This is a genomic window from Sphingobacterium cavernae, from assembly GCF_008520265.1.
Lineage (GTDB): Bacteria > Bacteroidota > Bacteroidia > Sphingobacteriales > Sphingobacteriaceae > Sphingobacterium > Sphingobacterium cavernae.
This window is the reverse complement of sequence record NZ_VIQM01000024.1, coordinates 1-57,671: the sequence shown is the minus strand read 5'-3', so window position 1 is coordinate 57,671 and position 57,671 is coordinate 1. Positions and strand designations below refer to the sequence as shown.

Genomic DNA, 57,671 nt, shown 5'->3' with positions numbered 1-57,671 from the left:
AGTCCATTGTATATTCTTCTCAAAAACTACTAGCACGCCACCAATGAGCATTTCCCATGCTCGTGTTGGTAGTATATAAAATGCTAAATTAATATCTTTTTCCTCATAAAATTTCATCAACGAAAAAGATAAACCAATAGAGATTGTGAAAAATGCTTTTAATACCAATCTGTTCGTCTTGATTTTATATCTGAAAGGAAATAATATTAATGGATATAGGAAGTAAAATTGCCACTCTATAGATAAAGACCAAGTGTGTAGCAAAAAGTTTGTGAGTGATGCGTTATCAAAATAACCGCTATTCAAATAGTAGGAAATATTTGAGATGAATAATATACTACTAATAGCGTAATGGTTGAGCGTATGAATATCTTTAGGAAGTAGAGCGAAATAAGAAACAATGCACACAACAATTAGCATAAATAACAAAGCTGGGAGTATTCGCTGTGCTCTTTTGCTGTAAAATGATTTAAAACTAAAACTTCCGTTTTGAAAGCCTTTTAATATGTTTGCGGTCATCAAATATCCGGAGATCACAAAGAATATATCCACGCCAATGAAGCCTCCTTGGAAATAAGGTATTTGAAAATGAAAGAATACTACAGCAATAACAGCTATAGCCCGCAAAAAGCCAATATCGTATCTGAAATCCATTAATTTGTGGTGCAAAACTCTGTAAATTCTTCCTTATTATAAAATTACTTATTTACAAACCATAGAAACCCTTTTCTTTCCATGTATTTTAATTAGCTTTCTTTAACTTTGAGGCATGAATCTACCAAAATTTATTGCATCAAGCTTCGCTTTTTGTGTGCTGTTTGCTTCTTGTGTAACACAGCACAAGCAGATGGATTCGAAAAATAGAAATCTTAAAATTCTTTTAATTTCGGATCTCAATGATAGCTATGGTTCCGTTGGCTACAGCAAGGAAGTCCATGATGTGGTGAAACGCGTCAAAGATATTCAACCAGATATAATCTTGTGTGGGGGCGATATGGTGGCAGGGCAGAAAGCGTCATTGACAGCATCACGTTTGGATTCGATGTGGCTGGCATTTGATCAGTCTGTTCTTACGCCAATCAATCAGTTAGGCATCCCATTTGGTTTTACAATGGGAAATCACGACGCTTCTCCAAGTTATCATTTGGATAGGAATGCTGCTTCTTCATTTTGGAAGATGAACAAACACAAGGCAAATTTAACGTATGTAGATGATACTCATTTTCCGTACTATTTTTCATATATCAAAAATAATGTATTCTTCATCAGTTGGGATGCTTCTTCCTCTGTTATTCCTGCTGAAGTAAAATCATGGATGAAAGAACAATTAGCAACATCTGCTGCAACTAAATCGCGAGCGCGTATTGTTTTAGGGCATTTGCCTTTGTACGCTATTGTAGCGGCAAAAAATAAAAAAGGCGAAGTGCTAAATGATGCGGATGAAACGTTGAATTTTCTGAAAGAAAATAATGTGAATATGTATATTTCTGGACATCAGCATGCGTACTATCCAGCTACAAAAGAGCAAATAACACTATTGCATGCAGGCTGTTTAGGTGGTGGTCCTCGTGAAATCTTAGGTCATCCAGTCAAAGCTACCAAAGCTTATGCCGTATTAGAATTGCCAAGGCAAAAAGGTATAGGAAATATCAAAATAACAGGGTATGAACCAGCTTCGCATCGTCATATTCTTTTAGAGTCATTGCCAGACTCTGTTGAAGGGTTTAATGGAAGGGTAATTAGGTGGAAAGACTAAAATAATTTCAACAAAAATGTATTTATTGAAATTATTTTAGTCTTCGTATTTTTTATAGAAGAAGAAATATCTAAAAACTTAATCATTAAGATTAATATTTGTGGTTAGAGCTTTTCCCGTTGAAACGGAATTTTCTTTTATAACTTTTCCGTCCTGTATTATTTGTGCTTTTAGTGTAGAGTTGTCAGATGTGCCAATCGCATTTGCAGATGCAATAGCGTATAGTTTTCCAACTTCGACTTCAGGACTGGTCCATGTAGAGCCTTTATTTTCTGATGTATTCGTAACAGGACTGGTTCCACTATAATAAACCACTGTGCCAATGTTTACACCTTCTGAGCCAATGAATTTATATTGTATTTTCACCTTGCTATTATCTTGAGGTGATTTTTTATCGTCTTTGTCACAAGATATAACAAGAATTGAAGATAAAACAAGAGTCGATCCAAGTAAAGCTTTAAAAAACTGGTTTCTTTTCATTTTAATTAAATTATTTTAACGGTAAAAATAATATTCAAATATCGTACCTAACTAAATAACAGTTTTTATTATATTGATCGTTTTGCTTGTTGAAATTTATTCCTAATATTTTTTAAATTTATTATGTCATTTTTAATCATATATTTGAACAAGAAGACCGCTAATTTTCATTAGCGGTCTTCTTGTTTTATGATAACAAAGTAAAATCAATTTGTCTTTTTTCCAAATCTACTTTCTTTACTTTGATTTGAACTTCATCACCCAGTTGGTAAGTTTTCTTTTTACGTTGGCCGATGATGGCGTAATTCTTCTCATCTAGCGTGTAAAAGTCATCCGTGATATCGCGTAAGCGTACCATACCTTCACATTTATTTTCTTGAATCTCTACATACATTCCCCATTCTGTCACACCAGATACGATGCCTGTGTATTCTACACCAACTTGATCTTGTAAGAATTCTGCTTGTTTGTATTTGATTGAAGCGCGTTCAGCTTCTGCCGCACGTTTCTCCATTTGAGAAGAATGTTCAGCAAGCTTTTCGTAGTGCTCCGTATTTACTTTTGTGCCGCCATCTAAATAGTACTGCAATAAACGATGCACCATTACATCAGGATATCGACGGATAGGAGAGGTGAAGTGTGTGTAATAATCAAAAGCCAATCCATAGTGGGATGAGCCTTTGGTTGTATAAATAGCTTTTGCCATAGAGCGAACGGCTAATGATGTCAACATGTTTTGTTCTTTGGAACCCTCAATTTTTGTCATCAGCTCATTCAATGATTTGGCAGTTTCTTTATCATTTTTAGTAAGCAACTTGTGCCCAAATTTTGCAGCAAATAGGGAGAAGCTAGCTAAGGCATCAGGTTTTGGGACATCGTGGAAACGGTATATAAAACCTAATTTGTTTTTACCTTTTCCTTGCTTACCGATATATTCTGCTACTTTGCGATTTGCCAAAAGCATGAAGTCCTCGATAAGTTTGTGCGCGTCTTTACGAACTTTCGTGTACACGCCCAAAGGTTTTCCATTTTCATCCAAATGAAATTTTACTTCTTCGCTTTCGAAACTGATAGCGCCATTTTTGAATTTGCGTTCACGCAGAATATAAGCCAGCTCATTTAATTTTAGGATAGCTTCGGAATGATCTCCTTCTTTATTCTCGATAATCTCTTGCGCTTCTTCATAGGTGAAGCGACGATCGGAATGAATTACGGTGCGACCAAACCATTGATCGACGACGTTGGCTTTTTCGTCTATTTCAAATACTGCGGAAAACGTGAGCTTATCTTCGTTCGGTCTTAACGAACAAAGATTGTTAGAAAGACGCTCAGGAAGCATCGGTATTACGCGGTCAACCAGATATACCGAAGTGCCACGTTGGAATGCTTCTTTATCTAAAATAGAATCTGGCGTTACATAATGAGACACGTCTGCAATGTGCACGCCAATCTCATAATTTCCATTTTCTAAAACTTGGAATGAAATCGCATCATCAAAATCTTTAGCATCAAAAGGATCGATCGTGAATGTTAAAATATTTCTGAAATCACGACGTAAGGAAATCTCTTCTTGGCTTATTTCTTCCGGAATATTTAGGGCTGCTTGCTCAACCTCTTTTGGAAATTCCAATGGGAATCCGAAGTCCGCAAGGATGGCATTCATCTCCGTATTATTCTCTCCTTTTTTGCCCAATACAGCTTTCACTTTTCCTATAGGATTCTTTGCATTTTTGGGCCACTCGATAATAGACACGACGACCTTTTCTGCATTCTGTGCACCATTCAAATTGTCTAGTGGAATGAAGATGTCGTGCAGCATTTTTCGATCATCCGGAAGGAAGAATGCATAGGTTTTGGAGATGTCAATTGTGCCTGTGAAATCTGTCTTTGCGCGGTGTAAAATCTCGACAATTTCACCTTCTCTTTTTCTACCTTTTTTGCGTTCATAAACGTGCACTTTCACGGTGTCACCATGGAGTGCTTGACGCAACTTTCGAGGTGCGACGAAGATGTCATTTTCGAGTTCATCCTCGGGTACAATATAGGCTGAACCGTCAGCTGTCATATCGACAGTTCCGGTGATGTATACGTTCAATTGCCGTAGTTTGAATTTACCTCTTTCGGGTTGTTGAAAGTGTCCCTGTTTTGAAGCGTCGTTTAATATATCTGCTATAGTTATTTTGGAATCTGTATCGGTGATGTTAAGTTTTGCGGCCACCTGTTTGTAGTTCATCAGTTGGTTGCCATTTTTCTCAAACACATCAATTATCATTTGAGTTATTACGTCTTTATATGGATTTTCTTTTTTGCTCTTCATATGAGTTATTCGTATTTGTTTTTTATTTAGATGAATTAAGGCAGGGTAGAGGAGAGGTGTTTCCCTGTAAGTGATGCCCTAAAAAATCTAATACTAATATACAACAATACTGCCAGAGTTTTCGAAAGTTTTGAGTCAAGGGGATGTGAAGGACTGTTAAGATTACATTTATTAACTTTTTGTTTATTTTAGCTATTATAAGTTTTTGAATTACATTGTTTTGGCTTTTTGTTTTGCTAAAATTATGTTTTTTAAACTGTGTTTAATAGAGGTTTATGAGGTGCTGTTGAAAATGTATGTGTTTTCGAAAAATATTCATATAATTTAATTTGTTATTTTAGCATATTTAATACATTGGAAAATAAATATATAAGTATTTTTTAGCTAAAAATATTTTGGATTTTTTTGCTTAAAATGTGCTTAAAAAATGACAACAAAGATCCTTTTCCCACATGTAATATATGCGAGAGAAATCTTTAGAATGAATTACTAATAACTTACTTTAATCCTGCTGTACTTGACACCCAGCACAAATACCAACGGCATTTATTGCGATAGCGTGTAAGGAAAAATTAGTGGGGATATTGATTTTGGGAACGGAGATTTCATCCAAACAGTATACACTGTTGCATACCGAACAGATGAAGTGTACGTGCTGATCGTGGTGGTGATCAGCCGAACATTTAGTCGAACAGATAGCGTAAGTTGCTGTACCTTGCAAGTCGAAAATCTTATGTAAGATTCCTTTCTCTTCGAATGATGCAAGAATTCTATATAAGGTTACGCGGTCTATTTCAGCACCGAAAACTTTCTCCAAATCAGGTTGTGTAATGGCTGTCTTTTTGTCAGAAATAACTTCCAATACACGCAGACGAGGCTTCGTAACTTTCAAGCCATTTGACTTTAAAAGTTGTGTAAAATCTGTGGGATGATTGTGGTTGTGTGCCTCGTGACCTGTTGTTTTCATAGGAGTAAATTTACGAATAATTGCTGGTATAATAAAGCCTCTCTAACGCGTGGTCAGAGAGGCTTTATTAAGCTGTATTTGGGGGTGTATTATTTGCCCGCAGCTTTCGCGTGATCCGCTAAAAATTGAGCAAGACCGCTATCCGTTAATGGGTGTTTTAACAACGCTGTGATTACCGATAATGGACCAGTCATAACATCTGCACCGATCTTCGCACAACCTAAAAGATGCGCGCTATGACGTACTGAAGCAGCTAAGATTTGAGTCGTGAAACCGTAGTTGTCATAGATCAAACGGATCTCTTCGATAAGGCCTAAACCATCTACTGAAATGTCATCCAAACGACCTACAAATGGAGATACATAAGTCGCTCCAGCTTTAGCTGCTAACAATGCTTGACCCGCTGAAAATACCAATGTACAATTTGTTTTTATACCTTTTTGGCTAAAATATTTGATCGCTTTAACGCCGTCTTTGATCATAGGAATTTTAACTACAATCTTAGAATCTAAAGCAGCTAATGCTTCTCCTTCTTTGATCATGCTTTCGTAATCTGTAGAGATAACTTCTGCACTTACATCACCATCCACGATTTCGCAGATTGCTTTGTAGTGATTGATTACATTTTCGTCGCCAGAGATTCCTTCCTTAGCCATTAGGCTTGGATTAGTAGTTACACCGTCTAATACACCTAAGTCTTGTGCTTCTTTAATTTGAGCCAAGTTGGCTGTGTCGATAAAAAACTTCATTGTTTGGTTTTGTTGTATTTTAATAAATTTAAAACTATCTATAATTTTAGCTGTTACAAAGGTAGTTATTTATTCAGATTAAAAGCTATATCGTTCTCATGGAAATTTTCAGATCGTTGCACTATCCGAATTTCAGATTGCATACGATAGGACAGTCGTTGTCGCTATTAGGTACCTGGATGCAGCGAATAGCTATCAGTTGGTTGGTATATGAGCTAACAAACTCTGTATTTTGGTTGGGTTTCGTTTCATTTGTATCCTTATCTCCATCACTTTTCTTATCTCCGTTTATTGGATCTTTTGTGGACGGAAGATCGAAGTATCGGCTTGTGGTGTGGACGCAAATTCTTTTGATGATTCAAGCTGGCGTACTGGCGTTAGTAGTTTATTTTGGTTGGGAGACTGTCATTTGGTTGTGTGTATTGGGATTTGTTCAAGGCGTAATCAATGCATTTGATGTCTTAGGAAGACAAGCTTTACTCTCTTCTTTAATCGACAATCGTAAGGATTTACCCAATGCAATAGCCCTGAATTCATCAGTTTTTAATGCTGCTCGTATGGTTGGGCCTGCTATTGGTGGGATTTTGCTTAGTACCTATGGAGAATTTGTTTGTTTCCTAATGAATTTTCTAAGTTTTATCCCCGTACTGACGACTTTGTCCTTGATGAAGGTGATTGAAAAACCTATTATAAGGAAAAATGGAAGTTCCACGTGGCAAGGGCTACGCGACGGTTTCGATTACCTAAAGCGTTCACCGCATTTGGCGTCATTGATAGTGATTATGACATTCTCAAGTTTGTTTGTCATCCCATATACTTCCTTGTTGCCCGCTGTTGCTCGAGATTTGTTCAATGGTGATGAAACAACATTTTCTTGGTTTGAGTCGGCAGCAGGCCTAGGCGCAATGATTGGTGCGATACGTATGGCAAGTCTTAAGACAGGAGAAAATCTTCGGTATAGGGTCATGTTTTCTGCCTTGATGATGGGGATTTCGTTATTGCTTTTGGCTTATGCACATTACCTACCTTCAGCAATTTTCTTCACAGTGGCTGTTTCCTTTGCGATGATGATGCAAAATTCAAGTATCAATACTTATATCCAAACTCATTCGATGTCTTCTTATAGAGCCCGAATTATGTCCTATTATGTAATGGCTTTCCAAGGGATATTTCCAATCGGAAGTTTATTGACAGGTGCTATTGCGGAGTCTGTGGGACTCAAAAATGCGCTATATATTATGGGAGGCGTTGGCGTAGCTATTTCAATTGGATTTTATATTTATCTACGAATACACTTGCATCGGAAACTTTTTAAAATTGATTATTCAAGTTGGAAGAAATAAGATTATTAATCTAAAAAGGACTTGTAATTAAATTACTAGTCCTTTTCGTTATAAATTTACAATAAACAATTATAGTATATTCTTAAATTTCAATACCAATAATTCTCCAGCGATTTCTCCTGGTTTAAAGCCTGATAAATCCACCTCACAATTCTTTCCAATATTTTTAGCTTTTAAAACTTTTGAAGAATCTAAAATAGTTACAGTCGTATTAGACTTGATATTATAATCTTTCAACACGACCTTTGACTGGTACTTTGGTAAGAAAGCATAAAGATCCTTGTCTTTCATGGTGAAAAATAATTCTACATGTGCTACATCAGCTTTTGGTTCTACCAGTTTTGCTGCACTGTATCCTGCCATATAGCTTTTGTCATCTTTCTTTGGAATGTTAGTTGAACTCCATTGGTATGGATTTTTAACAGTTTTAGTGCCGTAAATTGCTTCTCCATTTACTTTAAGCCAGTCACCCATTTCGGTCAGACGCTCTTGCATAATAACTGGTATTCTTCCATCGGATGTAGGACCAATGTCGAGTAGTAAATTTCCGCCACGTGCGACAATATCAATAAGTAATAATAACAGTTCTTTTGAAGTTTTGTAATCATTGATATTTTCATTACGGTTGTAACCGTAGGAATGACCTATTCCTTGGCTTTCTTCCCAAACAATATCCGCATTCATGCCGCTACCATATTCGGAAGTCGTATAAGTCACTCCGTGGTTTGTCTCACGTGTATTTTTACCCCAACGATCATTTACGACTACATCTTTGGCTACAGGTGAATCATTGAAAAGCCAAGCCAAGAATTCTTTACTACGCCATGTGGTATCGGATAAGTCCCATTCACCATCTGAAAAAATAATTGATGGTTTGTGTTTGTTAACCAAATCTTTCAATTGAGGAAGCATATGGTCGTTGATATATTTCTTTTTATCGGACTGCCATAGTGGATTATACCATTCGTAAAGCGAATAATAGTAGCCCATTTTCAATCCTGCATCTCGTACAGCAGTTGTTAATTCACCAAGCAAATCACGTTTTGGCGTGCCAGAAACCGCATTCCAAGGTCTTCCCCAGGTGCGATCTGCTTGTGGATTATCCCATAATGCATAACCGTCATGATGTTTTGATGTCAAAACCACATATTTTGCGCCTGAATTTTTGAATACTTCAGCCCATTGTGCGGGATTGTATAATTCGGCCTTAAAATTTGGCTCAAATTGGTCGTATGTAAAATTTTCTCCGAAATTCTTCGTGTGAAAATCCCAATATTTTGGTTCTTTGGAAGCAATTCGTTGCCAATACCATTCCGAATAACTTAATCCATTATTCGGGATGACAGGTGCATATGCTGGGACCGCATATACTCCCCAATGGATGAAAATTCCGAATTTATCTTGATTAAACCATTCTGGAATTCCTCTTTTGTTCAGTGATTCCCAATTCGGTTCAAATTTTTGGGCATGTGAAAGACTGCTAATAAGCAAAGTGCATAGAAAAATTAGTTTTTTCATAAAGTTTATTTTGGTTTCCTTAGACTTAAATATACACATTAAAAACAAAAGCCTTTAGTATCGACACTAAAGGCTTTATAATCTCATTATAGGGATGAAGATTAACTTTCTTCTACCCAAAGTCCATCGGACTTGATAATATTTATAAGTTCATCTAAAGCATTTGCTGATGAAACATTTTTCTTTACCACTTCTTGTCCACGGTAAAGTGTTATTTTATCAGGACCAGCACCTACGTATCCATAATCAGCATCCGCCATTTCACCTGGACCATTTACGATACAGCCCATGATTCCGATTTTCAAACCTTTAAGATGATTTGTACGCGAACGAATCATTTGTGTCGTATCTTGCAAATCGAACAATGTACGTCCACAGCTTGGGCAAGAAATATATTCTGTCTTAGATATACGTGAACGAGTAGCTTGTAATATTCCGAAAGAAACTGAAGCTAGTTTATCTGTTGGCGTTGCAGGGGAATCAATCCAAATTCCAGATCCCAATCCATCGATTAATAAAGCGCCCAAATCTGTAGCTGCATACAATTGAATCTTAGAAATTGGCTCTTCGGGATTCATAATGTCACCAACAGGACCAGAGAAATCTTCTGCGGCATAACTGCGACGAATAATCACCGGATTATCTAGACCAATTTCTTGCAAATTAGCGAAAAACTGACGTTGATCTGCCATGCCGTGTGCATGTGTTGTCTCCAACAAAAAGACTACAGTTTGGTCTATTTGTAAGTTATTGAATTCTTCGTTGGCTAAATCATCATTTGAAATACGGACCATATTCAATGCAGAATCTTTTAGCGTAGCTTGATTAAATTCTGCTAAGCTATATACAGGATGAATATTGGCTTTATTTGTCAAGGACAACCACGTGTTGTAATTATACAATTGTTTTAGATTGCCCGGCATCGTAAACGAAGGCAATTGATCCGCCAAATAAACGAAATCTACCGATTGATCTCCCATGTGGTATTTATCGTTGATTGCATCATATTTGTAACCAACTTCCGAAAGAATAAATGGATCTTTCAAGTTTTTAGCAGAAATATCAATGATGACACGTGGAACGAGTGAACCACCAACAAAAGTATTTACTTCACGTGAAACATAAGGAGTTGTATTACCAACTTCACTTAATGCTAAGATTTCTCTATGTGGCTCTTGTGTTAGCGCAACTTTTCTTTTGCTGTAACGATTTACCAATGCAATAGCTACAGGCGTTTCTTTTTCAGGTTCTTCTGTCAAGGAAACACGTACAGTATCTCCTAAACCATCTTCCAGTAAGGTTCCGATCCCGACAGCCGATTTGATACGACCATCTTCACCATCACCAGCTTCTGTCACGCCTAGATGCAATGGATAGTTCATGTTTTCCGACACCATTCTCTCCACCAAGAGTCGGTAAGCCTGCACCATGACTTTTGGATTCGACGATTTCATCGAAACACATAGGTTATAGAAATTCAAATCTTCGCAAATACGGATGAATTCCATTGCGGATTCGACCATACCTTCTGGGCTATCACCATAGCGGCTCATAATGCGATCCGAAAGCGAACCGTGGTTAGTCCCGATACGCATAGCTGTGCCGTATTCTTTGCAAATACCAACAAGTGGCGCAAATTTTTTATAAATACGATCCAATTCAGCTTGATAAGCCGAATCGGTATAGTCTATTTGATCAAATTTCTTTTTGTCCGCGTAATTTCCTGGATTGACACGTACTTTTTCGATCAGACGTGCAGCTACTTCTGCGGCATTGGGAGTGAAATGAATATCAGCGACCAAAGGGACGTCATAGCCTCTTGCACGAAGTTCATTCTTAATATTACCTAAGTTTTCGGCTTCTTTGATACTAGGAGCGGTTATTCTCACAATCTCACAACCAGCATCCACCATGCGAATAGTTTGTTCGACCGATCCCAAGGTATCCATTGTATCAATAGTAGTCATGCTTTGAATGCGAATAGGATTATCACCACCCATTCCAAGATGACCAATTTGGATTTCACGCGTTTTGAATCGTGAATATGTTAATTTGGAGTTGCAATAACTACCTGGCAATATCAAACTTTGTTGTGTGTCCATTTCAAGAACAAAGGTAGTTATTTATAGATTTAATATCTATCGATCTTAAGAGAATTCGCAGCACCGTTTAATTCTATATTGTATTTTTTAGCTGCGGTTTCGTAATTATCGGTTTGCCATACCCCATCTTTCTTCGTAAATCCTTCTAATTTATTGTTTGAAAGAATTGTCGTCATATCGATGGCACAAGCCACATCTCTAGGTAAAGAAAGTCGAGCTGTAGAAGCGGCTGTGTTTATTTCAATTTTGACATCATCTAAAGTAGGCTGTCCTAATTTTAGTATTACGTTAGCAGCCCCTGAATTGATTTCCATTTTCGAAAACTTATGAGCAGAAAAATCTGCGTTGAATTTGGCCGCACCAATATTAAAAGTCATCTTCCAAAGAGGAGTACTATTAAGTGCTAAATTTATTTTATGGCTCTTGGCGCTTTTGTCACTTATAGCTGCATTTAATTCAAAGTTGTCATCAATTCTATTTAGGTTGAACCCTAAGCTTTTACTTTGAGAGTTCGCTTCAATAAGTTGATTGGTATTGCTATCTATTTCAACCAGTGCTGCGCCAATATTCAGTGTGAACTTTGGTTCCTTTATTTCATCTGAATAAGGTACTTCGACAGATTGTTCGCTCCCTGTTGTATCGTTAGCCATATTATTCAAGACCACTTTATTTGACCAATTAAACTTATCTGTTGAAGTATATCCTACATAAGATAAAAACAGACACAAAGCCATATTTAATGCAATGATTACAGCCGTGCCGTAGTTTTTATATTGAAATATCAAATTGATACCTAAGGAAACAATCAGCAAAGGCCAATATTTTATGATGGCATAAAAATTAAAATCGATGATATTGAAATTGTCCAATAAAGCAATGATTCCAAAAAATACAAGCCAAATGCCGGTGGAAATTTTACTTTTCATATTAGTGTAAATATATACATTCTTCTATATATGATACGAATGTAAGAAGGTCGTTTAATGTTTGGTAACTATATTCGGTAAAGAAAGGAAAACTTTCGGTGAATGTGTAGATGTTTATTGAATTTTAAACAAAAGCAAATTTTATGGGTTATAAGTATATAATATGTATTTTAGCATAAACCGTAATTACACATATGATATTCTATTATTTTGGTGAATATATTCTCTTATTAAAAAAGGTTTTCAAAAAACCAGAAAAATGGCGCGTATACTATAAAGAAATGTTGCATGAGATGAGTGAGATAGGCGTAGGATCCTTGGGCTTGATTGTCATCATCTCAACATTTATCGGAGCTGTAATGACTATGCAAATTGCATTTCAGCTGAATTCTGACTTTATTCCAAGATCTGTTATCGGACAAATTAACCGTGACTCTAATATCCTTGAGCTTGGCCCAACCATTTCTGCGCTTGTATTAATGGGAAAAGTAGGGTCATCTATTTCTTCGCAAATAGGTTCTATGCGTGTGACTGAGCAGATAGATGCGTTGGAAATTATGGGAATTAATGCTGCAGGTTATTTAATTATGCCAAAGTTGATTGCTGGTGTGATCATGATGCCTGTTTTGGTCATAATCGCTATAGTTTGTGCATTGGTAGGTGGTCTATTAGGTGGTGTGTTGACAGGAGCAGTGACTACGAATGAATATATACAAGGTATTCAAGGCGGATTCAACGGATTGACAGTAGCTGTCGCAATGGTGAAAGCTTTTGTCTATGGTTTTATCATTACGACTATTCCGGCTTATAAAGGTTTTCATGTGCGTGGAGGAGCATTAGAAGTAGGTCAAGCAGGTACGCGTGCTGTCGTGATCGGTTGTATTACGATACTAGCTTGTGATTATGTGATTACTGCATTGATGTTATAATTAGAGAAGAATGATTGAAGTTCAAGATATACATAAATCTTTTGGCGATAAAAAAGTATTAACAGGAATTGATGCGATTTTTGAACCTGGAAAGGTTTCTTTAATAATTGGTGGCTCGGGATCTGGAAAGAGTACTTTGCTTAAATGTATTGTCGGGTTGCATAAACCTGAGCAGGGTCGCGTTTTCTTTGATAAGCAAGAATTCACAGCGATGGATTTTGAGGAGAAGGTTCCTGTCCGAAAAGAAATTGGTATGCTATTCCAGAATTCAGCATTATTTGACTCGATGACGGTAGAGCAAAACATCATATTTACTTTGGATATGTTTACCGAAATGAGCAAATCCGAAAAACGTGATCGCGCTAATTTTTGTTTGGAACGTGTAAACTTGTTGAATACCAATAAGCTTTATCCTGCTGAGCTTTCGGGAGGGATGAAGAAAAGGGTCGGGATTGCACGGGCGATAGCGATGAGTCCTAAATATTTGTTTTGTGATGAACCTAATTCGGGATTGGATCCGGCGACTTCTATTTTGATAGATGAACTTATTTTAGAATTGACCCAAGAGTATGAATGTACAACTGTTGTGGTTACACACGATATGAATTCTGTGATGGGAATCGGCGAGTATATTATGTTTTTATATAAGGGGCAGAAATTTTGGGAAGGCTCGAATCAAGACATGTTGCATTCGGATGTACAAGAATTGAATGACTTCGTATTTGCTAGTCCATTGATGAAAGCAGCAAAGGATACGATGAAGTAGAATAGCTTTAGCTAATTTCCCTATTTTCCGTACCTTTGCAAAAAATTAAACGAATAGCACATTGTCTACTTCAACAAATATCCAACTACTTACGCCACAACACTGGAAAGATTACGAATTAATCGATTGTGGTGATTTTGAAAAATTAGAACGTTTTGGTGATTTAATCTTGATTCGCCCAGAACCGCAGGCTGTTTGGCCAAAAACTTTAGGCGATGCCGAATGGAATAAACGTTATCATATTAAGTTTAAAGGTCGTTCAGCTACTAGTGGTGAATGGCTTAAGAAAAATCCTAAATCAGCAGATCGTTGGCATATTGAGTACAAGAATAACGATGTGGCAATCAACTTTCGTTTGGGATTAACATCGTTTAAGCATGTGGGAATCTTCCCAGAGCAAGCGGTGAACTGGGATTATATTTCAGAATCGGTTAAATCCTTTAAAACGCCAAATCCAAAGGTTTTAAATCTATTCGCATATACAGGTGGTGCTTCGATGATTGCACGTGCGGCTGGTGCGGATACTACGCATGTCGATTCGATCAAACAAGTCGTAACTTGGGCGAACGAAAACCAGGAGCTTTCGGGTTTGTCCAATGTACGTTGGATGGTAGAAGATGCATTGAAATTTGTAAAACGTGAATTGAAACGTGGTAATAAATACAACGGTATTATCTTGGATCCTCCAGCTTACGGTCATGGACCAAAAGGAGAGAAGTGGAAGTTGGAAGATCACATCATGGAAATGATGCAAGATGTGGTTCAATTGTTGGATCCAAAAGAACACTTCTTGATTTTGAATACCTATTCGTTAGGATTTTCTTCCGTAATCGTTGAGAATTTAATACGTACGTCATTTCCTAAAGTTGAAAATTTAGAAATAGGCGAGCTATACTTACAAGCTACTGCAGGACCAAAATTGCCTTTAGGTGTCTTTGGTAAATTCAGAAGATTTTCGAAATAAATAATAGAAAAGCTGCTTCAGAGCAGCTTTTTATTTTTATAAAGTGTTGATTTGGTCTTTAGCTTCTTCCAGCTTTTGACTGAAATGATGATATTCTTTAGCGTTTGTATCAAAAAGTGCTTCGCGTAAATTTTGATAGTATGCAATACCAGCAAGCAATTCAGCTTTAAATTTCTGAATATACTTCTCTTTTTTAGTATCCAAGTCTTGCCGATTCGATTGAATATATGTGGTTAAATGTGCAATATATAAGCGTAATTCGTTGATAAATATAGAAGGTCTCTCCACATTCTTCAATAAATTCTGTCTACCATATATGTGATCAACCATTTCTTGCAAAGAGTAAATCCGATCGAAATATGCCGTATTGGGGCCTGGGCAAATTGCAACAGTGCTCGAATCTTTTTTCTCCAACATGTCGTATTTTAGATAGGCGGCATTTGCTAATCCTTCGCAGAGACAAGTTTTTTCTGTGATTTCTGCTAGTTTTGCTGCGTAGGTTTCCTCATCAAGCTCGAGTTCTTCCAGTTCCGTGATTTTTAGATGTTGGTATATTCTAGATGCTGAACACATGGGCTCTTCTTCATACGTCGACGGTGTCACAAGGTATTTTTTTGTGCAAGGCGCACCGGGACGACCTTTTTCTATTCGAGATTCACGTAATATTTCTGCCGTACTTTTCTTGAAATTGTTAAAAGGCACTCCCAAAGGTGATGCACCACTGATATAGAAGTCGTCTGCTGTTGCTGTAGCTAAATTTTTAAGTGTATTTTCATCCACCGTAGTTGCTTCTGGAACTAATAAAAACGGCGATCCCCAACCTGTACCGTCTAATTTGTAATAATCTATCAAAAATTTTTGTTCTGCAGCCGTTCCAATTCCTCCTTGTGCAGTGATTTTTATCGGTGGAGCCTTGTCAAGGACTATATTTTTTTCAATTAGAGCGAATTGGTATATAGGAAAAAGCTCTTCCCTTAATTGCGATCGTTTTTGTTTAAATTCTTCTAAGATCGGACCAATTAAAAATCCATCAGTTGCAAAAGCGTGACCTCCACAGTTTAATCCCGATTCTATACGGTATTCAGAAATCCAGATTCCTTTTTTTGCCAAAAATTTAGCTTGAATAAGGGCAGATCTAAAGTCAGAAACTTTTAATGTTATTTTTTTATCGAATTCTCCAGCCTCATTCGGAAAGAACGATGGAAGTTCCCCTATATAACTGTATAACCTTGGATTCATTCCTGCGGATAATACAACAGAAGACTTAACTTTACTATTTGCGAAACCGCGTAAAGCTGCACTGGCATCAGAATAGTGTCCTTCCAATGCATTTCCTTTTCTGTCGTGATTAATTTTATCCACTTTAGACATGATGTTTACATCTATCTGTCCAGCTTCAATACAATTCACTAAATCAGCAAAAATTAACTTCTTTTTTTCTTCCGAACCTTCTGCTAAGAATTGCTGGTAGGTTTCGCGGATTGGCGAAGAATCTGGTTGTAGATCAATATATTTTTTAAGTGAATCCGAAATCTCTAGTCTTGAATTTTTAAGTCTTTGGGTTTGCGTGTTAACAATATCTTGCACCAAATCCAAATAAGCAGTGATTCGTTTGGCTCTACCGTCTTCTTCGAAAGCGGAAATACCTTGAAATGGTATCCCGATTTGGCTACTGTAATATTTGCGCATACGCTCGATGAGTTCGTCATCGACAATAGATATTACAGATGAGATACCATATTGCGCAACTTTGATAGGAGAATCAATAGAAAAAGCAAGTCCTAAGACGGGTATATGGAATGTATGTGTCATAGTTTGAAATATGACACAATTACCTAAAATATCACGTACTAAAAAATAGTGCAGTAGATACTAAAAAGTGTTTTAAAGCACATTTTAGTATCTATAAAATATAAAGTAAGAGCAAAATAAGTTCAGAACTATGCCTTAAAAACAATAGTTTTATTTCCATTGAGCATTACACGATCTTCTACAATCAATTGTATTGCTCTCGTAAGAACCGCTTTTTCAATTTCTTGACCTGCAGTACGCATTTTTTGTGGATCGTAACTGTGGTCTATAGACTTTGTATTTTGAACAATAATTGGGCCTTCGTCCAAATCATTTGTCACGAAATGGGCTGTTGCACCAATTATTTTTACACCACGATCGTGCGCCTGTTTATATGGATTGGCACCAATAAATGCGGGTAAGAAAGAATGGTGAATGTTAATAATTCGGTGTTCAAATTCTTTCACAAATGTTGGAGATAGAATGCGCATAAATTTGGCAAGAACGATGAAATCAGGATTTATCTCTTTCAGTTGAATCGCTAATTCATTTTCAAAGTCATCCTTTGTCTTATTTTCATGCGTAATGTAATAGTAGGGAATGTCAAATCTTTCTGTAAAATCTCGCAAATTGTCATAATTACTAATAACAGCGCAAACTTCAGCATTCAACGTTCCAAAGTAATTACGAACCAAAATATCTCCTAGACAGTGATGTTCTTTGGTGACTAATACAGCTATTTTTTTCTTTTTCGAAGGATTTATTTTAATCAATGCTTTTTCAGGTAAAACGGCTTTCAGGTGGCTATATAGACCATTGCTTTCTTCTGCATTTCCTGTGCACACTACACGAACGAAGAATTTATTGTTTTCTTCATCGACATACTCACGCATCGTTATGATGTTGAGTTTATGCTTAGCAAGTACGTTAGATATATTAGATACCAATCCAACAGCATCTTGACATTGAATAAGTATTAAAGTTTGTGTAGTCATGTTTGGTTAGGTTGTTTATAATGGTATTCAGCCTCTAAATTGGTAGAGGCTGAATGGTGTTTTTTAGATGGCTGCTTTCACCAGTTCTTCCTCTAAGTCAAGTTCTACGCGCAGATTATCTACAATATGGCGTTGACGATCAGGTGTATTTTTACCCATGTAATATTCCAAGATTTGTGGCAATTTATTGTCTTTGTTCAAGATAACAGGTTCTAGTTTGATATCTTCACCAATAAATTGACCAAACTCAGACGGTGAAATTTCTCCCAAACCTTTGAATCGTGTGATCTCTGGTTTTCCGCCTAACTTATTTATAGCATCAAAACGTTCTTGATCCGAATAACAATAAATAGTTTCCCTTTTGTTACGCACACGGAATAATGGAGTTTGCAGGATATACACGTGGCCCGCTTTCACCAAATCAGGGAAAAATTGCAAAAAGAAAGTCATCATCAACAGTCGAATGTGCATACCATCGACATCGGCATCGGTAGCGATTACAATATTGTTGTAACGTAGTCCGTCCATGCCATCTTCAATATTTAAAGCATGTTGCAATAAATTGAATTCCTCGTTTTCATACACGATTTTCTTGGTTAGACCATAACAATTCAAGGGTTTACCACGTAAACTGAATACCGCTTGTGTCTGCACATCCCGCGATTTTGTAATCGAACCCGATGCTGAGTCACCCTCGGTAATGAAAAGCGTGGTCTCTAGATTTCTGTCGCTTTTATCCCCATAATGGACTTTACAATCACGCAGTTTTCGGTTGTGTAAAGATGCTTTTTTAGCACGTTCGTTAGCTAATTTTTTAATACCAGCGATATCTTTACGTTCACGCTCGGACTGCATAATTCGTTTTAATAACGCTTCTGCCGTGGCTGAATCTTTATGTAAGTAGTCATCAAGGGCTTTTTTGACAAAATCATTGATGAATGTACGAACGGTAGGGCCTTCAGGGCCGACGCTTTGTGAACCTAATTTGGTTTTAGTTTGTGATTCAAAGACAGGCTCTTGTACTTTAATTGCAATAGCACTAATAATAGATGCACGAACATCCGAAGCATCAAAATCTTTTTTATAAAACTCGCGTATTGTTTTTACGACAGCTTCACGGAATGCCGCTTGGTGTGTTCCACCTTGTGTCGTATGTTGACCGTTTACAAATGAATAGTAATCTTCTCCGTACTGTTGACCGTGCGTCATCGCTATCTCGATATCCTCACCTTTTAGGTGAATGATAGGGTAGCGCATACCTTCGGTATCTACATTTCTTTCCAACAAATCCTTTAATCCATTTTCAGAAACGAATTTTTGACCATTGAAATTGATTGTCAGCCCAGAATTCAAGAAAACATAATTCCAGATCATGTTTTCGACAAATTCGATGCGGTATTTATAGTGTTTAAAAATACTGTCGTCTGGATAGAATGTTACCGACGTACCATTACGTTGTGTTGTATCTTTTTGTTCATCGGTTTGCAATTCGCCTTTGCTAAAAGTCGCAATACGCGTTTTACCTTCGCGGTATGATTGCACAGTGAAACTGGTAGAAAGTGCATTCACAGCTTTCGTACCGACACCATTAAGACCAACAGATTTTTGGAAAGCCTTGCTGTCGTATTTACCACCAGTATTAATCTTCGAAACTACATCGACTACAGAACCAATCGGTATACCACGTCCATAGTCACGTACCGAAACTTTATTTTCTGTTACTGTGATATCAATAGTTCTTCCAGCTCCCATGACAAATTCGTCAATCGAGTTGTCCATGACTTCTTTGAGCAATACATAAATACCATCGTCATAAGCAGAGCCATCGCCTAGCTTACCGATGTACATACCTGGACGTAATCTAATATGTTCTTTCCAGTCGAGTGATCGTATACTGTCTTCGTTATATGCTGTCATGATTTATCCAAAAATTTGAAACAAAAATATAAAAAAAATACCGATAAAGAGAGGAATTAAGATGTGCGAAAAGTTACATTAATAAACCACAAAAAGAATATTAAAGTTGTTATATTTAAATCTTAATCAATTAATACATGCCTAATGAAAAGATTCTTAATTATTTGTATGCTGCTTGGATTCGTAATGTCTTCATTTGCCCAAATAAAGTACGACAATGCGAAAATAAAAACAGCTGCTGAGCGGATTTCATTTTATCTACCAAAGCTACAAGGGAAGCGTGTTGCTATAGTTGCCAATCAAACAACAATACTTGGGAAATCACATTTGGTTGATAGCTTGCAGAAGCTTGGTATTAATATCGTAAAAGTATTTGGACCAGAACATGGTTTTAGAGGTAATGCAAGTAATGGCACTACCGTGAATGACGAGGTTGATATCCAAACAGGATTAAAAATCGTTTCCTTGTATGGCAATAAGAAAAAGCCAAGCAAAGAAGACTTAAAGGATGTGGATCTGATGATTTTTGATATTCAAGATGTAGGTTGCCGATTTTATACCATAATGAATACCATGCGTGATGTGATGGAAGCTTGTGCTGAAAATGGCAAATCGGTCATGATACTTGATCGCCCAAATCCAAATGGCTATTTTATCGATGGTCCAATATTGGATATGAAACATAAATCTGGCATTGGGCAATTTCCAATTCCTGTGGTACATGGCTTGACATTGGGAGAATTTGCACTTATGGTCAATGGTGAAGGTTGGATGGCGAATAATATTAAGTGTGATTTGGAAGTGATTCCAATGGAAGGCTACAATCACAGTATGTTGTATAAATTACCTATCAATCCATCGCCAAATTTGAATACAGCACAAAGTATTTTGCTTTATCCATCAACGTGTTTATTTGAAGGTGTTGCATTGAATCATGGTCGTGGTACAGATTTTCCATTTACGATTATTGGTGGCCCAATGTTGAAGGAAAAATATTCTTTTAGTTACACACCCGTAAGTAAACCAGGGATGGCTGAAGATCCTGTATTTCAGGATCAAGTATGCTATGGTTTGGATTTACGTAATTATGATTTGGAGAAATTAGTGAAAAGTAAGAAGATAAATCTCTCTTGGATGATTGAGCTGTATAATAACCACCCAAACAAAGACAAGTTTTTTGACAGAAGCATAAGCAGACAAATCGGAAATATTGATTTTTTGATCGGAGATGGTGAATTTAAAAAACAGTTGGCAGCGGGTTGGAGTGAGCAACGAATCAGAAAAACTTGGGAACCAGGGATTTCTTCTTACAAGAAAATGCGTAAGAAATATTTATTATATCCTTAAAAATGAAGAAGCCGAGAATGCTAATTTCTCGGCTTTTCGTTATTTTTTTAAATAGATCTTCCAAAATCATCCTGAACACGCACTATATCATCTTCATCTGAAGGATTAACTGCGTCAGTGTGTTGCCATATTTCTGCGACTACACCATATTCGGCTAAACCAACTAATCTATGGCGCTGACCTTGTGAAAGACGTATAAAATCACCTTCTTTCAGTATTTTTAATTCATGCTCATCGTCATCTGGACTAGTTACGACACCAACCTCCCCACGAATTACACGCCAGATTTCAGCACGACGGTGGTGGTATTGCCACGATAAACGCTTATTCGGACCCACTATAAGAATTTTTGGACTTAATTTTCCTGAAATCTTAAGCTCTTGTGTATCTAAACCATCAAAAAATTCATTTGCGAATTTTTGAGCTTGACTTTCGTCAATTACAAAAAAACCTCCCCATGGTCTAGATTGATCTATACTTTCTATAGAGAAACCCAAGCCATCTAGTTTTTCCTGAATTTGATTGAATAACTCACTTTTATCAACATATGCCATAGTAAGAATTTATTTAAGTTTTTTAAAATTTTATTATGAACTAATATCCACAAAATTTTTCGAAAATTTAAAAATTAATATAGTAATACTTATTCTTAGACATTAGTATATCTTTGTAGAAGATATGAGTGAACAAAAGATCGACGCAAATAATCTAATTTTCAAAAAGGCTGTTGCCTTTGTCAATCAAACCAACCAAAATCTTTTTCTTACAGGGAAGGCAGGAACGGGAAAGACTACTTTTCTGAAATATATCCGTGAAAACTGTTATAAGAAAATGGCAATCACGGCGCCGACTGGTGTAGCTGCGATGAATGCAGGCGGTACAACTTTGCATGCTTTATTCTGGTTACCTTTTGGTGTTTTTGTCGAAGATTATGAGTTGAAGTGGGATGAGCAAGACAACAATATTTATAACAAAAATCGTTTATTCTCCACGATCAAATTAACCAAACAACGTCGAGCAATTTTGCAAGAGTTGGAAATGTTAGTGATCGATGAAGTATCTATGGTGCGTGCAGATACGCTAGATGCAATTGATGTGATTTTGAAGTCTGTACGTCGCGATATGCGTCCTTTTGGTGGTGTTCAAGTGCTATTTATCGGAGATTTGTACCAGTTACCACCTGTTGTACGCGATCAGGAATGGCAGATTTTGCGCAATCATTATACGAGTCCTTTTTTCTTCAATGCAAAGGTGTTGCGTGCTACATCAATGATTAAATTGGAATTGCAACATATCTATAGACAAAGTGACGATAAGTTTATTTCTGTCCTAAATAATATCCGAAATAATGAGTGTGATCAACAGGATTTGGAGGAATTGAATGCACACTATAAAGAGGATTTTGTCCCAGAGAAAAACGAGCAATACATTACATTAACATCACATAATCGATTAGCAGATCAAATTAACCAAGAGGAATTGGCAAAGCTTTCGGGCAAAATGCACAATGTAAAAGCGGTTGTGAAGGATGATTTTCAGCAAGGAGCCTATCCGACAGAGGAAACGTTAACACTAAAGCTTGGCGCACAAGTGATGTTCATTAAGAATGATACAGGCGAAGATCGTAAATATTTTAATGGTAAGATAGGTGTTGTCAAAGAACTAAATTTAGACAAACATCAGGTTTTGGTAGGATTTAAGGACGGTTCCGAAGATGTGGTTGTACGTCGTGAGACTTGGGAAAATATCAAATACAAGTACAATAAGGGAGAAGACAAGATAGAAGAAGAGGTATTGGGTACGTTTTCTCAATTTCCGTTGCGGTTGGCTTGGGCGATTACGATTCACAAAAGTCAAGGTTTGACTTTCGAAAAAGCAATTATCGACGCCGGAACTTCGTTTGCAGCAGGACAAGTGTATGTTGCGCTGAGTAGGTTGACGGGTTTGGAAGGCTTGGTGCTTCGTTCCAAAATTGCGCCACATGCGATACGTACGGATTTTCAGGTTGTGGATTTTATGAAGCAGCTCGTGAAGGAAGATGAAGTCGATGAAATTTTAAAAAATAGTCAACGCGCCTATCTTGGACAGATTTTATTGCAAAGTTTTCGTTGGACAAGCTTGACGGAAGCTGTAAGTGAGCTGCAGGAAAGTTTGAAAGACCGTAACATCGATAACAAAGAAGGCGTGGTCTCGTTCTTTTATTTGTTAGAACAGTCTATTAAGACGCAAGAAAAAGTCGCGCATAAGTTTATGCAGCAATTGCATGTGATGCTTTCGGACAAGGCAGCATTGGATTATCACAAAATCTGCGAGCGCACGACTTCTGCTGTTAATTGGTTTTTGCCAAAAATGGATGAGGAGCTTCTCAAAGCTACCGAAAAACACATCGAAGACTGGACTATTCGTAAGCGAACGAAGAAATATATTCAAGAAGTCAAAGCATTGTTGCTGGATTTCAAACGTAAATATGAAGTTTTGAAGCATTGTCTGACTATAGCGGAAGCATTGACCAAAGAGCAAGTCTTGGATGATTTACCATTGCAGATAAATGTCGTAAAAGATGAATCAGTAAAAGTAGCTGACGACGATGTTAATGAAGAGAAAGATACTAAGCAAATTACGCTAGATATGTATCAGGATGGGGTGGATATTGCGCAGATTGCGCAAAAAAGAGGAATGGTCGAAGGTACGGTGTATGGGCATTTGATTCATTATGTAGGTGCAGAAATTGAGGCTGAAGAATTGATCGATCTCAAAAAACTGGATAGAATTCTTGATGTCCTTAAAGCAAACGAAGGTAAGTCTTCTTCGCAAATCAAAATCATCTTAGGTGATGATTATTCTTATCCAGAAATTAAGATTGGTCAAAAAGTGTTAGAAACTAAAGTTTAGCATTGTCTTCGCGATAAGCCTTTATTGTAATATATTTGTTGTGTTAATTTGAAGGCTTTGACAGCGAATAAAGATAAAAAGAAAGATTCTAAGCTGAATAAATGGTTAGTATTTACTTCCATGCCATTTCAAATGGGGGTGACCATTTATGTTTTTTATCTGTTAGGAGAGTGGCTGGATGGCAAGTATCAAGTCGAAGGTGGTTGGTGGACCAAAGGATTAACCATGTTGGGTGTTACGGTATCATTATTTCAATTTATCAAACAAGCCAACCGAATAAGTAAAAATGAATAACTATATTAGATATATTGTGATGTTACTCGTCGTTGGGGTAGCGTCTTATTTTGCACATACTTTAGTATTAAACGGAATAGAAACTAACCATTTCTGGGAGCAAACGGATTATACCCTGTTGGGGATGTATTCTTTTGGTGTTGGGATTTCCTTATTTGTAGTCGTATTGACGTTGTTGACACAATACGCAATGCCTAAAAATTTGGGTTTTGTGTTTTTGGCTTTGATGACAATTAATGCTATTGCAAGTTACATTTACATCAAAAATGGCTTAAATAAATTTGAAAATGACTTTATTGAATATAATTTCTTAGTTGTGTTTTTTCTGTTCCTTATTTTCGATGTTTTTGTAGCATTTAAGGCTCTTAATCAAGAAAATAATGCGCAGTAAACTTTTTATAAAAAAGTTTAAGTAAAACATATTATATGCCAAATAAAGTTGTATTTTTGCACAAAATTTTTCATTATTCAATAGTAATCTAAAATGGTGAATCTTAAAAGAGCACTTTTATTTTTAACAGTAATTTTATTTGCTGCCAATCCTTTCTTATCTCTAGCTGCTGAAGACGCACACGGTGAAACTCCAAAGTCTCAAGCGCAAGAAATTAATGAGCACATCGCACATCACTTGCAAGATGATCACTATTTTACTTTATTCAAAAAAGGTGAAGAATATGTAGGTTTTCCATTGCCAGTAATTTTGATTGATGGTGGTTTGAAAGTGTTTTCTTCTGGCGAGTTCAAAAAAGGAAACGGTGTAGTCGAGAAAGATGGTCAGTTTTACAAAAATTACCACGGTAAAATTTACAAAACTGATGCTGCTGGAACAATCAACTACGACGCTGAGCATCACCCAACAAATGCTAAGCCTTGGGATTTTTCTATCACGAAAAACGTTGTAGGTTTAATGTTAGCTGCATTGTTGTTGTTCTTAGGATTTACTGCATTAGCTAAAACTTACAAAAAAGGTGCGAACGCAATTCCTACTGGAGTAGGTCGTTTCTTAGAGCCTTTAGTATTATATGTACGTGACGAAATGGCTAAACCAAATATTGGTCACCGTTACAAAGAATTTATGCCTTATTTATTGTCTGTATTCTTCTTGATTTTCTTATTGAATATCATGGGTCTTACGCCAATTGGTTTCAACGTAACTGGAAATATCTCTGTTACATTGTGTTTGGCATTATTCACATTCTTTATCACAAATTTCAAAGCAAACAAAGATTATTGGAAGCACATTTTTTGGATGCCTGGTGTACCAGTGCCATTTAAAATTGTATTAGCGCCAATCGAAGTTTTAGGGATGTTCACGAAGCCATTCTCATTGATGTTGCGTCTTTTCGCTAACATCACTGCAGGTCACTCTGTAGTAATGGGTTTGATTGCTATCGTTTATTTATTCCAACAACAATTAACAGTGGGAGGTAGTATAGGTGTGTCTATGTTATTGACATTGATCTTATTCTTCTTAGAATTGTTAGTTGCATTTTTACAAGCGTTTATCTTCACGATGTTGTCATCACTATTCATTGGTATGGCTGTAGAAGAGCACGCGCATCATTAATCAGAATTTTTTGTTAAATTTTTATAAATAAATCATTATGTACAATTTAATTGGAGCAGGTTTAATCGTAATCGGTGCAGGTTTAGGTTTAGGTAAAATCGGTGGTTCTGCAATGGAAGCTATCGCTCGTCAACCTGAAGCAGCTGGTAAAATTCAAACTGCGATGATCATCATTGGTGCCTTAGTAGAAGGTTTAGCATTCGGTGCTTTAATCTTAGGTAAATAATCCAAGTTGATTGAAAGATCTAAACATGACTTGCAACGGTTGGTTGTAAGTCATGTTTAAAACAAAAAATTAAAGACAACAAATAGAAAAATTCATATTTTATAAGCAAATATAATGGACGCATTAATTAATCAGTTCTCATACGGTTTGTTCTTTTGGCAATTAATTATCTTATTGATTGTAATCTTTATTTTAGGAAAATTTGCTTGGACACCTATCGTTAATGCTTTAGAGGAACGTGAAAAAGGAATTTCTGATGCTTTGGCTTCTGCAGAGAAAGCTAAATTGGAAATGGCACGTTTGACTAACGAAAACGAGCAATTGTTGAAAGAAGCACGCGAAGAACGTGACGCAATCTTGAAAGAAGCAAAAGAGTTGAAAGATAAAATCGTTGCGGAAGCGAAATTATCTGCGCAAACTGAAGGTGCAAAATTAATTGAATCTGCAAAACGTGAGATCGAAGATCAAAAATTAAAAGCGTTGGCAGAAGTTAAAAACCAAGTATCTGCATTGTCATTAGACATCGCACGCAAAGTTTTGACAAAAGAATTTGAAGACCAAGGTAAACAAGAAGCATTAGTGTCTGACTTGTTGAAAGACGTGAAATTAAACTAATATTGATAGCGTTAGCTTTTTAATATTAATAGTTTTTAATTTTTAATTTTATAAAATGTCAGTATTCAAAGTTGCTTCGAGATATGCTAAATCTATTTTGGATTTGGCAAAAGAGAAAGGTACGTTAGAGCAGGTGAAAGCCGAGATGGAAGAGGTTGCGAAAGTAATCAAATCTAGTTCGGAATTGAAAGCTGTATTGGCGAATCCTATCGTAAAAACAGATAAGAAGCAAAATATCTTAAAAGCATTATTCGAAGGTAAAGTAAGTGCAGAAGTGTCTACATTCTTCGATATCATGGTACGCAAAGGTCGTGGCGAATTAGTATACGCTACAGCTTTAGAGTTTGTTCGTGAATACAACGAATTGAAAGGTATCGTGAAAGCTGAAGTTATTTCAGCACAACCATTGTCTGCAGCTAATGTACAATCTTTAGGCAATACAATTGCTCAACAAATAAATGCGAATGTTATCCTTACGAATAAAGTAGATACATCATTGATCGGTGGATTTATCATTAAAGTAGGCGATAAGCAATTGGATGAGAGTATTGCTGGAAAATTAAATAAATTAGAAAGACATTTCATCAATCAAGGTGTTTAATCACATTGATGTAGTAAAAGTTAATAGAATCTAAAACCCCTTATACGAAGTAAAATGATAGAGGTAAGACCAGATGAAGTTTCGGCAATTCTAAGAGAGCAATTGTCAGGCTTTAAGTCAGAGGCCGAATTAGAGGAAGTAGGTACCGTGCTTACAGTTGGTGACGGTATTGCTCGCGTTTACGGCTTAACAAAAGTTCAATCAGGTGAGTTGGTTGAATTTTCAAACGGATTACAAGGTATTGTATTAAACTTAGAAGAAGACAACGCAGGTGTTGTACTTTTAGGTCCTTCAGATGAAATCAAAGAAGGTGATACAATCAAACGTACAAATCGTATCGCATCTATTAAAGTAGGTGAAGGTATGCTTGGCCGTGTAGTTAATACTTTAGGTCAACCAATTGATGGTAAAGGACCTATCGTTGGCGAAACTTATGAAATGCCTATCGAGCGTAAAGCTCCTGGTGTTATCTACCGTCAGCCAGTAACTGAGCCATTACAAACTGGTATCAAAGCTATCGATGCGATGATTCCTGTTGGTCGTGGACAACGAGAGTTAGTAATCGGTGACCGTCAAACTGGTAAAACAGCGGTATGTATCGATACTATCATCAACCAAAAAGAATTTTATGATGCTGGTCAACCAGTATTCTGTATATATGTTGCAGTTGGTCAAAAGAACTCTACAGTAGCTAATATTGTACGTGTATTGGAAGAAAGAGGTGCTATGGCTTACACAGTTGTAGTTGCTGCTTCTGCTGCTGATCCTGCTCCACTTCAATTCTACGCGCCAATGGCGGGTGCTGCTATCGGAGAATTCTTCCGTGATACAGGTCGTCCAGCATTGATCGTATATGATGATTTGTCAAAACAAGCGGTAGCTTACCGTGAGGTGTCATTGTTATTGAAACGTCCTCCAGGCCGTGAGGCTTACCCAGGTGACGTTTTCTACCTTCACTCTCGTTTATTAGAGCGTGCAGCGAAAATCAACTCTTCAGATGATATAGCTCGTAACATGAATGACCTTCCTGAGTCTATCAAGCACTTGGTAAAAGGTGGTGGTTCATTGACAGCTCTTCCTATCATCGAGACTCAAGCAGGTGACGTGTCCGCATATATCCCTACTAACGTAATCTCAATTACAGATGGTCAGATCTTCTTAGAATCTAACTTATTCAACGCAGGTATCCGTCCAGCGATCAACGTAGGTATCTCGGTATCACGTGTAGGTGGTAACGCACAGATTAAGTCGATGAAGAAAGTATCTGGTACATTAAAATTAGATCAAGCACAATACCGTGAGTTGGAAGCTTTCGCTAAATTCGGTTCGGATTTAGATGCAGCTACTAAATCAGTATTAGATAAAGGTGTTCGTAACGTTGAGATCTTGAAACAAGGTCAGTTCTCACCAGTATCAGTTGAAAAGCAAACAGCTATCATCTATGCAGGTACAAAAGGATTGTTGCGTAATGTTCCTGTGAACAAAGTACGTCAATTCGAAGAGGAATACTTGACGCAATTAGAGCAACGTCATCCAGAAGTATTGTCAGCATTAAAAGCTGGTAAATTCTCAGATGAGTTAACAGACGTTTTAGAAAAAGTAGCTAAAGAATTAGCTTCAAAATATTAATTAGATAAGAGTATAGAGTATTGAGTAGGGAGTATCTTACTCAATACGCAATACTCCTTACTCAAATCTCTATTAAAATATGGCAAATTTAAAAGAAGTAAGAAACCGTATCACCTCGGTGACATCCACGCAGCAGATTACCAAAGCCATGAAAATGGTTTCTGCGGCAAAATTAAAGCGTGCGACGAATGCTATCGTGCAATTGCGCCCTTATGCCAATAAATTAAGAGATATTCTTGCTCAAGTTTCAGCTTCTGTAGAAGGAAATGATTCTCCATATACTCAAGATAGAGTGCCTACTAAGGTTTTGATCGTAGTAGTGACTTCAAATAGAGGTTTGGCAGGAGCTTTCAATGCTAATGCTATTAAAACGACGAATAACTTGATCGCTGCTAAATATGCGGATCAATTTGCGAGAGGTGATGTAAGTATGATTGCTATTGGTAAGCGTGGTCATGACTTCTTCTCTAAGCGTAATTTCAACGTTATTGGCAATCATAATGAATTATTCAACAACTTAGATTTCGAAAACGTATCTAAAGTGACTGAATACATCATGAATGAATTCAAAGAAGGAAATATCGACCGTGTAGAGGTTGTTTACAACCAATTCCGCAATGCTGCAGTACAAGTTTTGACTTCAGAACAATTGTTACCTCTATTGCCTGAAGAAAAGAAAGAAGACACTGTAGAATTGGATTACATTATCGAGCCTTCAAAAGAAAAAATCATTGAAGAATTAATCCCTAAAGCGATTAAGATTCAATTGTACAAAGCGGTATTAGATTCTAATGCTTCGGAGCACGGAGCACGTATGACTGCGATGGATAAGGCAACAGAAAATGCTGGTGACTTATTAAAGCAATTGAAACTTTCATACAACCAAGCTCGTCAAGCAGCTATTACTACAGAGCTTACAGAGATTGTTTCGGGTGCAGCTGCACTTTCAAACGGCTAAATAATTCCTTCGGGAATCTCAATAGAAAAGCGATGAAATTAATTTCATCGCTTTTTTTTGCTTTAAACTATTACCAAAAAGTTTCAACATTAAATGAGTGATAGTATAAATAGTTATGCTTCGTTAAAACTGTTGCATTGCTCTTATACAATTGGATTAACTCTATTGAGTATATCCATTGAATATCATTAGTTGTTATTTGTTAAATATACAGGCTTAATTAGTGTTTCAAAAATCACGTATTAAAAGGTTAGAATTAGCTACATTTTCAACATACATTTTGTTTATTGCTACAGCATAGCGTTTTATTAGGACATAAAAATGGGGCTTATTGATAAAGCCCCATTCAATTTATTTAAAAAGTATTTGTTACTTATTTGCTTGTTTGAATTCTAAAAACTCTTTATGAAGTCTTAACAATTTGAAAGTAGAACTTACCATTTCATTTGTCTCAAGTAAGATAGAGAAGTATAATCTCGTATTTCTTGGACTAGTATCTGTTGTTCTAATATCATTGATTTGAAGATCCATTAATTCATTGATGGTGCTCTGAATCTTGTTACGTTGATTCATTACACTATCAATATTGGTAAATTCAAGGCGCTTGTACATATTGTATATTTCAGCATACCAATTACTCAATTGCTTGGTAACTAGACGAAGATCTTCACCACGACTCGTTCTTAGCGGCTTGTGATTATTGTCAACATGACTGTGTGCATTATTGGCAATGATGTACAGGTTTTCAATAATATCTTGAAGATAACCTAACGAAATAATGTAGTAACGGCTTGATTTAGCTGAATTATCATCCAAGTTGCGGATGAAGTTATACAAATTATCGTTAGTAGAATCCAAATCCTTATTGAGCTTCTTAATTAGTTTTTTGTTGATGGATAATGACGTTAAATCTGTTTTAATAAGATTCTCAATTACCTCACTATAGAATAAGTTTGCTTTTGCGACTACTTCACTTATCTGATTGGAGCTCGCTTCCGTCACTTGTTGAACAGAACGAATGTCTGTTTTTTCCAATTGAAGTTTACGTTCTGCTTGTTCAGCCACTTTTTTCTTATGGCTACGTGCATTTTGGAATAATAATAAAGCCAACACGATCAATGCGACAACAAAACTTACAATGCCGCCAATTTTTAAGAAGTAAGCGATTACAAATGCACCAGTAAATGCACAAGCTGCTGTGAAGAACCATCCACCTATTACATGAAAAACACCTGATACACGATATACCGCAGATTCACGATCCCATGCTCTATCTGCAAATGCTGTACCCATTGCCACCATGAAAGTCACATAAGTCGTGGATAAAGGTAATTTCATTGAAGTTCCCAAAGCGATTAGACTACTCGCTACCATCAAGTTTACAGATGCACGAACCATGTCAAACATAGGTTCATCTTTTGACTTTTGTGTAGTAGCTGATACTGTCTGCTCAAATCGTTTATCCAACTTTGATTGCAATGTACGAGGCATCACGTACGATAACACATTACCTAAATTTACAAAACCTCTTACAATCCATCTTGATAATGTATTGGGTTGGAATTTTTCTGTAGATGAGTCTTGGCTACTCAAGCTCATTTCTGTTTCGATAACCGTACGAGCTTTCTTAGATGTCCATAATGTAAAGATCATAATCAATCCACTGACAGATAAGATCCACATTGGAGCTACAATCTCCGATGAAGCCAATTCTGACATCATGTATGTATTGGGATCTATTCCTGTACCAGCCGCTTTGAAAAATCCTATAGACTGAATAGCAGCTACAGGTACACCGATAAAGTTTACTAAGTCATTTCCTGCAAAAGAAAGTGCCAGACCAAAAGTACCAACGCCAATAATTACTTTAAGTATATTGATATTAAGACGCGTAAGTATAAAACTAAAAATAGTAAAAACGACAAAGCTTCCCCCTAATAGGGTTAATTCATGTGTGCTTATCCAAGATTGCACATCTTTGCTAATAAATGTTACAGACTTTAATCCTTTGATTAAAATAAAATAAGAAATCAAAGCTAGTGCAAGACCTCCAAAGAAAACACCAAAAGTCTTTATTCGTTTTTGAAATTGAAAAGTAAACAACACACGTGATACGTATTGTACGAGCATACCCAATGTAAATGATATCGCTACAGACAATAAGATACTTACAACTATTTCAGAAGCTTTTTTTGTGTTAATATATTGTGAAAGTGTGCTATAATCACCTGAGGACATCATTATTTTGTATAAGGCTAAACACACAGCTGCTCCAAGTAATTCAAAAACTATAGATACGGTGGTAGAGGTAGGTAATCCAAAATAATTAAATACGTCAAGCAAGATAATATCGGTAATCATGACGGCAAGGAATATGACCATGACATCATTAAAACTGAACATACTCGGGACGTAAATCCCGCTTCGGGCAATTTCCATCATCCCACTGGAAAAAACCGCACCACACAGAATACCTGCTGATGCAAGTATCATAATTAGTCGGAAAGAAAGGGCTTTTGATCCTAAACCAGAGTTTAGAAAATTCACAGCATCATTACTAACACCAACCATCAAGTCGATGACTGCTAAAACTATAAGTGTAATGATGACTAAATAAAGGTAGTGTTCCATACTTATATAAAGTTAACCCTACAAAAGTATGAAGCTAATGTTAACTTAATGTTAACATTAGCTAATTTTGATTTATTTAAAACATTGTAATACAGATTCTGCCATTAAGCTTATACCTGCCATACTTGTATGTACGCCGTCATATGCCCAGTATTTTCCATCGGCTTCTTTTCCTGCCTTGTCAAATATGCTTTGGTAAGGTATGAATACTGCCTTGTATTCAGTTGCGATCTCTTTACTTACGCGCTGATAATCGCCAAATTCAGGATACCAGCTGTTGTCCACATGTTGTACATCTTTGACACCGAAAGGTTCTCCGATGATTAATTTTACATTAGGAAGATGCTGAAGCGTAAGATCCAGCATTTTTTGGTATTGTGCTTTATACTCCGCTGCTGATCCGTTATAGTTTCCATTTCGTTTATGCCAATAATCGTTGACACCAATCAGAACACTCAATACATTTGGCTTAATATCCAAGCAATCTTTTTGCCAACGCTCAATTAATTGAGGTACTTTATGACCACTGATTCCACGGTTATAGATTTGCAAATCTTTAGAAGCATGTTTATGTAAAAGTGTACGTGCAGCGTGTGCAGCATAACCTTTCCCCATCGCGTCTAAATCATTCGGACCAAGTCGATCTCTACTACGTCCGTGGTCTGTTATCGAATCGCCTTGAAATAGAATGATGTCGTTTTTGCGTAATTCAATTTTATTATTTTTTGCGGCAAATGATTCAGCATGAGTCAAGTTACTGCCAATAACAGTTGTGCCGATAGCTGCAAGCGATTGTTTTAGAAAACTTCTTCTGTCTTTCATAGTTTAAGGTTTATAACCCTAAAGTAGCGATATTAACAGAATTTATCAATTCCTTGCTTGATGATTTGACAAGCTTCATTGATTTCTTCCTTAGAAATAGTCAATGGAGGCGCTACACGTAAAGCCGTTTCGCAGTGTAAATACCAGTCTATCATGATGCCGTTGTCAGCACAGTATTTACTAACATTATATACTTGATCAAAGTTTTCTAACTGCAAACACATCATTAAACCCAATCCGCGAATTTCTTTGATTTTTGGATGCGCTAGTTCCTGACGGAATAATAGTGCTTTTTCTTCTACTCCTTCCACCAGCTGCTCTTCTAGAATTACTTTCAGCGAAGCTAATGCTGCAGCGCAAGAAACAGGGTGACCACCAAATGTCGTGATATGTCCCAACATCGGATTGGCTTTGATAACATCCATAATTTTTTTAGGTGCTACAAACGCACCTAAAGGCATACCGCCTCCAATACCTTTTGCCAACATCAAAATATCAGGAACGACACCAAAATGTTCAAATGCAAACAGCTTACCTGTACGTCCAAAACCTGTTTGAATTTCATCGAAGACTAATAATGCACCAACCTCCGTACATTTAGCACGTAATGCTTGCATATATTCCGCAGATGGTACACGTACACCTGCTTCGCCTTGGATAGCTTCTACAATGACTGCAGCAGTTTTATCTGTAATAGTTTCTAAATCTGTCTGGGAGTTAAACTCGATAAAGTCAATTTCTGGTAGGAGAGGAGCGTAAGCTTCTTGATATTGTGTACCACCTATTAAACTCAAAGCACCTTGTGTACTGCCATGATACGCATTCTTAGCCGCAATAATTTGCCGACGACCTGTGTATCGTTTCGCAATTTTCATCGAACCTTCTACAGCCTCCGCGCCCGAATTGGTTAAGTAAACTGAACCAAAAGATGAGGGCAGGTTTTCTAATAGTTTAGTCGCAAACTGTACTTGTGGCGCTTGTACAAACTCCCCATAAACCGTTACGTGCAAATATTTTTCCAATTGCTCTTGAATTGCTGCAATCACTTTAGGATGGCGATGACCAATATTACTTACATTAAAACCAGATACTAAGTCTAAATATTTCTGTCCTTGAGGTCCGTAAAGGTAAGAAGCTTCAGCTTTTTCAATTTCTATAAGTCGTGGACTTTCTGATGTTTGAGCTGTGTTTTTCAGGAAAAGCTCTCTATTACTAATCATAGGACAAAGGTACTAATGATTAATTAAGTGAAAAAGTTAATGTTTGTTTGTTTTTTTTATCAATAATTTTACCTTAGAATTAAATCAAAGACTTTTATTATGAAATATTTTTATATTTTCTTGTCCATTATACTGTTGAGTAGCTGTGAGCCATTATTTAATGATCTAATATGTAGTTATGAAGGATATCGAACTAAAAAAGATAATATGAATAGATGTTATTATACCAATGGTATTGGACAAGAGATTTTCGTTGATAATTCTTATTGTAATTGTTTATTATAACTTTATAAAGATAAATATGAAAATTAACTATATCAGTTTTCTCCTATTTGGAATATTTCTTTTGACTACAGCTTTTCATTGTGAACCAGTTCGTCCAGAGGCCTTTCCAATTGAAGAATTAAAGGATGCGAAAGTTTTTGCCACTATTACACCAGCTAAAGATGTATATAAAGTCGGAGATATAATCAAATGTGTTTTGAAGGTTAATAAAAGTGACTGGAATAATTGGAAAGGATTTAGTTCTGCAATTTATAGCACGTTTATACTTTTTGATAATAATAACAATGATGGAAGATATTTATCTCCATTATTTGATATTAGTAAGATGAATAATTCAATCGTAAGTCATAATAATGAAACTTATTTTGAACAAATTATTTATTATGAACTTTTAGAAAGTAAAAATTATCTTTTGGGAGTTAGATTTCGATATTTATCGGAGAATAAAAACTTAAGTTTTGATACATTCTTAGAGGTTGAGTACTGGGAAAACGAAGTGACGTATCACCAAATGGTTCCTATATATTTTACTAATAACAATCAACGATATATTACCTTAAATGTTGTGGAGTAAAATAATAAACTCATTTAATTAGAAGAAAAGTTGTTAGATACTTTCTGTTGTCTATATGAAATAGTAAAGCCCCAATCAACGATTGAGGCTTTACAAAATATCTAAAAGACCTAATTATTCTGCGATAATCAAGAAATAATTTTTTTTACCTTTTTGCGCAACTAAATATTTGTTGTTGATTAAATCGCCAGCTGTTACAGTTTGTTCGATATCGCCTAATTTTACTTTATTCAGTGATACGCCACCGCCAGTCAACATTTTCTTAGCTTCGCCTTTTGAAGCAAAAACTTGCGTTTGTACGGCTAATAAGTCCAAAATATTAACTCCAGATTCCAATTCAGCTTTGCTAATTGTAAATTGAGGTACACCATCAAAAACTTCCAAAACTGTATCGTGTTCTAAATTCGCCAAGAATTCCAAAGAACCATTACCAAATAAGAACTCGGAAGTTTTAACCGCTGTCTCGTAAGCCTCTTTAGAGTGTGTACGGATCGTGATATCCTCCGCCAAAGCTTTCTGTACGATACGTAAATGTGGCGCAGCATCATGTTCAGCTACGATAGCTTCGATTTCTTCTTTCGAACGTAGTGTAAAAATATTAATCCAGTTTTTCGCATCGTCATCCGTTGCATTCAACCAGAATTGGTAATATTTGAAAGGCGAAGTTTTCTTCGGGTCTAACCATACTGCACCAGATTCCGTTTTACCGAATTTCTGACCGTCAGATTTTTTAATCAACTGCGTAGTCAATGCGTAAGCTGTACCTTGGTCTTGACGACGAATCATCTCCGAACCTGTTACAATATTTCCCCACTGATCCGAACCACCCATTTGGATTTTGCAATTGTGGTGTTTCCACAAATAATAAAAATCATATCCTTGAATCAGTTGATAAGTAAACTCCGTGAACGATAATCCGTTATCACCTTCTAAACGTTTCTTTACCGAATCCTTAGACATCATATAGTTGACCGTAATCAACTTACCTACGTCACGAATAAAATCCAAAAAGCTGAAATCTTTAAACCAATCGTAGTTATTTACCATTTTAGCGTCGTTTTCGCCGTCGCCAAAATTTAAAAACTTTGCCAATTGATTTTTAAGACAAGTTACATTGTGATTCAATGTAGCTTCGTCTAAAAGATTTCTTTCTGCAGACTTGAACGATGGATCACCGATCATTCCTGTAGCACCTCCGACAAGGGCAACAGGTTTGTGTCCTGCATTTTGAAAATGGATTAAAGTCATGATTTGAGTCAAATGCCCCACATGTAAAGAATCGCCAGTTGGGTCAAAACCGATATAACCTGAAACTTTTTCTTTGTTCAGTAAATCTTCTGTTCCCGGCATGATATCTTGAAGCATGCCTCTCCAACGTAATTCTTCTACAAAACTCATAACGATATGATTATATATTTTTTGATTTAAGATTGCAAAGATAGCAGATTATGACGTATATTACGACTAATAATTCTGTAATTGCTGCATTTTGAATTTTTTGTCACATTACTATTTCGAACGATATGCTGTTCATTCTGAGCAAGTGTTAGGCGGACTTTTGCCTGATTTATTAAAGAATGCAGACAAAGACAATTCTTTTCAGCTTCATAAATTTTCACCCATGCTGCCGATAGGTATAAAGAGTGAATCGATTACGGAGGGATGGAAAAGACATCTTTTGGTAGATAAAATTTTTCATAGTTCAGATTTCTTTTACCATCATACCCATCAAATTCGTAAAATCATTGAGCAAAACGTTGTCGATTTACCAGTTAGAGCATCTTTTTTAGCCCACATTAGCTTAGAATTATTACTTGACCACAAGCTTATAGCGAATAATCTACTTTCCGTATCTCGATTGTACGAACATTTAGAACATATTGATAAAATTACTTTAACAAAGTACTTGGAAACTTTTGAGACAGTGGATGTAGAAAGATTTTACAACTTTTATGATAGATTTGTTTCCTCAAAATATATCTTTGACTATGCAAAAGTGGAAAATCTTCCACATGCATTATTCAATATTTGTAAGAGAGTATGGAAATTTACACCTGAAAAGCGTCATTTTGAAGTACTCGCAATGCAGCTAGATGAATACCAACGCGAGAAATTGAAAGATTATTACGATATCTATATATCTATCACGCAACAGCTGGATTAAAAGTTTTAATGACCAAAATATTAATTATATGAAAAACCAACTTTTCAAAAAGAAAAGTGTTGACCAGATACTACTTGATGCAGAGACTAAAGGTAGTGGACTAGCTAAAATATTAGGTGTTCGGGATTTGGTTTCGTTGGGAATAGCTGCTATCGTCGGTGCTGGGATTTTTAGTACAATTGGTTTGGCGTCATATAATGGTGGCCCTGCCGTATCGATGTTATTCGTTTTTGTTGCCTTTGCTTGTGTTTTTACAGCACTTTCTTATGCTCAGTTTGCAAGTACAGTTCCAGTTTCAGGATCTGCTTACACTTACGCATATGTGGCCTTCGGCGAATTATTTGCATGGATTATTGGATGGGCATTGGTTTTAGAATATGCGGTTTCCAATATGGTAGTCGCTATTTCATGGTCGCAATATTTTGTGTCAATGCTCGAAGGATTTGGGATACATCTCCCCAAATGGATGACAATGGCTCCGGGATATGCCACAGAAGCGCACGCAAAAATGCTTGAAGTAGGCGTTGATAAATTGACTGGAATTGACAAAATCGCTTTGCAAGCATATGAAACTGCGCCTAAAATAGGAGAGATACCTATCATTTTTGATATGCCAGCAGGGTTAATCACCGTATTGGTGACGTGGTTGGTTTATATTGGAATAAAAGAATCACAACGAGCAAGTAATATTATGGTTATCGTTAAGATTGGGATAATATTGGCTGTAATCTTTGGAGGTCTTTTCTTCGTCAAACCAGAAAACTGGACACCATTCGCACCCAACGGACTTGGAGGTGTGATGAGTGGTGTTGCAGCTGTTTTCTTTGCTTTCATTGGTTTTGACTCGATTTCGACTACGGCTGAAGAGTGTAAAAATCCACAACGTGACCTGCCAAGAGCGATGATTTATTGTTTGGTAATTTGCGCTGTCTTATATGTGTTGATTACTTTGGTTTTGACAGGAATGGTTAATTATACGGAATTGAATGTGAAAGATCCATTGGCTTATGTTTTCCAATATGTTGGGTTTGACCATATGGCAGGAATTATTTCGGTAACATCTGTAATTGCTATTACTAGTGCATTATTGGTATTCCAATTGGCACAGCCGCGCATTTGGATGACGATGAGTCGCGATGGTTTATTGTGGAAAAAATTCGCTACAATCCATCCCAAATATAAAACTCCATCGTTTGCTACAATTGTTACAGGTTTTGTGGTAGCAATTCCAGCATTATTTTTCAAAATGGATTTCTTTGTGGATTTGACTTCAGTAGGGACATTCTTTGCTTTTATATTAGTTTGTGCAGGTGTACTTTATATGGATAAATCGGGGCTTTCTGCGAAGTCTAAATTTAAAGTGCCTTACGTCAATGGAAAATATATAGTCGGATTGAGTTTTATTGTGGGAATAGGGTTGATGTATTTGTATGGTCAAGATAGCTTGGCAGAATGGAAAACTTTGGGTGCTTCGGAAGTTATTTTACATAAATCGCTCGTGCTTATATTCTGGCTGACTTGGTTAATAATGAGTATTCTTTCTTATAAGCATAATTTTTCGTTGCTTCCAGTGATTGGAATATTAGTCAACCTGTATCTGATGACAGAGTTAGGTGCCAGTAATTGGTTTATATTTATAATTTGGTTAGCGATTGGATTGGTAATCTACTTTATGTATGGGTACAAAAATTCAAAATTAAGAACACAGGAATAAAAGAAATTTACATAAAGAATTAAAATAATACAGCCACTTCAGAAAGAGTGGCTGTATTATTTTAATTAGTTCGATGAAGTCGAATATTCTCTGTTGTCGGAATATTAAGCGGAACTCTTTCCAGTGTTACAAAACTGCTGTCTAAACCAAAGCCCTTTTCTTCACTTAAACTGAATCGGCGTAGAATTTTGTAGATTTCCATTACAATACGATTTGGCCAAGTCAAAGCAGAAGTTTTGGTAAATACCTTCTCCAATACGACAAAGTTGAAATCTCCCGGAATTTTGTGTTTCTTAAGCGTGTCGTATTGACTGATGATGTCTACTTCGCCTTTTTGAACCATATCTTCCACAACTTTTCGGAAAAGTAAACTCACGCGTTGTTCTTCCCGAAATCCTAATTTGAAATCTATTCGAATTAATTTGCCTGGAATTAATTGTTCCACCGTATATTCTCTACCGTGAGGTGCATCAGTCACATCTACGTGAACAAACCAATATACATCAGCGCGTTTTGGTTTTTTATTTAAAATGGAATAGATGACTTTAGCTTCAATTTCATGTTTGTTATTTGCACTAGTTAGATATACCAGTTGAGACGCAAATGTTGGCACCGAACGATCTTTACTGAGCTCATCAATAATAGGGAAATACTCGTCTATCGCTACAAAACGGACAAATTCATTTTTAATTTTACGCGCTCTAAACCATGCATACATAATTATAAATATACTTGCTGCAAGAAGTAGTGTCAACCATCCTCCATGCGTAATCTTAACGCCATTACCAAAGAGAAAAGTTACTTCTATGGTAAAGTACACAACAGCAAAAACTCCGATCAACAGTTTGTTGATTCTACGTCTCAACATGAAGAAGATCATTAAGATTGTCGTAGACAAAAACGTTAAATTGATTGCCAATCCATAAGCGGCCTCCATATTACTGGATTTTTCGAATACGAAAATTATCAGCATACAGCCAATAAATAATATCAAATTTATGGATGGAACGTATAATTGCCCTTTTTGATTACTTGGATACCGAATGCTAACCTTCGGCCATATATTCAATCTTACAGCTTCAGATATTAATGTAAATGATCCTGTTATCATCGCTTGACTGGCTATGACAGCAGCAATTGTCGCAATTGCAATTCCATATACTAAAAACCATTCTGGCATTATGGAGTAAAATGGATTCATTTCTCCGATAGATTGACCATCATGTGCAATCAACCACGCGCCTTGTCCAAAATAATTTAAAATGAGGGTTAATTTTACGAATATCCAGCTTACACGGATATTATCCTTTCCACAGTGTCCCATATCCGAATACAAGGCTTCCGCACCGGTAGTACACAAGAATATAGCACCAATTATAAATAAGGCATTAGGGTAGTGGATTATGGTTTGTAATGCATAATATGGATTGATAGCTTTTAATATTTCTGGAGCATGATCAATAGCATTAAACCCAAGAATCCCAATAACACTAAACCAAACCAACATTAGTGGCCCAAATACTCTTCCAACAATTGAAGTTCCAAAACGCTGTATCAAAAATAGACAAGATATAATTGCAATAACGATTGGTACTGTCGGAATGTCTGGATTAAAAATTGCAAGACCCTCAATTGCAGAGGAAATGGTAATAGCAGGGGTAATCATGCCATCTGCTAACAGCGTGGAGGCACCTACAATAGCAGGAATAATAAGCCATTTCGCTTTACGTCGCACAAGCGAGTAAAGGGATAATATTCCTCCTTCACCCTTATTATCTGCATTCAAGGTAATAAGGACATATTTAATTGTTGTCTGAATTGTCAATGTCCACAATACACAGGAAACACAGCCTATAACCAAGTCCTTGTTAATAATATTGTTGTTGAAAATAGCTTTAAAAACATATAATGGTGAAGTACCGATATCACCGAAAATAATGCCTAGGGAAATTAATAAACCTGCTCCACTGAGCCGATTCAAGTGTGGATTATGGTGGGAGCCCATATATTTCTTTTATCTTATAATATTTATTTCGGTAGCCAATTTATAGCAATTATTCGACATAACGAATAATCTTGTTAAAAATTGTTAATTGTTCAAAAAAAATATTTATTTTTAACTCCTGATAACCAAAATCGAGTTACATTTGTAATATCGATTAAATGAATAAAAGATTTCAATCTTAAACCACAACCATCATTAATTGTCGAATAGAGAAGATGAATAGAATTAATTTAAAAGTTGGTAATATGTTGAAAGTTAGAGTACTTGCTCTAGCCATATTCTCTTTTGGGTTCTTCGGTTCTGCTGTTTATGCAAATTCTTTGCCCGTTGATGCTTCAATGTCAATAGATAGAGAAAAAGAAACCGCCGACAAATTGATTACCAATGTGAAAGCTTCTTATAATCCCGTGGTTGAACAAATCGTTGTTTCATTTAACTTGGCTAAGCAATCTTCTGTAACAATCAAATTAATGGATGCTTTGGGCAATGAAGTTTTGCATCTGTTCAACGGTAATCTAGATGAGGGCAATCAAAATCATCTTTTTGACTCGAATGAAAAAGTTACTCCTGGCTTTTATTTTTTGCGTGTAGCTTCAGGCTCTGAAACTATTGTAAAACGTATTTCCATTAAATAAAATTACTTTTATCTTTCTTATTTTGATTTATAGCTGTGGATTATATCTTCCATTTGGCTAAACTCATGCTCAATATCAGTATTTTCCTTTTTCGTAAATAAAGACACCACAATTGTTGCTAAAAAGCTAATTGCAAATCCAGGAATAATTTCATACAATTCTTTGAAATTATGTGGAATATAGACCCACCCCAATACTGTCAAAGCACCTAGTATCATTCCTGTCAATGCGCCTTGCGTAGTTGTGTTTTTCCAAAATAGCGAAAGAATAATTAACGGTCCAAAGGCGGCAGCAAAACCAGCCCATGCATTTCCTACAAGATTAAGAATGCTATCTTTTGGTGTTAAGGAAAGTAAAAAGGCAACAATTGCGACTAATAAAACAGCTATTCTACTGATGATTAACAAATATTTTGAGCTCGCATCTCGTTTGATAAACGCTTTGTAGATATCTTCTGTCATCGAGCTCGAAGTCACTAATAATTGCGAAGAAATAGTACTCATAACGGCAGCTAAAATCGCGGAAAGTAAAAATCCTCCAATCAATGGATGAAACAAGTACCGGGAGAAAAATATAAAGACAGTTTCCGCATTTTCTTTAGAACCATCAAAAAATGCCATTTTTTCGGGTAACTGGGCAGATGTGTAAGCAATTGCAAATAATCCAACAAGAATAGCTCCACCAATCGTTAAAATCATCCAGCCGATTCCCACACGTCTTGCCTTGGTTAATTCTCTTACGTCATTAATAGCCATAAAACGTACCAAAATATGAGGCTGTCCAAAATAACCTAATCCCCATGCAAGCAATGAAACAATACTTACGACTGAACTTCCTTTTAATATATCTAAGTAAAATGAATTCTTAGCTTCGATAATACGCAATGTATTAGTAAATCCATCAAGATCCATTAACATCACGGCAGGAACTAGAACTAGGGCAATTAACATAATTGTTCCCTGCACAAAATCTGTTAGACTAACTGCTAGAAAACCACCAAGAAATGTGTATAGCACGACCACGAAGCTCGTGACAATGAGTCCAGTGCTGTAATCCATTCCAAAAGCAGATTCAAACAATCTTCCTCCCGAAACCATCCCTGCTGAGGTATAAAGCGTGAAGAATACGAGAATTAGGATACTAGCCACGATTTTGAGTAATTGTGATTTGTCTTTAAATCGATTTTCAAAGAAAACGGGTAGAGTAATTGAATTATTCGATATTTCGGTGTAAACTCTTAGTCTTGGTGCGATGAGTACATAATTTAAATAAGCTCCAATGGTCAATCCTATGGCTATCCATGTAGCTGAAATACCAGACAAATACACCGCTCCTGGCACTCCCATCAATAGCCAACCGCTCATGTCTGCAGCACCTGCGGATAAAGCAGTAACTACTGCGCCCATTTTTCTGCCGCCAATCAGAAAATCATCTGAACTGTTTTTAGTCTTTGCGTACGAATAAAATCCTATAAGGATCATTAATAACATATATAAACCGATAGAAATGTATTCGTATGTATTCATAAAAATAGCTTTATTGAATCGAAGATAGTCAAAAGCAACAAAAAAGCGTTATTCTTTTGGAATAACGCTTCATGTATCAGCGAATTTTGTGTTTATTTCTTTTCTTCCAAGAATCTTTCGATGTCTTTTGGATTTTTAACCTTATTTTTTGTCAGAGCTAGATTTATAACCTCCGACATTTCAGTTACGTAATGGAAATTCATGTCTTTAATGTAATCTTCTTTGATTTCCAAAATATCTTTTTGATTGGATTTACAAAGAATAATCTCTTTGATGTTAGCGCGTTTTGCTGCCAAAATCTTTTCTTTGATACCGCCTACAGGAAGAACTTTGCCACGTAAAGTAATTTCACCTGTCATCGCCAATTTTTCTTTTACTTTACGCTGCGTAAATAAAGAAGTCAACGCTGTCAACATGGTGATACCTGCTGAGGGGCCGTCTTTTGGTGTAGCTCCTGCGGGTACGTGGATATTGACATCCCACGTATCAAATACTTTGTAGTTAATACCGAATTCATCTGCATGCGAGCGCAAATATGCCATTGCAATTGCTGCAGACTCTTTCATCACATCGCCCAAATTACCAGTCAAACTTAATTTTCCTTTGCCTGGACTCAAGCTTGATTCGATGAAAAGAATATCGCCACCTACAGCCGTCCAAGCCAATCCTGTTACAACACCAGCTACATCGTTATTTTCATAGATATCTTTATCAAAAATTGGTGCGCCTAATACCTCCTCGACCATATCTGCATTGATGTTTGCAGCATAAGGTTTCTCCATTACGATTTTTGTCGCGACACCACGTACGATTGAACCAATCTTTTTTTCTAAACCGCGAACTCCCGATTCACGTGTGTATTCTTCGATTACTTTCTCAATGATTTTTCCTGACAAGGCAACATCTTTCGCACCAAGGCCGTGCATTTCACGTTGCTTTGGTAATAAATGCTTCTTCGCAATCTCAATTTTCTCTTCAATGGTATAACCGTTCACTTCGATGATTTCCATTCTATCCAATAATGCGGGCTGAATTGAGCTCAATGAATTCGCAGTAGCGATAAACATCACTTTGGATAAATCGTATTCCATTTCTACATAATGATCGTAGAAATTGGTGTTTTGCTCAGGATCTAATACCTCCAATAAAGCAGATGAAGGATCACCTTTGAAGTCAGCACCCAATTTATCGATTTCATCCAATACAAAAACAGGATTCGAAGTTCCAGCTTTTTTCAACGATTGGATAATACGACCTGGCATAGCTCCGATATAAGTTTTACGATGACCTCTGATTTCCGCTTCATCACGAACACCACCTAACGCCATACGTGTATACTTACGACCCAAAGCTTTCGCAATTGATTTTCCTAGGGACGTCTTACCGACTCCCGGAGGGCCAACAAGACATAAAATAGGTGCCTTCATATCGTTTTTCAGCTTTAATACCGCCAAATATTCGATAATACGTTGCTTCACTTTTTCTAAACCGTAATGGTCTTTGTCCAAAACCTTAACCGCACGATTTAAGTCAAATTTATCTTTAGTGAATTCACCCCAAGGTAAATCCAACAGCAATTCAAGGTAATTCAATTGCACCGAATAATCAGCTGCAGCAGGATTGATACGCGCTAACTTTTCTAATTCTTTAGAGAAATGTTTGCTGACATCTTCTGGCCATTTCTTAGATTTACCACGAGCGCTTAAGTTTTCAATTTCCAAATCAGGCGTATTTCCACCCAATTCTTCTTGAATAGTCTTAAGTTGTTGATTTAAGTAATAATCGCGTTGTTGCTTATCTAAATCAATTCGAACTTTGTTTTGAATCTGATTTTTAAGCTCCAACATTTGGACTTCCATTGTCAAATGCTCTAACAAAAGTTTAGCTCTTTTGACAAAATCTTTCATCTCCAACAATTCTTGCTTCGCTTGAAGTTCCAACGCTAAGTTTGAAGAAATGAAATTCACCAAGAAAGTAGGGCTTTCAATGTTTTTGATAGCGATACCTGCTTCCGAAGGAAGATTTGGCGACAACTGAATAATTTGTAAAGCCAGTTCTTTAATTGAAGAAATCAATGCTTTGAATTCCTTACTACTCGTTTTTGGCTTTTCTTCAGCAAAGCGTTCTACTTTAGCTTTGATATATGGCTCTGATTGAACAAGTTCATTTAGCTTAAAACGTTGTTTACCTTGGATAATGACAGTAGTATTACCATCAGGCATTTGCAACACTTTGATAATACTTGCTACGGTTCCAATTTTATTTAGCTGATCGAAATCAGGATCTTCAACGCTCATATCTTTTTGAGATACGACGCCGATAGTTTTTTCGCCTTTGTACGCTTCTTTGACTAATTTAATGGATTTATCACGTCCTACAGTAATAGGAATTACTACTCCAGGAAATAAAACAGTATTTCGTAACGGCAGGATAGCTAATATTTCAGGTATATCTTCGTTTCGCATTTCATCTTCATCTTGCTGACTCAATAGTGGGAAAAATTCCGTATCCTCATTGATAATGGGGATTGCTTGATTGAAGTCGAACGTGTTAAATTTGCTCATATGTATATTGTTCCTTCTCCGACAAGATGTCAGATTTGTATGTATATTTTAAATCTTTGTAATACGTTATAGTATATTGCAAGTGGAATGCCAAATACAAATTTGGTATCATTTGTGCTATATGAATTGCGTTTACTGCTATTTCGTCAGCAATATAATTGCTGTATGGCAGTTTTAGAAATTAATTAGAAATGGATATTTTCGATTTAGAACATGTAGAATGTGGAAATGTTTATAAGTATTTGTTGACGGCTTAAACTTAATGTGGCAAATTTACTCTAATTAGGATAGAAACAATTAAAAATACACGATATGAACTTTAATTATTTGAGCAGATTGAAATCAGTGAAAATTGGCTTTTCAACGTTGGCTTTAGCGATGCTTGCATTAACTGCATCTGCACAACAACAAGAGGAGCACAAAAATCCAAATGTACGTTTGGGACAAAAAGCATTATTGGATGGTGATTTTAAATCGGCTGTTACGCATTTACAAAAAGCTCTTCCTGCCGAAGCAAATGATCCTAATGTACTTTATCTTTTGGGGTATTCGCAATTTCAATCTACAGATTTCAAAAAAGCTGCTGATACATTTGGCAAAGTAGTCGCACTAGATGCCAAAAATGCTAATGCATTGTATTACAAAGCGAAAGCCAATAATACTTTAGCCGTAGAAAAAGATTCTAAATTAACAGTTGCACAAAAAGAGCAGTTATTACAATCTGTTGTAGCAGATTATACTAAAGCAATCGCAATCAATGCTAGCGATGCTAAATTATATCAAAATCGTGCGGTAGCGTATAGAGATTTAGGTATCTTGAAGGGTACAGCAGGTGCTGCTGGTTATAACAAACAAATCGCAACTGATGCTTATACTAAAGCGGTGGCTGATTATGAGAAAGTATTAAGCTATGATGCGAATAGAAAGGACATTCAAACAGAGCTTAAAAAAGCAAAAGTTTACAGAGATCTTTTAAAATAACAACAAACAACAATTAAATATGAAGACGAAGTGCGTAATGCATTTCGTCTTTTTTTTATTGAATTCGTGTGTATGTTTTGCTTATAAAAGCAATTGAGGATTCCATCAATTTTTGTAATGCTTCCACATTGATATCACTTAATTTCTTGATATAAATACAGGCTTTGGCTACTTTAAACTTTCCGAGATCGTCTAGTAAGTACTTGTGCTCTTCAGCTCCAGTATAGACGTAAAGTGAAATGGCAGCTTTGCGTGGCGAAAATCCTAAAAGCGGTGCTTCTCCGCTGTGTCCTGAGTCATATTTGTACTGATATTTGCCAAAACCAACGATGGTTGGTCCATACATTTTAGCTTTTTCTCCCGTAGCTTTTTCCATTAAATTAATGAATTCTAAGCTATCTTCGCGCTTTTGAATATCTTCTACCGTATTGATGAAATCTAATACGTTTGCATCGGTAAATTGTGTCTTGTTTTGTGCCATTCTTCAGCAATCAAGATTATTCGCGTTTTTAAATATAAGCGTTAGTTTCGGATGTATGCTCTACGAACGATTTGAAACTGTTTAATATGGCTTGCCAACCTTCCTTTTGCATTTCTACAGAATTCATGTTTTCCGCTTCGAAGTCAATAATTATTGTGGTTTTATTTGATTGATGCTGAAAATTAATAAAGACTTTTCTGTCATCATCCATGTTGTAAACAATTTTTTGATTGGGGATTACATCCAAATACTCACCTTCAAAGTCAAACCCAAAGCTACCATCTTTAGCTTCCATTCTATTTTTAAATCTACCACCAATGCGCAAATCGTTAGAAGATGATGGACAATGCCAATCTGGACTTGCTTGATTCCATTTCGTGATCGATTCGGGATTATTATAGTGATGCCATACTGTTTCTAATGGCGCATTAATTTCGGTTTCAATATGTATCAATTGTTTTTCCATCTTTTAAAGTTTGTATTTATCATGAAGACCCTTCCCAGATAAAATCATCGGAGCAATTTTTTCTAGGCGAGATGCTTTTGTTTTATCTAGTTTGGCTTCATTGATATATTGAATGTATTCTTTCTGACGCCCAGCAGTCAAAGCATTAAAAGCTTTGTTGAGATCTGAATTATTCACTAATTCTTCTTTTAAAATTCCTATTGGCTCTAATATTTTTCTTTCGATAGGAATAAACTTTCCATCCAGAATCGTTTGTATGCTATCGTTGATATATTCTAAAATTTTATCCTCATCAAACTGAGCACTTTCTTGCAAACGCCATTGCCGCAAAGATTTCGTTTTTCCTTCTGTCGCAGCCACTAAAACTTTGTAAGGATCAGCTAAAAACACCCCATTGTAAAACCAAATGGAGAAAAAATGTTTAAAACCAGCCCAGCCGACAACATTTTTGCCCTCATACGTATACATATCCATGCCCCATTTAATTTGTTTTTTAAGGCTTGTTTTTTGAATCAATTGTGCCATCTTTTCGTACAACTCTTCCCACTGCCCGCGATAAGCAGTCCAATTTGGACTTTTTTTATCTTTTAATAGATTAACATTAAAAAGTACAATGGATTCTATGAGCTTTCTATTCAATGGGGTTTCATTTGAGATTTGTATTGCTCCTTTAGAAGTTTTATAACCTGAAAGTTGATTTTTAAATGCTTCAATAGCATCAGGTCCGGGATAAATCCCAATGTGTTTTTTGAATTGTCCAAAATGTATTAGATTCCCATTATATTTATACGTTGGCATTCCATATGAAATTGTTTCTTTGGTCCCGATTGGTACTATTCCTGCGATTATTGATCGTAACTCATGTAGTTTTACCTGTCTTTCATTTTCCTGAAAAGCGATATAAGCATCTATATTTTCAAATTCAGTATTCATTGCCGTTTAATGTTTCATAAAATCGAAAGCTCCTTGACGAAGATTGATTCCGTATTCCAAATAAGCCTTTAGGCATGCGAGAAAGTTTGCCCAACCTTCTGTCTGTCCAATAGCCTGTTTGATACCTTCTTCATCTGGATTAAATTTACCTTCTTTGACTCGAACTACAGTTGTCATAGGCGAAGTTTTTTCTAGAAATATTTCGACTAGCATATCGGGATCACCACCACTCCAATCAAAGGAAATGTAATCGTATGGTTGGACGATTTGTCTTTCCACAGGAAATATATCGTCAAATTCTGGAAACTTCCAATCAACAGTGGATTTATTGTCTAGTCTATCACTTCCACTTTCAATAAAATATTTGTTCATTTTATTAGGGTCTACAATTGCTTCGTACACTACTTCAATTGGTTTAAGTATTTGGATGGATGCTTTGGCTGTAATTATTTGGTCCATATCGTTAGTTGTTAAAAATTATATGTTCTTTTAGAACAAATTTGTACTGTACTCTGTTTTACTTTAAAACATTATAAACTAAGAATTATACATTATGAAAAAGTATTTCACCTTATTATGGGAGCGATCGTTGTTGTTAATTATGTTCGTTTTCACATCGGTTCAAACATTTGCACAAGACAAAGGGCTTGATATAGATGTAGATATTAATAAAAATGATGATGATTTGTTTGCAAAACCATGGGTGTGGATTGTAGGAGCTGCAGTATTTATTTTGATTTTGGTAGCAATTCTTCGAGGCAGTAAAAAATAGTATTTTTGTTTGGTAATGTAAGTTAATTACAAAGGTAGGTTGCATATATGTGCAACCTACTTATTTTAGAATACCTTGTGGAGCGAATATTGATCAGCCATTTCGCTTTCTATGATATTACCTGTGCTGTCCGATTGTAATAATACATTCTCTCCAACTTTATACTTTGTATCTATTTCTTTTCCTTTCAAATGCACTACGCTACCATTGTTGTGCCACATGAATTTACCTGTATCTTGAAGTGTCGTATTGTGCTCCAAATATTCTGCGTAATATGCGTATGTACCATCTTCGTAAAGCTTGACTGTGGTAAGAATTCCTGGACAATCGGCGCATGGAATTGTGTCTTGATATACTCCAGCCCAATCTAAAGAATTTTCGGAAGTATGAGAGTCAATTACAGCAACGCTGTCTTGTTCTTGCTGACTTTCTTTTTTATCAGCGCTATTCTGGCAGCTTAGCGTAATTAAGGTGAGAGTTGCGCTTAAAAAGGCAAAAGTATTTTTCATCGTGCAGTTAATTAAAGTATATTTGTTTATGACTTTGAACGAATTATTACAACAATTAGAATCAAAACAAATAGTATTCAAAGATGTTTTGGCTCACATAGAAGAAAACTACAATTACACGCCTTCTGCATTTACAAATGGTACACAGCAAAATTCAGCGTCAGAAAATCAAGGTAGTGCACGTGTTCTTTTTTTTGCAGCATTAAATAAGTTGACTCAAGGACAAACTTTAAGGCTTTTTGCAGAACATTATGATGCGGTATTGTCGACACCAGAAGGTACAGATCATCAAAATATTCGCCAATTCATGGCTAATGGTTGGGATGCTGTTCAATTTGAAAATGCCGTTCTTTTTACAAAATAAATCGAAGAGGTAATCTCTTCGATTTATTGTTCTAGATTGGCTTTCATATTGACTAATCCCTGTTTGAAATCTTCGTTCATATCGTAGAATAAAGTGAAAATATTGAATGGAAAAGGAATTTTTCCGTTTATTTCCCAAGTTACTTTACTTTGATTGTGCGCGATAGAATCTACTTCGATAAAGGATTTGTTGGCTTCACCCTCGCCGTTAAAATACAAATCCATTTCTACGCGTTTTCCTTCCACCACATTGGTTATTACTTGCTTTCCATCACCTACTTTATCACTTTTCCAAGTGTACGTAAAGCCAACAGTTCCATCTTCACCGCTATATTCTTTTTGAATATTAGGGTCTTGAGGTGACCAATTGTCATAGTCTCCTTGTTTTTTGATCTGTTTGACGTAATCAAATACCTCGTTGGATCTCCTATTGATAATTAATTCACTTCCTGCATGAAAAGTTTTCGGCAAAACAGCAGCAATGAGGAGGACAATCACCACAAGAGCAAAAATTGCGATAAGTACATTTTTTAAAATCTTCATAACATTCTAGTTAGTTTAATTGGTAGGCAAGTTCGCTTAATTTGAGCATTGTGTTTAAGTTTCGACCTGTCGAAATCACTTTTAATTTCTGCTCGATAAATGGATTTGAAAGTTTGGAATTAGCCATTCCTTGCGGAACGTAAAAATAAAAAACGTCATCTTTAATTTCGTATTTTTCGTCACTTATATTAATACGAGCAAATTTTTCTAAATCCGAAGAATCAGGTTTTTTATCTAGTAAAGTTATAAATACACGATTTCCTTCTTCACCATTTTGGAATGGATTATTATGTAAAATGTGTTGCAATGAATCTGTATTCAGCACAAAAACATGTACGCTCAACCCAAACTCCTGACTAATAATTTGTTGAACTTTCAATATAATATCCGGAGCTGATAAATCTGATTGAAGAATAATATTACCACTTTGGATATAGGTTTTGACATAGTGAAAATTAGCTTTTTCAAGATGACTTTTTAATTCGGCCATCTTGATACTATTTTTTCCAGCAACATTTACTGCGCGTAGTAAAATAATGAAAGTTTCCATTAAATTACTTATTCAAATTTTCTATTTCCTTCAAAATGAATCATCCAAGCTATTCCGAATTGATCAGTGAATGAAGAAAATAATTCCGCAAAAAAGGCATCACCTAGAGGCATTTCCATATTCTGAGCATTCACAGAAAGTGAATTGTATAATTTATGTGCTTCTTCTGCTGTATCAACATCTAGCATAACGTAAGTTGTTGTTCCTGCGGTAGCTTTTTGTCCAAAAGTTTCCAAACAATCAGATCCCATAAGCGTACTGTACTCGTTTAAAGGTAAACCGACATGCATTATTTTGTTTTTATCTGCTTCAGGAACTGTATAACTAGGATCTTCGGGCATATCACCAAATCGATATATACCAGTAAATTCAGCATTAAAAACACCTTTGTAGAAATTGAATGCTTCTTCGCAATTTCCGTTGAAATTAAGATAGGAATGAACTTTTGCCATAATAATTAAGTTTATATATAGTTATTTCTCTATTAAAGTAAGGTATTTATTTCTATTGTCAATGATTACCCAAAGGATGACAAGCAGAAAAGCACCAGCCATAGGTAAGCCTTCAGGCGCATAATAGATATGTTGTAGCATAATTCCGACCATAATAGGGAATAATACAATTGCGCCTAAAGCTCTTGTTTTAGGAATTATCAATAACACACCTCCCAGAATCTCTACAATTGCTATTAATGGCATTAGCCATTCTATCCTTCCAAAAGCTTCATTCACTTTTGTCAACTCCTCACTTAATTCGGGTGTAGGGATGTAATGAAATAGTTTATTCAATCCGGCATTGATAAACATTAGTCCGGCTAATAAGCAGACGATAAACTTAAAGATTTTCATTGTTTTAGTATTGCGGTTAGCTTTTTTATTCAAAAAAATTATTTTCAAATCTATTACAAAATTTAAGCAAAAAACTTGGCATAAGGAAAGATTTAAACAAACAATAAAAATATAATTTCTTCATATAGCCAATTCTAATCCAAATAATCCATTACCTTTGCAGCTGAAGCAAACTGGTTCTATCGCTGTCCTGTAATGGGAGAGAGGAAAGTCCGGGCAACATAGAGCAACACGCTTCCTAACGGGAAGGATGCCCATTTGGGTAGACAGAAAGTGCCACAGAGAATATACCGCCAAGCGTTCGCGCAGGGTAAGGGTGAAAACGTGAGGTAAGAGCTCACGGTCTTGTATGGTAACATACATTACGGTAAACCTCGTGTGTTGAAAAACCAAATAGGTTGCGAGAGTCAAGGGCTGCTCGTTCTTTTTTCTTAGGAAAGCTCGCAATGGGTAGGTTGATGGAGCTTGTGCGCGAGTGCAAGCCTAGATAAATGATAGAAATCCTTACACAAGGATACAGAACCCGGCTTACAAGGTTTGCTTCTTTTTGTTTTTCTCTCTTATTTTCTTATTTTGTTGACCAATCAAATTATACATAAACACTATGGCAACAGTTTTAATTATTGATGACGAAAGACCGATACGCAGTTCTCTTCGTGATATCTTGGAATATGAAGATTATAAAGTATTGGATGTTGATAATGGAGCCGATGGTTTGGAAATATTAAAGAAGGAGAAGATTGATCTTGTTCTTTGTGATATCAAAATGAATAAAATGGACGGTATGGAAGTTCTTGGCGCTGCTAAGGAATTTTCGGACGTGCCGATTATCATGATTTCTGGCCACGGAACAATTGAAACTGCTGTAGAGGCTGCGCGAAAAGGCGCTTTTGATTTTCTAGAAAAGCCTTTGGATTTGAATCGCTTACTTATTACGGTTCGCAATGCATTGGAAAAAGGAACTTTGGTCAAAGAAACAAAAGTCTTAAAGCGTAAAGTTTCAAAAACAAAAGAAATATTAGGGGATTCACACGGAATTTCATTGATCAAAGACAGTATTGATAAAGTGGCACCAACAGATGCACGCGTATTAATTACTGGAGCAAATGGGTCGGGTAAGGAGTTAGTTGCAAGATGGTTGCATGAAAAATCTAATCGCTCTTCTGCGCCTTTGATAGAGGTGAACTGTGCTGCTATTCCGTCGGAATTGATTGAATCTGAACTATTCGGTCACGAAAAAGGTTCTTTCACTTCAGCTATAAAACAACGTATTGGGAAGTTTGAACAGGCAAGTGGCGGAACACTATTTTTGGACGAGATAGGAGATATGAGCCTTTCGGCACAGGCTAAGGTCCTGCGTGCCTTACAAGAGAATAAAATCACGCGTGTAGGAGGTGAGAAAGAAATTTCGGTAGATGTACGCGTTATTGCTGCGACAAATAAGGATTTGTTAAAAGAAATCGATGCGGGTAATTTCCGTATGGACTTATACCACCGATTGAGTGTAATTCTGATTCATGTTCCTTCATTAGCGGAGCGTCGTGATGATATCCCGACTTTAGCATCGACGTTTTGTGCAGAGATATGTGAGGAATATAATATTCCAACTAAACCAATAACTACGGATGCCATGAAAGCTTTACAAGCTTTACCTTGGACAGGTAATATTCGTGAGCTGCGCAATATGGTGGAGCGTTTGATCATTTTGAGTGGAAAAGAAATTACAGATTCTGATGTGAATATATTTGCTAATCCTTCAGTTTCGACGCACAATTCAAAAGTATCTGGTTCCTCGATGATTGATATGGATAGAATGGAAACCTATGCAGACTTTTTGAATTTCGCAGAGGAGAAATTCATTGCGCATAAATTGAATAAAAATGGGGGAGACATCGTTCAGACAGCACTGAAAATTGGCGTCTCGGAAGAGGAATTAAAAGGTAAACTTGCTAAATTTAAGCTATAACAAAAGAGGTTGTGAAATATATATTCACAACCTCTTTTGCTTTTAATGATTGAACTTACGTTTTTGTCTATTGTAAAGAATAACTATTACAACAAGGAGTAGGATGGCACCAATAATAATAAAACCAGCTGAAGAACTATTTTCCTCTACCTGATCAGTTTGAGCCCATCCCAAACTAGCCCATAACGATAAGAAAAATATGCCACCTAACTTTCTCATAAAATTTGAATATAACGTTAACTATTAAATCTAATGAATTAAAGCTTGACAAACAATAGATTTAAGACTTTTTAACGTTTTATTGTCTATGTAAAAGTTTGATTTTAATTTATTTAAAATCGTTAATCATACATAGTTTGATTCTAGGTAATTTCCGCTAGGAAATAACCATCTTGATTGATTAAATCTCGCTTGTCAATAATCTCTTGCAGATTAATGTAGCCAATCACATACTTTGATTTTTCACCGTAAAAACGCTCTGTGATAGATTTGAATTCAATGTTTTCTAACACGTCTTCGTCTTCGTAACGCAAGTAAACTTTCAAATCGTAGTTTGTAGAGTATTGCAATTCTTTAGATTCCAAATGTTTTTTGTACTCATATCGGTAATCATAGCGTAGTGCTGCTATATCCGAAAGTACAGCCGAGCCTGTAGGATGACCACCTGCACCTTTGCCGTAGAAGAATTGCTCGTCCGCAAACGCTGCCTTTACCAATACACCGTTATTTTCGTTCTCTACATTATATAGGATATTGTCGTTGGTGATAAATTTTGGCAAAACATACAATACAACTTCACTATTACTGATCTCTTTAGCAAAAGGAATTAGCTTGATTTTAAAGTTTTTTTCTTTTGCGTAGCGAATGTCGTTATCGTTTAATTTGTCAATTCCAAGATTTAAGATAGTCTCCGGATTTACAAACAAGCCATACGCGTGTGAGGCAACGATAGTCAATTTGTATTTTGGATCATAACCACCAACGTCCAAAATTGGGTTTGTCTCCGCAAAACCTAGCTCTTGGGCTTTTTTCAATGCATCGGCATAACTTTGACCTTCATTGAAAATTTTGGATAGAATATAGTTTGAAGAACCATTGAAAATACCGCTTATAGAATGTAAAAGCTCATTATCGTAGTATTCTTCCAAATTGCGAATAATCGGAATACTTCCACAGACAGCACCTTCATACAATAGGGAAGTGCCATGTTGTTGTTGGATTTCTGTTAATTCCTCTAAATGTGTAGCGATCATTTTTTTATTTGCAGACACCACGTTCTTACCTGAAGAAAGTGCTTTTTTGGTGATTTCAAAAGCAGCATCCGCATCATCAATCAATTCAACTACAGTATTGATTTCAGGATCATTCAGAATAACATTTGCATCCGTTGTGAATAGTTCAGCAGGCAAGGATCTTTTCTTGTCTGCATTCTTGATCACAAATTTTTTAATCTCTAAGTTTAAGTTTTTTGTCTTAATAATATCGTACAGTCCTTGTCCGACCACGCCAAACCCGAACATACCGATAGTAAGTTTTTTACTCATATGTAGCTTTAATAGTTCTTTTCTTTCCTTATGTATGTTTTCTAAAAAAAATTAAGTAGTCATCAGACTACTTAATTTTTTCGAATGCTTGTTCTAAATCAGCTTTGATATCGTCGATATGTTCAATACCAACAGACAAACGCAACGAACCTGGGAAAACGCCTGCTTTAGTTTGCTCTTCAGTACTCAATTGTTGATGAGTCGTTGCTGATGGATGTATTATCAAAGATTTAGCATCACCAACATTTGCTAAGTGACTAACTAATTCTAGTGAATCGATAAATTGATCCGCTTTCTCAGCGCCACCTTTAATCGAGAATGAAAGAACAGCACCGTATCCATTTTTCAAATATTTTTGTGCATTTTGATGATGCGGATGACTTTTCAATCCCGGATAACTTACTTTTTCCACTTGTGGATGTGCTTCCAACCATTGCGCGATTTCTAATGCATTATCAACGTGACGTTGTACACGTAAAGACAATGTTTCTAAACCTTGCAATAATAAGAAAGAGTTGAAAGGAGATAGGGCTGGGCCAAAATCTCTTAAGCCTTCAACACGTGCGCGAATAGCAAACTGGATATTACCGAAAGGACCATTTTCGCCAAACACATCAGCAAAAACTAATCCATGGTATCCTTCTGATGGTTCAGAAAATTGGTTGAACTTACCGTTACCCCAATTGTAGTTACCGCCATCAATGATTACACCACCAATACTCGTTCCATGACCACCGATCCATTTTGTAGCTGATTCAACGACTACATTTGCGCCATGTTCTAATGGTTTGAACAAATATCCGCCTGCACCGAACGTATTATCTACGATTAAAGGTAAATCATGTTTACGTGCAACAGCTGCGATTTTCTCGAAATCTGGAATATTATAACTTGGATTTCCGATAGTTTCTACATAAATAGCTTTTGTTTTATCGTCAATTAATGCTTCAATGTTGTCAGCATCTGAATCTGCTGCAAATCGAACATCTATTCCAAGTCTCTTGAATGCAACTTTGAATTGATTATACGTACCACCATATAAGTTCGCGCCTGCAACAAAATTATCACCGCTCTCTAAAATATTGTTCAAAGCGATAAATTGTGCTGCCTGACCAGAAGAAACTGCTAACGCCGCTACTCCACCTTCTAACGATGCGATTCTCTTTTCGAATACATCCGTAGTAGGATTCATGATACGTGTGTAGATATTACCAAATTGCTTTAAAGCAAATAGATTAGCACCATGTTCTGCATTTTCAAATACGTATGATGAAGTCTGATATATAGGAACAGCTCTTGAGCCAGTAGTAGGGTCTACATCTTGTCCTGCGTGGACTTGTAAAGTTTCAAATTTTAAATTTTTATTCTCAGCCATTTTCTTTTCTGTTTTTTTAGGTTATTAAATATATGTATTTATTCTATAAATAATGCGAAATTTGGTCGTCATAATCGTATATTACAATGCTAAAGCATGGTAAATACGGACGACTAGCGCATTCGGATAGAAAGTAATACGGAATTATTTGGTAGCAAGATTTGTGTGTACTTATCAAGTACAGTAGTATATGAATACTTCGAAATTGTAAATTTTGTCATAGTCTATTTTTATTTATATGCTCTAAAACAATCTTGTTTTAGACAGGATTTGGCACCTTTTCAATCCTTATTGAAGGTTGCCAGTGGGTCATTGAGCCAGTCTCTCGCCACTTCTTTATAAATCAAGACCAATATTGAAAAGGTATTGATTAGGAATACTCTACTAAAGTACTCGACAAATATAGTGGATTTTTTAGAAAATCAAAAGTATTTGAAAAATAATAGTAAAAATAAAGTCCAACCAGCGAGATTGGACTTTATTGGGTTTGGTTGATTGCTGATTTCATTGCATTAGAATTTCAAATGTTTTACGGTTAAACCATTATTAAT

Annotated in this window: 54 protein-coding genes, 1 other RNA gene and 1 riboswitch (1 of these 56 running past the window's edge); of the genes, 24 read left to right on the top strand and 31 right to left on the bottom strand. The window is 36.2% G+C overall.

Annotation, left to right across the window (positions count from 1 at the left end):
• Positions 1 to 654, bottom strand: partial view of an acyltransferase family protein gene (locus FLS47_RS03725; protein WP_149913051.1) — the start only. It extends 1,206 nt beyond the left edge of the window; 654 of the gene's 1,860 nt are visible here — the first part of the coding sequence; the start codon lies at positions 652 to 654; its stop codon lies beyond the left edge, outside the window.
• A gap of 115 nt (positions 655 to 769) precedes the next feature.
• Here FLS47_RS03725 and FLS47_RS03720 point away from each other — a divergent pair, with 115 nt between their 5' ends.
• Positions 770 to 1,756 (top strand): metallophosphoesterase family protein, encoded by a 987-nt coding sequence (locus tag FLS47_RS03720; protein ID WP_149913050.1) that lies wholly within the window; start codon positions 770 to 772, stop codon positions 1,754 to 1,756.
• Between the two features lie 78 nt (positions 1,757 to 1,834).
• On the opposite strand, the gene FLS47_RS03715 is transcribed toward FLS47_RS03720, so the two are convergent.
• The 4 genes from FLS47_RS03715 to fsa all read right to left on the bottom strand — a co-directional run bounded on the left by FLS47_RS03715 (position 1,835) and on the right by fsa (position 6,269).
• The gene (locus tag FLS47_RS03715) at positions 1,835 to 2,236 is read right to left on the bottom strand and encodes a hypothetical protein (RefSeq protein ID WP_149913049.1); all 402 of its coding nucleotides are present in this window, start codon (positions 2,234 to 2,236) and stop codon (positions 1,835 to 1,837) included.
• A gap of 187 nt (positions 2,237 to 2,423) precedes the next feature.
• On the bottom strand, positions 2,424 to 4,553 hold the full coding sequence (rnr, locus tag FLS47_RS03710) for a ribonuclease R (protein WP_149913048.1): 2,130 nt from the start codon (positions 4,551 to 4,553) through the stop codon (positions 2,424 to 2,426).
• A 502-nt stretch (positions 4,554 to 5,055) separates the two neighbouring features.
• Positions 5,056 to 5,520: a Fur family transcriptional regulator gene (locus tag FLS47_RS03705; protein ID WP_149913047.1), complete on the bottom strand. Its 465-nt coding sequence runs from the start codon at positions 5,518 to 5,520 to the stop codon at positions 5,056 to 5,058.
• 89 nt (positions 5,521 to 5,609) lie between these two features.
• Entirely contained in the window at positions 5,610 to 6,269 is a 660-nt protein-coding gene (gene fsa / locus FLS47_RS03700) for a fructose-6-phosphate aldolase (protein ID WP_149913046.1), read from the bottom strand.
• Positions 6,270 to 6,367: 98 nt separating this feature from the next.
• Between fsa and FLS47_RS03695 the strand changes: the two genes are divergently transcribed.
• Positions 6,368 to 7,612: an MFS transporter gene (locus FLS47_RS03695; protein ID WP_149913045.1), complete on the top strand. Its 1,245-nt coding sequence runs from the start codon at positions 6,368 to 6,370 to the stop codon at positions 7,610 to 7,612.
• Between the two features lie 69 nt (positions 7,613 to 7,681).
• Here the strand turns inward: FLS47_RS03695 and FLS47_RS03690 are convergent, their stop codons facing one another.
• The 3 genes from FLS47_RS03690 to FLS47_RS03680 all read right to left on the bottom strand — a co-directional run bounded on the left by FLS47_RS03690 (position 7,682) and on the right by FLS47_RS03680 (position 12,158).
• Positions 7,682 to 9,130 carry an alpha-L-fucosidase gene (locus tag FLS47_RS03690; protein WP_149913044.1) on the bottom strand — a complete coding sequence of 483 codons (1,449 nt, stop codon included), beginning with the start codon at positions 9,128 to 9,130 and terminating at the stop codon, positions 7,682 to 7,684.
• Between the two features lie 101 nt (positions 9,131 to 9,231).
• Positions 9,232 to 11,232, bottom strand: a complete 2,001-nt coding sequence (gene ispG, locus FLS47_RS03685) for a (E)-4-hydroxy-3-methylbut-2-enyl-diphosphate synthase (RefSeq protein ID WP_149913043.1) — start codon at positions 11,230 to 11,232, stop codon at positions 9,232 to 9,234.
• Positions 11,233 to 11,261: 29 nt separating this feature from the next.
• Positions 11,262 to 12,158, bottom strand: a complete 897-nt coding sequence (locus tag FLS47_RS03680; protein ID WP_149913042.1) for a LiaI-LiaF-like domain-containing protein — start codon at positions 12,156 to 12,158, stop codon at positions 11,262 to 11,264.
• A gap of 194 nt (positions 12,159 to 12,352) precedes the next feature.
• On the opposite strand from FLS47_RS03680, the gene FLS47_RS03675 reads away from it, so the two are divergent.
• The 3 genes from FLS47_RS03675 to FLS47_RS03665 all read left to right on the top strand — a co-directional run bounded on the left by FLS47_RS03675 (position 12,353) and on the right by FLS47_RS03665 (position 14,817).
• Positions 12,353 to 13,087, top strand: coding sequence for an MlaE family ABC transporter permease (locus FLS47_RS03675; RefSeq protein ID WP_149913041.1), 735 nt, complete (start codon positions 12,353 to 12,355; stop codon positions 13,085 to 13,087).
• A gap of 10 nt (positions 13,088 to 13,097) precedes the next feature.
• Positions 13,098 to 13,853 (top strand): ABC transporter ATP-binding protein, encoded by a 756-nt coding sequence (locus FLS47_RS03670; protein WP_149913040.1) that lies wholly within the window; start codon positions 13,098 to 13,100, stop codon positions 13,851 to 13,853.
• Between the two features lie 61 nt (positions 13,854 to 13,914).
• A complete protein-coding gene (locus FLS47_RS03665; protein ID WP_149913039.1) occupies positions 13,915 to 14,817 on the top strand; it encodes a class I SAM-dependent methyltransferase in 903 nt (300 codons plus the stop codon).
• A gap of 36 nt (positions 14,818 to 14,853) precedes the next feature.
• Here the strand turns inward: FLS47_RS03665 and FLS47_RS03660 are convergent, their stop codons facing one another.
• From FLS47_RS03660 to FLS47_RS03650, 3 genes are all read right to left on the bottom strand, one after another.
• Positions 14,854 to 16,629: a hypothetical protein gene (locus FLS47_RS03660; protein ID WP_149913038.1), complete on the bottom strand. Its 1,776-nt coding sequence runs from the start codon at positions 16,627 to 16,629 to the stop codon at positions 14,854 to 14,856.
• A 128-nt stretch (positions 16,630 to 16,757) separates the two neighbouring features.
• The gene (gene purU / locus FLS47_RS03655) at positions 16,758 to 17,603 is read right to left on the bottom strand and encodes a formyltetrahydrofolate deformylase (protein WP_149913037.1); all 846 of its coding nucleotides are present in this window, start codon (positions 17,601 to 17,603) and stop codon (positions 16,758 to 16,760) included.
• A gap of 63 nt (positions 17,604 to 17,666) precedes the next feature.
• On the bottom strand, positions 17,667 to 19,520 hold the full coding sequence (locus tag FLS47_RS03650) for a DNA topoisomerase IV subunit B (protein WP_149913036.1): 1,854 nt from the start codon (positions 19,518 to 19,520) through the stop codon (positions 17,667 to 17,669).
• Positions 19,521 to 19,664: 144 nt separating this feature from the next.
• Here FLS47_RS03650 and FLS47_RS03645 point away from each other — a divergent pair, with 144 nt between their 5' ends.
• Complete coding sequence (locus FLS47_RS03645; protein ID WP_149913035.1) at positions 19,665 to 20,867, top strand: exo-beta-N-acetylmuramidase NamZ family protein; 1,203 nt, start codon at positions 19,665 to 19,667, stop codon at positions 20,865 to 20,867.
• 47 nt (positions 20,868 to 20,914) lie between these two features.
• Here the strand turns inward: FLS47_RS03645 and FLS47_RS03640 are convergent, their stop codons facing one another.
• Complete coding sequence (locus FLS47_RS03640; RefSeq protein WP_149913034.1) at positions 20,915 to 21,421, bottom strand: cupin domain-containing protein; 507 nt, start codon at positions 21,419 to 21,421, stop codon at positions 20,915 to 20,917.
• A 124-nt stretch (positions 21,422 to 21,545) separates the two neighbouring features.
• Here FLS47_RS03640 and FLS47_RS18865 point away from each other — a divergent pair, with 124 nt between their 5' ends.
• The 9 genes from FLS47_RS18865 to atpG all read left to right on the top strand — a co-directional run bounded on the left by FLS47_RS18865 (position 21,546) and on the right by atpG (position 29,649).
• Positions 21,546 to 23,759 (top strand): helix-turn-helix domain-containing protein, encoded by a 2,214-nt coding sequence (locus tag FLS47_RS18865; protein WP_149913033.1) that lies wholly within the window; start codon positions 21,546 to 21,548, stop codon positions 23,757 to 23,759.
• Positions 23,760 to 23,816: 57 nt separating this feature from the next.
• The gene (locus tag FLS47_RS03630) at positions 23,817 to 24,053 is read left to right on the top strand and encodes an AtpZ/AtpI family protein (protein ID WP_223225118.1); all 237 of its coding nucleotides are present in this window, start codon (positions 23,817 to 23,819) and stop codon (positions 24,051 to 24,053) included.
• Positions 24,046 to 24,444: a hypothetical protein gene (locus tag FLS47_RS03625; protein ID WP_149913032.1), complete on the top strand. Its 399-nt coding sequence runs from the start codon at positions 24,046 to 24,048 to the stop codon at positions 24,442 to 24,444. The genes FLS47_RS03630 and FLS47_RS03625 overlap by 8 nt, the downstream gene beginning before the upstream one ends.
• A gap of 93 nt (positions 24,445 to 24,537) precedes the next feature.
• On the top strand, positions 24,538 to 25,620 hold the full coding sequence (gene atpB / locus FLS47_RS03620) for a F0F1 ATP synthase subunit A (RefSeq protein WP_149913031.1): 1,083 nt from the start codon (positions 24,538 to 24,540) through the stop codon (positions 25,618 to 25,620).
• A gap of 37 nt (positions 25,621 to 25,657) precedes the next feature.
• Positions 25,658 to 25,846, top strand: coding sequence for an ATP synthase F0 subunit C (atpE, locus tag FLS47_RS03615; RefSeq protein WP_039053475.1), 189 nt, complete (start codon positions 25,658 to 25,660; stop codon positions 25,844 to 25,846).
• Positions 25,847 to 25,960: 114 nt separating this feature from the next.
• Positions 25,961 to 26,461, top strand: a complete 501-nt coding sequence (locus tag FLS47_RS03610) for a F0F1 ATP synthase subunit B (RefSeq protein WP_149913030.1) — start codon at positions 25,961 to 25,963, stop codon at positions 26,459 to 26,461.
• Positions 26,462 to 26,516: 55 nt separating this feature from the next.
• Positions 26,517 to 27,062: an ATP synthase F1 subunit delta gene (gene atpH, locus FLS47_RS03605; protein WP_149913029.1), complete on the top strand. Its 546-nt coding sequence runs from the start codon at positions 26,517 to 26,519 to the stop codon at positions 27,060 to 27,062.
• A 54-nt stretch (positions 27,063 to 27,116) separates the two neighbouring features.
• Positions 27,117 to 28,691, top strand: coding sequence for a F0F1 ATP synthase subunit alpha (atpA, locus tag FLS47_RS03600; protein WP_149913028.1), 1,575 nt, complete (start codon positions 27,117 to 27,119; stop codon positions 28,689 to 28,691).
• Between the two features lie 79 nt (positions 28,692 to 28,770).
• Entirely contained in the window at positions 28,771 to 29,649 is an 879-nt protein-coding gene (gene atpG / locus FLS47_RS03595) for an ATP synthase F1 subunit gamma (protein WP_149913027.1), read from the top strand.
• A gap of 369 nt (positions 29,650 to 30,018) precedes the next feature.
• Here the strand turns inward: atpG and FLS47_RS03590 are convergent, their stop codons facing one another.
• From FLS47_RS03590 to FLS47_RS03580, 3 genes are all read right to left on the bottom strand, one after another.
• Entirely contained in the window at positions 30,019 to 32,280 is a 2,262-nt protein-coding gene (locus FLS47_RS03590; RefSeq protein ID WP_149913026.1) for an inorganic phosphate transporter, read from the bottom strand.
• Between the two features lie 72 nt (positions 32,281 to 32,352).
• Positions 32,353 to 33,102 carry an SGNH/GDSL hydrolase family protein gene (locus tag FLS47_RS03585; RefSeq protein ID WP_149913025.1) on the bottom strand — a complete coding sequence of 250 codons (750 nt, stop codon included), beginning with the start codon at positions 33,100 to 33,102 and terminating at the stop codon, positions 32,353 to 32,355.
• A 32-nt stretch (positions 33,103 to 33,134) separates the two neighbouring features.
• Positions 33,135 to 34,322, bottom strand: a complete 1,188-nt coding sequence (locus FLS47_RS03580) for an aspartate aminotransferase family protein (protein WP_149913024.1) — start codon at positions 34,320 to 34,322, stop codon at positions 33,135 to 33,137.
• Between the two features lie 301 nt (positions 34,323 to 34,623).
• Between FLS47_RS03580 and FLS47_RS03575 the strand changes: the two genes are divergently transcribed.
• Complete coding sequence (locus FLS47_RS03575) at positions 34,624 to 35,181, top strand: hypothetical protein (RefSeq protein ID WP_149913023.1); 558 nt, start codon at positions 34,624 to 34,626, stop codon at positions 35,179 to 35,181.
• Positions 35,182 to 35,295: 114 nt separating this feature from the next.
• Here the strand turns inward: FLS47_RS03575 and tyrS are convergent, their stop codons facing one another.
• The gene (gene tyrS / locus FLS47_RS03570; RefSeq protein ID WP_149913022.1) at positions 35,296 to 36,579 is read right to left on the bottom strand and encodes a tyrosine--tRNA ligase; all 1,284 of its coding nucleotides are present in this window, start codon (positions 36,577 to 36,579) and stop codon (positions 35,296 to 35,298) included.
• Between the two features lie 100 nt (positions 36,580 to 36,679).
• Between tyrS and FLS47_RS03565 the strand changes: the two genes are divergently transcribed.
• On the top strand, positions 36,680 to 37,345 hold the full coding sequence (locus FLS47_RS03565; RefSeq protein ID WP_149913021.1) for a hypothetical protein: 666 nt from the start codon (positions 36,680 to 36,682) through the stop codon (positions 37,343 to 37,345).
• A 28-nt stretch (positions 37,346 to 37,373) separates the two neighbouring features.
• Positions 37,374 to 39,059: an amino acid permease gene (locus FLS47_RS03560; RefSeq protein WP_149913020.1), complete on the top strand. Its 1,686-nt coding sequence runs from the start codon at positions 37,374 to 37,376 to the stop codon at positions 39,057 to 39,059.
• 61 nt (positions 39,060 to 39,120) lie between these two features.
• Here FLS47_RS03560 and FLS47_RS03555 read toward each other — a convergent pair whose 3' ends face one another.
• Complete coding sequence (locus FLS47_RS03555) at positions 39,121 to 41,064, bottom strand: KUP/HAK/KT family potassium transporter (protein WP_149913019.1); 1,944 nt, start codon at positions 41,062 to 41,064, stop codon at positions 39,121 to 39,123.
• Positions 41,065 to 41,279: 215 nt separating this feature from the next.
• Between FLS47_RS03555 and FLS47_RS03550 the strand changes: the two genes are divergently transcribed.
• Positions 41,280 to 41,699, top strand: a complete 420-nt coding sequence (locus FLS47_RS03550) for a T9SS type A sorting domain-containing protein (RefSeq protein WP_149913018.1) — start codon at positions 41,280 to 41,282, stop codon at positions 41,697 to 41,699.
• A 17-nt stretch (positions 41,700 to 41,716) separates the two neighbouring features.
• On the opposite strand, the gene putP is transcribed toward FLS47_RS03550, so the two are convergent.
• Both putP and lon read right to left on the bottom strand, forming a co-directional pair.
• The gene (putP, locus tag FLS47_RS03545; protein WP_149913017.1) at positions 41,717 to 43,225 is read right to left on the bottom strand and encodes a sodium/proline symporter PutP; all 1,509 of its coding nucleotides are present in this window, start codon (positions 43,223 to 43,225) and stop codon (positions 41,717 to 41,719) included.
• A 92-nt stretch (positions 43,226 to 43,317) separates the two neighbouring features.
• Complete coding sequence (lon, locus tag FLS47_RS03540; RefSeq protein ID WP_149913016.1) at positions 43,318 to 45,789, bottom strand: endopeptidase La; 2,472 nt, start codon at positions 45,787 to 45,789, stop codon at positions 43,318 to 43,320.
• Positions 45,790 to 46,101: 312 nt separating this feature from the next.
• On the opposite strand from lon, the gene FLS47_RS03535 reads away from it, so the two are divergent.
• On the top strand, positions 46,102 to 46,770 hold the full coding sequence (locus FLS47_RS03535) for a CDC27 family protein (RefSeq protein ID WP_149913015.1): 669 nt from the start codon (positions 46,102 to 46,104) through the stop codon (positions 46,768 to 46,770).
• 55 nt (positions 46,771 to 46,825) lie between these two features.
• Here the strand turns inward: FLS47_RS03535 and FLS47_RS03530 are convergent, their stop codons facing one another.
• The 4 genes from FLS47_RS03530 to FLS47_RS03510 are packed head-to-tail and all read right to left on the bottom strand — an operon-like array spanning position 46,826 to position 49,109.
• Positions 46,826 to 47,251: a DUF1801 domain-containing protein gene (locus FLS47_RS03530; RefSeq protein WP_149913014.1), complete on the bottom strand. Its 426-nt coding sequence runs from the start codon at positions 47,249 to 47,251 to the stop codon at positions 46,826 to 46,828.
• 28 nt (positions 47,252 to 47,279) lie between these two features.
• A complete protein-coding gene (locus FLS47_RS03525) occupies positions 47,280 to 47,717 on the bottom strand; it encodes an SRPBCC family protein (RefSeq protein WP_149913013.1) in 438 nt (145 codons plus the stop codon).
• 3 nt (positions 47,718 to 47,720) lie between these two features.
• Positions 47,721 to 48,650, bottom strand: a complete 930-nt coding sequence (locus FLS47_RS18385; RefSeq protein WP_223225117.1) for a DUF1801 domain-containing protein — start codon at positions 48,648 to 48,650, stop codon at positions 47,721 to 47,723.
• A 6-nt stretch (positions 48,651 to 48,656) separates the two neighbouring features.
• Entirely contained in the window at positions 48,657 to 49,109 is a 453-nt protein-coding gene (locus tag FLS47_RS03510) for an SRPBCC domain-containing protein (protein ID WP_149913012.1), read from the bottom strand.
• 94 nt (positions 49,110 to 49,203) lie between these two features.
• Between FLS47_RS03510 and FLS47_RS03505 the strand changes: the two genes are divergently transcribed.
• Entirely contained in the window at positions 49,204 to 49,422 is a 219-nt protein-coding gene (locus FLS47_RS03505; protein WP_149913011.1) for a hypothetical protein, read from the top strand.
• Positions 49,423 to 49,487: 65 nt separating this feature from the next.
• On the opposite strand, the gene FLS47_RS03500 is transcribed toward FLS47_RS03505, so the two are convergent.
• On the bottom strand, positions 49,488 to 49,931 hold the full coding sequence (locus FLS47_RS03500) for a copper resistance protein NlpE (RefSeq protein ID WP_149913010.1): 444 nt from the start codon (positions 49,929 to 49,931) through the stop codon (positions 49,488 to 49,490).
• Positions 49,932 to 49,959: 28 nt separating this feature from the next.
• On the opposite strand from FLS47_RS03500, the gene FLS47_RS03495 reads away from it, so the two are divergent.
• Positions 49,960 to 50,295: a HopJ type III effector protein gene (locus FLS47_RS03495; RefSeq protein ID WP_149913009.1), complete on the top strand. Its 336-nt coding sequence runs from the start codon at positions 49,960 to 49,962 to the stop codon at positions 50,293 to 50,295.
• 23 nt (positions 50,296 to 50,318) lie between these two features.
• Here the strand turns inward: FLS47_RS03495 and FLS47_RS03490 are convergent, their stop codons facing one another.
• Genes FLS47_RS03490 through FLS47_RS03475 form a run of 4 tightly spaced genes read right to left on the bottom strand, consistent with a single transcriptional unit; the run spans position 50,319 to position 52,235 of the window.
• The gene (locus FLS47_RS03490; RefSeq protein WP_149913008.1) at positions 50,319 to 50,837 is read right to left on the bottom strand and encodes an SRPBCC family protein; all 519 of its coding nucleotides are present in this window, start codon (positions 50,835 to 50,837) and stop codon (positions 50,319 to 50,321) included.
• Positions 50,838 to 50,847: 10 nt separating this feature from the next.
• On the bottom strand, positions 50,848 to 51,387 hold the full coding sequence (locus tag FLS47_RS03485) for a DUF1697 domain-containing protein (protein WP_149913007.1): 540 nt from the start codon (positions 51,385 to 51,387) through the stop codon (positions 50,848 to 50,850).
• 8 nt (positions 51,388 to 51,395) lie between these two features.
• Positions 51,396 to 51,839, bottom strand: coding sequence for a VOC family protein (locus FLS47_RS03480; RefSeq protein ID WP_149913006.1), 444 nt, complete (start codon positions 51,837 to 51,839; stop codon positions 51,396 to 51,398).
• A 21-nt stretch (positions 51,840 to 51,860) separates the two neighbouring features.
• The gene (locus tag FLS47_RS03475; RefSeq protein ID WP_149913005.1) at positions 51,861 to 52,235 is read right to left on the bottom strand and encodes a DoxX family protein; all 375 of its coding nucleotides are present in this window, start codon (positions 52,233 to 52,235) and stop codon (positions 51,861 to 51,863) included.
• Between the two features lie 166 nt (positions 52,236 to 52,401).
• On the opposite strand from FLS47_RS03475, the gene rnpB reads away from it, so the two are divergent.
• Together rnpB and FLS47_RS03465 are read left to right on the top strand one after the other, a co-directional pair.
• An RNA gene (gene rnpB, locus FLS47_RS03470) (RNase P RNA component class A) lies at positions 52,402 to 52,782 on the top strand.
• A 57-nt stretch (positions 52,783 to 52,839) separates the two neighbouring features.
• Positions 52,840 to 54,201 (top strand): sigma-54-dependent transcriptional regulator, encoded by a 1,362-nt coding sequence (locus FLS47_RS03465; RefSeq protein WP_149913004.1) that lies wholly within the window; start codon positions 52,840 to 52,842, stop codon positions 54,199 to 54,201.
• 42 nt (positions 54,202 to 54,243) lie between these two features.
• Here the strand turns inward: FLS47_RS03465 and FLS47_RS18215 are convergent, their stop codons facing one another.
• From FLS47_RS18215 to FLS47_RS03455, 3 genes are all read right to left on the bottom strand, one after another.
• Positions 54,244 to 54,420, bottom strand: a complete 177-nt coding sequence (locus tag FLS47_RS18215; protein WP_188347349.1) for a hypothetical protein — start codon at positions 54,418 to 54,420, stop codon at positions 54,244 to 54,246.
• Between the two features lie 143 nt (positions 54,421 to 54,563).
• Positions 54,564 to 55,745 carry a homoserine dehydrogenase gene (locus FLS47_RS03460; protein ID WP_149913003.1) on the bottom strand — a complete coding sequence of 394 codons (1,182 nt, stop codon included), beginning with the start codon at positions 55,743 to 55,745 and terminating at the stop codon, positions 54,564 to 54,566.
• 67 nt (positions 55,746 to 55,812) lie between these two features.
• A complete protein-coding gene (locus FLS47_RS03455; RefSeq protein WP_149913002.1) occupies positions 55,813 to 57,120 on the bottom strand; it encodes an O-acetylhomoserine aminocarboxypropyltransferase/cysteine synthase family protein in 1,308 nt (435 codons plus the stop codon).
• A 231-nt stretch (positions 57,121 to 57,351) separates the two neighbouring features.
• A riboswitch (SAM riboswitch) is annotated at positions 57,352 to 57,465 on the bottom strand.
• Positions 57,466 to 57,671 lie beyond the last annotated feature (206 nt).

Coding starts and splice junctions, on each gene's coding strand:
- FLS47_RS03720 (WP_149913050.1), top strand. CDS start 770: ATGAATCTACCAAAATTTATTGCATCAAGCTTCGCTTTTTGTGTGCTG.
- FLS47_RS03715 (WP_149913049.1), bottom strand. CDS start 2,236: ATGAAAAGAAACCAGTTTTTTAAAGCTTTACTTGGATCGACTCTTGTT.
- rnr (WP_149913048.1), bottom strand. CDS start 4,553: ATGAAGAGCAAAAAAGAAAATCCATATAAAGACGTAATAACTCAAATG.
- FLS47_RS03705 (WP_149913047.1), bottom strand. CDS start 5,520: ATGAAAACAACAGGTCACGAGGCACACAACCACAATCATCCCACAGAT.
- fsa (WP_149913046.1), bottom strand. CDS start 6,269: ATGAAGTTTTTTATCGACACAGCCAACTTGGCTCAAATTAAAGAAGCA.
- FLS47_RS03695 (WP_149913045.1), top strand. CDS start 6,368: ATGGAAATTTTCAGATCGTTGCACTATCCGAATTTCAGATTGCATACG.
- FLS47_RS03690 (WP_149913044.1), bottom strand. CDS start 9,130: ATGAAAAAACTAATTTTTCTATGCACTTTGCTTATTAGCAGTCTTTCA.
- ispG (WP_149913043.1), bottom strand. CDS start 11,232: ATGGACACACAACAAAGTTTGATATTGCCAGGTAGTTATTGCAACTCC.
- FLS47_RS03680 (WP_149913042.1), bottom strand. CDS start 12,158: ATGAAAAGTAAAATTTCCACCGGCATTTGGCTTGTATTTTTTGGAATC.
- FLS47_RS03675 (WP_149913041.1), top strand. CDS start 12,353: ATGATATTCTATTATTTTGGTGAATATATTCTCTTATTAAAAAAGGTT.
- FLS47_RS03670 (WP_149913040.1), top strand. CDS start 13,098: ATGATTGAAGTTCAAGATATACATAAATCTTTTGGCGATAAAAAAGTA.
- FLS47_RS03660 (WP_149913038.1), bottom strand. CDS start 16,629: ATGACACATACATTCCATATACCCGTCTTAGGACTTGCTTTTTCTATT.
- purU (WP_149913037.1), bottom strand. CDS start 17,603: ATGACTACACAAACTTTAATACTTATTCAATGTCAAGATGCTGTTGGA.
- FLS47_RS03650 (WP_149913036.1), bottom strand. CDS start 19,520: ATGACAGCATATAACGAAGACAGTATACGATCACTCGACTGGAAAGAA.
- FLS47_RS03645 (WP_149913035.1), top strand. CDS start 19,665: ATGAAAAGATTCTTAATTATTTGTATGCTGCTTGGATTCGTAATGTCT.
- FLS47_RS03640 (WP_149913034.1), bottom strand. CDS start 21,421: ATGGCATATGTTGATAAAAGTGAGTTATTCAATCAAATTCAGGAAAAA.
- FLS47_RS18865 (WP_149913033.1), top strand. CDS start 21,546: ATGAGTGAACAAAAGATCGACGCAAATAATCTAATTTTCAAAAAGGCT.
- FLS47_RS03625 (WP_149913032.1), top strand. CDS start 24,046: ATGAATAACTATATTAGATATATTGTGATGTTACTCGTCGTTGGGGTA.
- atpB (WP_149913031.1), top strand. CDS start 24,538: ATGGTGAATCTTAAAAGAGCACTTTTATTTTTAACAGTAATTTTATTT.
- atpE (WP_039053475.1), top strand. CDS start 25,658: ATGTACAATTTAATTGGAGCAGGTTTAATCGTAATCGGTGCAGGTTTA.
- FLS47_RS03610 (WP_149913030.1), top strand. CDS start 25,961: ATGGACGCATTAATTAATCAGTTCTCATACGGTTTGTTCTTTTGGCAA.
- atpH (WP_149913029.1), top strand. CDS start 26,517: ATGTCAGTATTCAAAGTTGCTTCGAGATATGCTAAATCTATTTTGGAT.
- atpA (WP_149913028.1), top strand. CDS start 27,117: ATGATAGAGGTAAGACCAGATGAAGTTTCGGCAATTCTAAGAGAGCAA.
- atpG (WP_149913027.1), top strand. CDS start 28,771: ATGGCAAATTTAAAAGAAGTAAGAAACCGTATCACCTCGGTGACATCC.
- FLS47_RS03590 (WP_149913026.1), bottom strand. CDS start 32,280: ATGGAACACTACCTTTATTTAGTCATCATTACACTTATAGTTTTAGCA.
- FLS47_RS03585 (WP_149913025.1), bottom strand. CDS start 33,102: ATGAAAGACAGAAGAAGTTTTCTAAAACAATCGCTTGCAGCTATCGGC.
- FLS47_RS03580 (WP_149913024.1), bottom strand. CDS start 34,322: ATGATTAGTAATAGAGAGCTTTTCCTGAAAAACACAGCTCAAACATCA.
- FLS47_RS03575 (WP_149913023.1), top strand. CDS start 34,624: ATGAAAATTAACTATATCAGTTTTCTCCTATTTGGAATATTTCTTTTG.
- tyrS (WP_149913022.1), bottom strand. CDS start 36,579: ATGAGTTTTGTAGAAGAATTACGTTGGAGAGGCATGCTTCAAGATATC.
- FLS47_RS03560 (WP_149913020.1), top strand. CDS start 37,374: ATGAAAAACCAACTTTTCAAAAAGAAAAGTGTTGACCAGATACTACTT.
- FLS47_RS03555 (WP_149913019.1), bottom strand. CDS start 41,064: ATGGGCTCCCACCATAATCCACACTTGAATCGGCTCAGTGGAGCAGGT.
- FLS47_RS03550 (WP_149913018.1), top strand. CDS start 41,280: ATGAATAGAATTAATTTAAAAGTTGGTAATATGTTGAAAGTTAGAGTA.
- putP (WP_149913017.1), bottom strand. CDS start 43,225: ATGAATACATACGAATACATTTCTATCGGTTTATATATGTTATTAATG.
- lon (WP_149913016.1), bottom strand. CDS start 45,789: ATGAGCAAATTTAACACGTTCGACTTCAATCAAGCAATCCCCATTATC.
- FLS47_RS03535 (WP_149913015.1), top strand. CDS start 46,102: ATGAACTTTAATTATTTGAGCAGATTGAAATCAGTGAAAATTGGCTTT.
- FLS47_RS03530 (WP_149913014.1), bottom strand. CDS start 47,251: ATGGCACAAAACAAGACACAATTTACCGATGCAAACGTATTAGATTTC.
- FLS47_RS03525 (WP_149913013.1), bottom strand. CDS start 47,717: ATGGAAAAACAATTGATACATATTGAAACCGAAATTAATGCGCCATTA.
- FLS47_RS18385 (WP_223225117.1), bottom strand. CDS start 48,650: ATGAATACTGAATTTGAAAATATAGATGCTTATATCGCTTTTCAGGAA.
- FLS47_RS03510 (WP_149913012.1), bottom strand. CDS start 49,109: ATGGACCAAATAATTACAGCCAAAGCATCCATCCAAATACTTAAACCA.
- FLS47_RS03505 (WP_149913011.1), top strand. CDS start 49,204: ATGAAAAAGTATTTCACCTTATTATGGGAGCGATCGTTGTTGTTAATT.
- FLS47_RS03500 (WP_149913010.1), bottom strand. CDS start 49,931: ATGAAAAATACTTTTGCCTTTTTAAGCGCAACTCTCACCTTAATTACG.
- FLS47_RS03495 (WP_149913009.1), top strand. CDS start 49,960: ATGACTTTGAACGAATTATTACAACAATTAGAATCAAAACAAATAGTA.
- FLS47_RS03490 (WP_149913008.1), bottom strand. CDS start 50,837: ATGAAGATTTTAAAAAATGTACTTATCGCAATTTTTGCTCTTGTGGTG.
- FLS47_RS03485 (WP_149913007.1), bottom strand. CDS start 51,387: ATGGAAACTTTCATTATTTTACTACGCGCAGTAAATGTTGCTGGAAAA.
- FLS47_RS03480 (WP_149913006.1), bottom strand. CDS start 51,839: ATGGCAAAAGTTCATTCCTATCTTAATTTCAACGGAAATTGCGAAGAA.
- FLS47_RS03475 (WP_149913005.1), bottom strand. CDS start 52,235: ATGAAAATCTTTAAGTTTATCGTCTGCTTATTAGCCGGACTAATGTTT.
- FLS47_RS03465 (WP_149913004.1), top strand. CDS start 52,840: ATGGCAACAGTTTTAATTATTGATGACGAAAGACCGATACGCAGTTCT.
- FLS47_RS18215 (WP_188347349.1), bottom strand. CDS start 54,420: ATGAGAAAGTTAGGTGGCATATTTTTCTTATCGTTATGGGCTAGTTTG.
- FLS47_RS03460 (WP_149913003.1), bottom strand. CDS start 55,745: ATGAGTAAAAAACTTACTATCGGTATGTTCGGGTTTGGCGTGGTCGGA.
- FLS47_RS03455 (WP_149913002.1), bottom strand. CDS start 57,120: ATGGCTGAGAATAAAAATTTAAAATTTGAAACTTTACAAGTCCACGCA.